This window comes from Chryseobacterium glaciei (assembly GCF_001648155.1).
GTDB classification, from domain to species: Bacteria; Bacteroidota; Bacteroidia; order Flavobacteriales; family Weeksellaceae; genus Chryseobacterium; species Chryseobacterium glaciei.
Map to the genome: position 1 here is coordinate 2465931 of NZ_CP015199.1, position 57671 is coordinate 2523601.

Sequence of the window (57671 nt, forward strand, 5' to 3'; positions counted from 1 at the left end):
TAAAAAATACACACCTGCACAGATCTTAAGATTTACAGGATTGTCAAAAGGAGAGAATGTAGATATCCCCGGGCAAAAAATCAGCAACGCTATAAAAAAGCTTTGGGATACTCAATCTTTTTCGGAAGTAGAGGTCTATGTACAAAGTATTGAGGGCGAAACTGTAGTTTTGAAATTCTATTTACAGGACTTAAAAGAACTTGGAGAAGTGAAGTTTAAGGGTAAAGGAATTGGGAAATCGAAAAACGAAAAACTGGCAAAAGACAACAATCTGAAGCCGGGAACGAAAATTACCCAAAATTTAGTTTCAAGCCTTAAAACGAATATTCCTAAAGATTACATCAAAAAAGGATTTGCAGATGCTAAGATCACCATTGAGGATAAAGTAAATGCGAATGATCCTGCTTTGGTAGACTGGACTATTAACGTAGACAAAGGCAAAAAAGTAAAGATTAATCACATCGAATTCGAAGGAAATGAGACAGTGACAGATTCTAAACTTAGAAACAAAGCTTTCAAAGAAACTAAACAAAGAAGATTTAGTATTGGAGGTATTTTGAAGCCTTCAAAATTCATTGAAGAAAAATATCAGGAAGATAAGCAAAGTCTTGTAAGCTATTATAACTCTTTAGGATATAGAGACGCGGCTATTGTTTCTGATTCTGTTTGGAGAAATAAGAACAATAACTACGAGATCAACGTAAAACTTAAAGAAGGTAAACAATATTACATTGGTGATATTACATTTACCGGAAATACAGTATATCCTACAGATTATTTACAAAGACTTTTAGGATATAAGAAAGGAGATATTTACGATGCAGTAGGATTCAACAAAAAAGTTGGAGAAGACGGAGGTAAAGAAGATGATTCTGATATCAAGTCAGTTTACATGAATAACGGTTACCTTTTCTCTAACGTTACACCTGTTGAAAAATCGGTTGATGGAGACAAGATTAATCTTGAGATCCGTATCAATGAAGGAGAAAAAGCAACTTGGAACAAAGTAACTTGGCAAGGTAACGTAACAACGCATGACCACGTTATTTTACGTGCTTTAAGAACAAAGCCGGGAAGTCTTTTTGCTAAAAGTGATATTAAAAGAACATACTTTGATTTAGCGGGAATGTCATTCTTTGATCCACAGCAGGTAGGTCAGGACATCCAGCCAAATCAACAGGATAATACAGTAGATATCAACTGGAAATTAGTTGAAAAAGGTTCTTCACAGGTTCAGTTACAGGCAGGTTACGGTGGTAACAGCTTTATCGGAACGTTGGGATTAACGTTCAACAACTTCTCTTTGAAGAACTTCCTTAAATTTAAGGATTTCAGACCGGTTCCTCAGGGAGATGGTCAAACATTATCTATTCAGGCACAGGCTGGGCAGTATTTCCAAAACTACGGGGTATCTTTCACAGAACCTTGGTTATTCGGAACAAGACCAACTGCACTTTCTGTAAGTTTGAATACTTCAAGAGTAAAATATTCTGATGCTTATGGTAATGCTCAGAAGTTAAATATATTCTCTGCTTCAGTAGGTCTAAACAGATTATTGAAGTGGCCGGATGATTACTTCTCATTATACACAGGTATTCAGTATCAAAAATATGACTTTAGTAACTATCCATTTGAATTCGGTGACACCACTGAATATTATGGAACAGCAAACAACTTGAGTCTTAATATCGGGTTAAGCAGAAACTCTGCGGGTATTGACCCAATTTTCCCGACAACAGGTTCTAATATTGAACTTTCAGGGAAATTTACTGCTCCATATTCATTGTTTAGCAATAAAGACTATTCAACAATGAGTCCTACGGAAAAGTATAAGTGGATGGAATTCTATAAAATCAAGTTCAAAGCTGACGTTTATAACGAAATTGCAGGAAAACTAGTTTTAAGATCTTCTGCTGAAATGGGATTCATGGACGGATATAACAAAGACTTGGGAGCTCCGCCATTTGAAAGATTCTATGTAGGAGGAACAGGACTTTTCGGAGGTAGATATGATGGTAGAGAATTAATTCCTTTAAGAGGTTACGAAAATGCTTCTACTTACGGTGGAACTGCTGAAGATATTACTCAGAAAGGGGGAGGTACAATCTATAACAGATTTACTTTAGAACTAAGATATCCGATTTCAATGAGCCAGACTGCTAAAATTTATGCATTAACATTTGCTGAAGGTGGTAACGTTTGGAACTCATGGGGTAATTATAATCCATTCCAGTTAAAAAGATCAATTGGTGTTGGGGTGAGAGTTTATATGGGTGCATTTGGATTGATAGGGTTTGATTTTGCTTACGGATTTGATAAAACAATTACAGGAGCTGAGAATTCTAAATGGCATCCACACTTCTTGATGAACCAATCATTATAATTCGAAATATGAAAAATTTTAAATTTGCTTTCACATTTGTATTATTCTTGCTTTTCGGATTGAGCAATGCTCAGAAAGTTGGTGTAGTAGATACAGAATATATTTTGGATAAATTACCTCAATATAAAGAAGCGGAAGCCAGATTAAATTCACAAATTGATACTTGGCAATCAGAACTTCAGACTTTACAGTCTGAGTTTGAAAAGAAAAGATCAGCTTTTGAGAACGAAAAAGTATTATTAGTTGGTGACCAATTAAAGCTTAGAGAAAAAGAGGTGACGGATTTGGATAAAAACATCAAAACTACTACAAGTTTAAGGTTTGGAGCTAATGGTGAGATCACTAAACTAAGAACAAGTTTGGTTGTACCGTTCCAGGATCAGATCTGGACAGCCATCAAAACCATGTCTGAGAAGAATGGCTTGGGCATAGTTCTTGATAAAGCCAATAACGTTAATGTTATTTTCCTTCAAAAAAGATTCGATTATACAGACAAAGTATTAGATGTCTTATTAAAAGGTTCGTCAGGATCTGATAAAAAGGAAAAAACTAATACGAAAGGTAAAAAGTAATTTATATAATTAACTTTTACCTATATTTAAAATCTAAAAACAAATTAAATTATTTATTTACCAATTATGAAAAAATTAAGTGTATTATTTGCAGCAGTAATGATGGTTGTATCTGTAGGTATGGCAAAAGCTCAAAAAATTGCTACTTTAGATGTTATGGGTGTTCTTGAAGCAATGCCTGAAAAGAAAAAAGCAGATGCTGACTTAAAAACTTTCTTAGATGCTAAACAAGCTGAAATCAAAAAGAAAGCTGACGCTGGACAAGCTAAATTAAAGCAATATACTGAAGAGGCTCCAAAGAAAACTGCTGACGAAAACAAAGCAAGAGAAGCTGAATTATCTAAAATGAATGACGAGATCAACCAAATGCAAGATAAAGCTCAAAAAGATTTCGTTGCTAAAAGAGATGCAGCTTATGAGCCGGTTGAAAAGAAATTAAACGATGTTGTAACTAAAGTTTCTAAAGCTAATGGTTATGATTACGTAATGGATGCTAACTCTTCTGCGTTTGTTTACAAAGCAGGTGTTGATGCTACTCCAGCTGTAAAAAAAGAATTAGGTCTTTAATTGTAACAAATTAACAAAGATTTATAAAACTAACCATCTCTTTTAGAGGTGGTTTTTTTATTTTTGCCAAATGGAAAAAGAAGTATCAACTATAGTTAAAGTTAGATTTAGTGATTGTGATCCGATCGGGCATTTAAATAATGTGAAATATCTGGATTATATGTTCAATGCAAGAGAAGATCATGTAGAGACATTCTACGGTTTTACTTATGAAGAATACACTAAAAAAACGGGCTGTACTTGGATAGCGATTCAAAACGAAATAGCATATTTAAAAGAAGTAAGATATAATACGCAGGTTGTAATCAGCAGCAAAACGATAGAAATCCAGGACAGAACTGCAAAAGTAGAGATCTTAATGAAAAGTCTGGACGAGAAAACAGTTCATGCAGTTTTATGGGTTACGATAATTTATTTTAATATTAAAACCAGAAAGTCGGAAGTTCATCCGGAAGACATCAAAGATACATTTCATAAATTCTACGTAGATTTAGACCAGAAAGATTTCCAGTCGAGAGTTAAATTTTTAAGATCACAAAACGCGAAAAATTCATAGTAAATGAAAAAAATAATAGTAATAGGAAGCAACGGTCAATTGGGAAACTGCATAAGAAAAATTGCTCCCGATTTTGAACTTGATTATGAATTTGTTTTCACAGACTCACAAACCCTGGATATTACAGACGAAACTCAGGTAAACACATTTTTTAATAATGAAAAACCTGATTTCTGTATCAATGCATCAGCCTACACGGCGGTAGATCTTGCCGAAAAAGAAAGTGAGAAAGCGTTTGCAGTAAATGCAGACGGTGTAGCACATCTTGCTCAGGCTTGTCTTGATAATAAAACAACATTAATTCATGTTTCCACAGATTATGTTTTTGATGGAGAAACTAATTTAGATTATTCTGAAGATGATTTTACCAATCCGATCGGCGTTTATGGAGAATCAAAATTAAAAGGAGAAGAATTAGCTTTAGAAATTAATCCTAAAACAATTATTCTGAGAACATCTTGGTTATATTCAGAGTTCAATAAAAACTTTGTAAAAACGATGTTGAATCTGTTTTCACAAAAAGACGAGCTTGGAATTGTTGCCGATCAATATGGCCAGCCAACAAACGCAAATGATTTAGCCGAAGCGATCATGAATATCATTGATGCTCCAACGAAAACTTTCGGTGTTTTCCATTTTTCAAATTATCCCGAAACAACTTGGTTTGAATTTGCTAAAAAGATCGCTGAATTTTCAAAATCTTCAGTAAAATTAAATGCACTAACAACCGAACAATATCCAACTCCGGCAAAACGTCCGAAGAGAAGTACAATGTGTTTAGACAAAATTGAACAGACTTATAAGATCGAACCAAAACATTGGGAAAATAGTCTGGAAGAATGTGTCGAAATCCTTTCACAATAATATAATAGATAAATGAAAAATTTAGGAATTATCATTTTTGTTTTTTTTGTTCAGTTTTTCAGTGCTCAAAATGTTTATTTAACCAAGGTTGAAAAAACATATGAGAACACGGATAAATTTTTATACAGAATAGACGAAGAAGCAAAACAGGCCGAATTGTTGGGTGAAGTAGAAGTCCAGGGATTTTCAAAAGACGACGCTGAAGTTTTTTCTTTAATATATAAGAAAGCAAAAGAAATTGGCGCCAACGCTTTTTCGTTAAAACCATTTGAAAATATTGATGGCACTTCACAGACTTTCAATCCTTCCAATTATAAACTTGCTTTATATTATATCTCAAAAGAGAAATTTTTAAACCAAAAAGGGAATATCTATTTATTTGCTTCATCGGATAAAGATCAAAAAATAAGCATAAATAAAAAAGACTATACGCTGTCTCCTAGATCATATACAATAGTGAAGACCGTGCCGGGAGAAGTTTATGCAATTTCTACAAAGAAACTATTAGGTTCCACAATAAAATTGCAGCCTAAAGCTGAAGAAGAAAACCAATATTTTCAGATCTCTGCCACAAAAATAAAATCCGACCAAACAGGAGTCGGAGGACTAAATTTAAAATCCGGCGATATCATAGGCTTAGAAAAATCCTACGCAGAATTTTTAAGTACCATATATAATAAAGAAAAGCAGAGTAATTAAACTCTGCTTTTTTATTTTCCAAATTGTCATTGCGAGGAGCAAAGCGCCGAAGCAATCTCAAATATAAACCCTCCAACTCTCCAAACTCTCTAACCCTTTAACTCTCCAACTCAAAAATTTCAGGAGCTTCATCCGGCTTTTCGCTATATCTTTTTAGTGACGTCCTGCGCTGCGCTTCGGCCGCCCCCAAAAAGGATGCCGCTCCAATCCGGGCTAGGGTATTGTGTGTTCTTATTTCTGTTTCTCGTCATAGAATTTCTCCCCGCATATATTTTTATAAACATCCATCCTCCAAAAATTAGCATAGTAAAAAATTTCCCTGCCGTTGAACGGTATAAAAAATTCAAAGAATTTTTTACGAGATGGTTTAAACAATATCTCTATTATCGATATTCCATTTCCTTTCCCCAATCCCAAAACCGATCTATAAAGCTATAAGCTCATACTCTCCCACTCTCATCCTCTCAAACCCTCCCACGCTAAAATCCTAATTTTTAAGATCTGTGCCAATCTGTGAAAATCTGTGGGAAATAAAAAAAAGCATCCCTCAACATAACTTCTCACGACTTCCAACCTGTTAGGTTTTCAAAACCTAACAGGTTTATTTGTGTATTTTATATAGTATACCTTATATATAGTATACGATAATACTTCATAAAATCTCCTTCACACCGCTTTCAACTTTGATAAACGCCCCTTCCCAGCCCTTTCAAAAAGATAATCGAATACTGTGGATAACTACGGCTTAATCTATAAATGAAACTATATCAATAAATTAGATTGAGAACTTCTCCACAATACGAGTTTTATATGAACATTATGTTAAATGTATTTGGAATGATGGGTAAAAAGGTGCTACTTTTGCGGCACTGAAAAACGCGAGTTAATTGGTAGCGCAGAAGGAGGTAATAGAGTATAAAGACTACGGACAAAACAAAAAATAAACTTTAGATTTTTAGTAAATAAAAGTTGTGAGTTTTAAAAAGATTTGTATCTTTGCAGTCCGGTAAAACGGGAGCAGAGGAGTAGAAGATTGGGATATGAAAGAGGAGATTTAGGGTTAGTTAAAAAACTTTAAATTAAGTCAAAAATATTTTGGTCAATTAGAAATAAATAATTACTTTTGCACACGCAAATCTATACTGAAAACGACAGAAAATTAGGTATAGTAAAAAGCGGAAGATACAAGAAGATCATTGAAAAATAGATATAACAACCAAGTAAGGAAAAGACTAGAACGTTAATAACTTTGAGTGAGTCAGACAAACATACAATGGAGAGTTTGATCCTGGCTCAGGATGAACGCTAGCGGGAGGCCTAACACATGCAAGCCGAGCGGTAGAGATCTTTCGGGATCTTGAGAGCGGCGTACGGGTGCGGAACACGTGTGCAACCTGCCTTTATCTGGGGGATAGCCTTTCGAAAGGAAGATTAATACCCCATAACATATTTGATGGCATCATTAAATATTGAAAACTCCGGTGGATAGAGATGGGCACGCGCAAGATTAGATAGTTGGTGAGGTAACGGCTCACCAAGTCAGTGATCTTTAGGGGGCCTGAGAGGGTGATCCCCCACACTGGTACTGAGACACGGACCAGACTCCTACGGGAGGCAGCAGTGAGGAATATTGGACAATGGGTTAGCGCCTGATCCAGCCATCCCGCGTGAAGGACGACGGCCCTATGGGTTGTAAACTTCTTTTATACTGGGATAAACCTACTTACGTGTAAGTAGCTGAAGGTACAGTATGAATAAGCACCGGCTAACTCCGTGCCAGCAGCCGCGGTAATACGGAGGGTGCAAGCGTTATCCGGATTTATTGGGTTTAAAGGGTCCGTAGGCGGGCTCGTAAGTCAGTGGTGAAATCTCATAGCTTAACTATGAAACTGCCATTGATACTGCGAGCCTTGAGTAAGGTAGAGGTAGCTGGAATAAGTAGTGTAGCGGTGAAATGCATAGATATTACTTAGAACACCAATTGCGAAGGCAGGTTACCATGTCTTAACTGACGCTGATGGACGAAAGCGTGGGGAGCGAACAGGATTAGATACCCTGGTAGTCCACGCCGTAAACGATGCTAACTCGTTTTTGGGCTTTAGGGTTCAGAGACTAAGCGAAAGTGATAAGTTAGCCACCTGGGGAGTACGTTCGCAAGAATGAAACTCAAAGGAATTGACGGGGGCCCGCACAAGCGGTGGATTATGTGGTTTAATTCGATGATACGCGAGGAACCTTACCAAGGCTTAAATGGGAATTGACAGGTTTAGAAATAGACTTTTCTTCGGACAATTTTCAAGGTGCTGCATGGTTGTCGTCAGCTCGTGCCGTGAGGTGTTAGGTTAAGTCCTGCAACGAGCGCAACCCCTGTCACTAGTTGCTAGCATTAAGTTGAGGACTCTAGTGAGACTGCCTACGCAAGTAGAGAGGAAGGTGGGGATGACGTCAAATCATCACGGCCCTTACGCCTTGGGCCACACACGTAATACAATGGCCGGTACAGAGGGCAGCTACACAGCGATGTGATGCAAATCTCGAAAGCCGGTCTCAGTTCGGATTGGAGTCTGCAACTCGACTCTATGAAGCTGGAATCGCTAGTAATCGCGCATCAGCCATGGCGCGGTGAATACGTTCCCGGGCCTTGTACACACCGCCCGTCAAGCCATGGAAGTCTGGGGTACCTGAAGTCGGTGACCGTAACAGGAGCTGCCTAGGGTAAAACAGGTAACTAGGGCTAAGTCGTAACAAGGTAGCCGTACCGGAAGGTGCGGCTGGAACATCTCATTTTAGAGCGTCTTTAGACGTTAAACAAAATACAAAGTACTTAAATGTACAAATTGTACTTACTTAAAGAACGTTTTAGTTTTTTACTCGGTTGATTTATATTAAAAAAATACAAAACCCACTAGAAATTAGTATCAGGGAGGAGAGATTTTAGTAAAAGAAGTTAGAGGTTAGATATTAGAGGTTAGTTTTCAAACTAACAACTAAAAACCGACAACCGACAACTAAAATTAATGAAGTCTCGTAGCTCAGCTGGTTAGAGCGCTACACTGATAATGTAGAGGTCGGCAGTTCGAGCCTGCCCGAGACTACTAATTAAAGCGGTAAGCAATAAGCTTTAAGCAGTAGGCATTTTGCCTAGAGCTTGTAGCCTATAGCCTACAGCACCTAGAGGGGGAATTAGCTCAGCTGGCTAGAGCGCCTGCCTTGCACGCAGGAGGTCAAGGGTTCGACTCCCTTATTCTCCACAGTTTTGTGAGTTTGATTTAAAAGTAAGATGGATAGAGCCAAAACAAATATTCATTTATCAGACGAGCAGAAAGAATTTAAAGATCATTGACATTAACGGTAAAAATATCACAAAGAGAAAACCGAGCACTTGCGAGTGCTTGAGTAATTAATAAAATAGGAAAGAAATCGTTAAGGGCGTATGGCGGATGCCTAGGCTTTCAGAGGCGAAGAAGGACGCGGTAAGCTGCGAAAAGCTGCGGGGATCGGCACACACGAATTGATCCGCAGATGTCCGAATGGGGCAACCCGGCATGTTGAAGACATGTCACTCCAATTTATTGGAGAGCAAACCCGGAGAACTGAAACATCTAAGTACCCGGAGGAAAAGAAATCGAAGAGATTCCGTAAGTAGTGGCGAGCGAACGCGGATTAGCCCAAAAGTCTTTATATATTTAAAAGAATGTTCTGGAAAGAACAGCCATAGAGGGTGATAGCCCCGTATTTGAAAGGTATATTTGGATGATAAATGAGTAGGGCGGGACACGTGAAATCCTGTCTGAATATGGGGGGACCATCCTCCAAGGCTAAATACTCCTGAAAGACCGATAGTGAACAAGTACTGTGAAGGAAAGGTGAAAAGCACTTCGAATAGAAGGGTGAAATAGAACCTGAAACCGTACGCCTACAAGCGGTCGGAGCCCACATGTTGGGTGACGGCGTGCCTTTTGCATAATGAGCCTACGAGTTAATGTTACTAGCGAGGTTAAGGACTTCAGGTCCGGAGCCGGAGCGAAAGCGAGTCTGAATAGGGCGCTTAGTTAGTAGTATTAGACGCGAAACCTTGTGATCTACCCATGGGCAGGTTGAAGCTTTGGTAACACAAAGTGGAGGACCGAACCGGTTGACGTTGAAAAGTCTTCGGATGACCTGTGGGTAGGGGTGAAAGGCCAATCAAACTGGGAGATAGCTCGTACTCCCCGAAATGCATTTAGGTGCAGCGTCGTGTATAAGTTTATTAGAGGTAGAGCTACTGATTGGATGCGGGGGAGTCAAATCCTACCAATTCCTGACAAACTCCGAATGCTAATAAATGTTCCACGGCAGTGAGGGCGCGGGTGCTAAGGTCCGTGTCCGAGAGGGAAAGAACCCAGACCAACAGCTAAGGTCCCCAAATCTCTATTAAGTTGAAGCAACGCGGTTGGACTGCATTGACAGCTAGGATGTTGGCTTGGAAGCAGCCATTCATTTAAAGAGTGCGTAACAGCTCACTAGTCGAGCGGTCCGGCATGGATAATAATCGGGCATAAATAGAGTACCGAAGCTATGGATTTATAACCATTGGGTTATATCTGGTAGGGGAGCATTCTGTTTGCACAGAAGCAGTGGCGTGAGCCATTGTGGAGCGGACAGAAAAGAAAATGTAGGCATAAGTAACGATAAAGCGGGCGAGAAACCCGCTCACCGAAAGACTAAGGTTTCCTCAGCCATGCTAATCAGCTGAGGGTTAGTCGGGACCTAACGCGAACCCGAAAGGGGTAGTGGATGGACAATGGGTTAATATTCCCATACTTGCTCACACTAAAAAGGGGACGGAGTGCCGTACTTACTGGAGACTGACGGAATAGTCAAGACCTAGCCTTCGGGCGAAGTTGTTGTAAGGAAAGTGCTTCCAAGAAAAGCCGAAGTGAAGCAACCCGTACCAAAACCGACACAGGTAGTCGAGGAGAGAATCCTAAGGTGCTAGAGTGAATCATGGTTAAGGAACTAGGCAAAATAGTCTCGTAACTTCGGGAGAAGAGACGCCAGCAGCAATGCTGGCCGCAGTAAAAAGGCCCAGGCGACTGTTTATCAAAAACACAGGACTCTGCTAAATCGAAAGATGCTGTATAGGGTCTGACACCTGCCCGGTGCTGGAAGGTTAAGGAAGGGCGTTAGCAGTAATGCGAAGCGTTTGACTGAAGCCCCAGTAAACGGCGGCCGTAACTATAACGGTCCTAAGGTAGCGAAATTCCTTGTCGGGTAAGTTCCGACCTGCACGAATGGTGTAACGATCTGGGCACTGTCTCAACCATGAGCTCTGTGAAATTGTAGTCTCGGTGAAGATGCCGAGTACCCGCAATGGGACGAAAAGACCCTGTGAACCTTTACTATAACTTCGTATTGACTTTGAGTAAGTAATGTGTAGGATAGGTGGGAGACTTTGAAGCAGGCACGCTAGTGTTTGTGGAGTCAACGTTGAAATACCACCCTTTACTTACTTGGAGCCTAACTTCTTTTAGAAGGACATTGCGTGGTGGGTAGTTTGACTGGGGTGGTCGCCTCCAAAAGAGTAACGGAGGCTTTCAAAGGTACCCTCAGCACGCTTGGTAACCGTGCGTAGAGTGTAATGGCATAAGGGTGCTTGACTGTGAGACCTACAAGTCGATCAGGTGCGAAAGCAGGACATAGTGATCCGGTGGTTCCGTATGGAAGGGCCATCGCTCATAGGATAAAAGGTACTCCGGGGATAACAGGCTAGTCTCCCCCAAGAGCTCATATCGACGGGGAGGTTCGGCACCTCGATGTCGGCTCGTCACATCCTGGGGCTGGAGAAGGTCCCAAGGGTTGGGCTGTTCGCCCATTAAAGTGGCACGCGAGCTGGGTTCAGAACGTCGTGAGACAGTTCGGTCTCTATCTATTGCGGGCGTTAGATGTTTGAGAGGGCTTGATTCTAGTACGAGAGGACCGAATTGAACAAACCTCTGGTGTATCAGTTGTTCCGCCAGGAGCACCGCTGAGTAGCTACGTTTGGAAGAGATAAGCACTGAAAGCATATAAGTGCGAAACTCGCCTCAAGATGAGACATCTTTTAAGGGTCGTTGGAGATGACGACGTTGATAGGCTACAGGTGTAAAGTTGGTAACAGCATAGCCGAGTAGTACTAATTACCCGTAGATTTATTGCCTATTTACAGGAATAAATATAATCATCAAATGAGTAATCATTAATATTACATTATAAACCTATCTCAAGACTCTTGCAAGTGCAAGAAAGGTTTTGTCTTTGTGACTGTTTTTATCGATTAAAAATAGGTATCAGGAACCAGGTATCAGGATTTAGCGTCAAGCTACTCCCTAACTCCTAAACCCTCGAACCTTAATATAACGCCTTTAGGGTGGTTTTAGCGGTGGGGCTCACCTGTTCCCATTCCGAACACAGAAGTTAAGCCCACCAGCGCCGATGGTACTGCGAAAGCGGGAGAGTAGGTCGCCGCCAGTTTTTATTTAAAAGTCTCATACAGCAATGTATAAGACTTTTTTTTGATCCATACAACAAGAAATACTTCAGGAAAATAGCAATGATAAATTATCAATGATCGTTGATCTGCAACGGGGAAAGAAGCTAGAAGTTAGAAATACAGTTCATTGCGAGGAATGAAGCAATCTCCGATAGAATTAAATTAGAATTATATCTAAGTTTTGGCTAAAGTCAATTTACATAGATATAATAATCAAAGCGGGTGAAAACCCAGTCCTATTGATAAAAAATCTTGATGTAAAATTTTATGATAAGATATTCTTGATAAAACTAAAAAACTCCGATCAATATAATAAATTGATTAAAATATTTTAATTGTTGATATGATGAATATCAAATATCTATAATTGGTAAAATTGAAAATTAGATTGTAATCCACTATTCGCATACAGTTTTAGGCAATACTTTTTTATAATTTATCACCTATATTCTTGGATAAAACGTTTAACCTTCTATTTATCCATTTTTTTATTATTCATTATCATTCTTATTCTTTTTAAAAATTTTCCTTTTTTCTTTTTAAAAGTTCATTTTCATTAATGGATTTTTTCTTTTTTATTACTACTGCATTTAAATTTTGATATAGCTTATTTTAATGTGTTAAAAAATATTAAAATATTATTATGTTTGTATCAAAGCACAGTAATATGAAAAAAACAATATTTAAGGTTGGAATACTTCAATCCACACTATTTTGCCTGCATGGATTTTACGCTCAAGAAAAAGACTCTCTTAAAACATCAAAGATTGATGAAGTTGTAGTAACTGCATATGGTGTTAAAAAAGAAAAAAAATCTTTAGGGTATGCTTTTCAAGATGTTAAAGGGCAAGCTTTAGTAGATGCTAAAGAATCTAATGTTACAAATGCATTGGCTGGTAAAGTTGCCGGATTACAAATTGTAAAAGGAGGTGCTGGAGTAGGATCATCTTCAAGAATTAATCTAAGAGGATTTAATTCTATTAAGGGAGATAGCCAGCCTTTAATAGTTGTAGATGGGGTTCCAATGAGTAATTCTGCTGGTGTAAAAGGTAAACTAAATGATGGAACCAAAAATAATGATTTTTGGAATCCTGATACAGATATGGGTAATGGTCTTAGTGACCTTAATCCAGATGATATTGAAAGTATATCTGTTTTAAAAGGAGGTGCAGCCTCTGCCTTATATGGATCCAGAGCAGGAAACGGAGTTATTTTAATTACTACTAAATCAGGTAAAAAGAAAGGAGGAATTGGTATAACATATTCTACTAGTTTAGGATTTGAAAAGATTTTCATGAAGCCTGATTTGCAAAGTAGTTTTGGACGTGGAAGTAATGGCGTTCCTAACCCTTCTGGTGATAATTCTAATACATCAAGCTGGGGACCTTCCCTAGAAGGAACGGATATGAAAGTATTTGATAATTTGAATAATTTCTTTAAAACAGGAACAACTACTCAGCATAATATTAGCTTTCAGGAAAATTTAGGTGAAAGTACAAGTCTTTATACCTCTGCGGGTTATTTATATGATAATAGTTTAGTCCCAAACTCAAAATATGAAAGATGGAATTTTACAGCTAAAATGAATTCAAATTTCGGCGCTAATAAAAGATGGACCTCTGATGTAAAAATACAATATATAAGCACTAATGTTAATAACAGGCCTGGTGGAGGAAATGGAGCAGGAAACTACTATCCCAGTGTATTATTAATACCTAGAGATATTGACGTAAGAAATTACAGAGATGGGATGACTCAAAATAATGTAGTACAGAGATGGATAACAGATAATGGTATTAACCCTTATTGGGCTGCCTACAATAGCTTAAATCAAGATAAAAAAGATAGGTTTCTAGTAAGCGGATATCTAAAATACCAATTTAACGATTGGTTAAATGCGGATGCTCGTGTTGGAACTGATTCTTATTCTTTAAATTCTGATTCTAGAGTTTGGACAGGCTCTAGTAGAGCAAATTCCTATAATACGAGTCAGGAAAAGTTTTACGAGAATAATTATATTGCCAGTATTAATGCTAAAAAAAATAATATTTTCGGCAAATGGGGTGCCTCACTTTCTATATATGGGCAAATGATGGAAACAAAGACAAATGCTCTTTATCTTTCGGCTCCTACATTAGTAGTTCCAAATCTATTTAATATTAATAATTCAGAAGGAAATCCTTCTATCAACGAAGTAATTCTCAATAAAAAAATAAATTCAGCATTTGCTTCTGCAGAGATCAATTATGATGGATTTTGGTTTATCAATGCTACAAGTAGAAATGATTGGTCTTCAACTCTTAATTTGGATAACAGATCTTTTAATTATTCTTCAATTAGTACTTCCTTGGTTCTTACCGATATGTTTAAGGCAAAATCAAATATCATTTCATTTGCCAAATTGAGAGCATCTTATGCTGTTACGGGTAATTCTTTAGAACCATATGAATTATATAATAGTTATGTAGTAAAAAAAGATCCTAATGGAAATATTGTAGCAGAAAGAAAAAAAATTCTTTATGATTCTACTCTTAGGGCAGAAAAACTTAAAACCTTTGAAATAGGTGCGGATATTCGTTTGTTTAATCGTATATCAATAGATTTCAGTTATTATGATTCAAAAGCATTAGATCAACTATTAGACCTTCCAATGAACCCGCTTTCAGGATATGATAGCAGAAAGATAAATGCAGGAATAATACAAAATAAAGGTATTGAGATTGTTATTAATTCTGATGTTATTAAAAATCAAAATCTTACTTGGAATACAAATATAAATTTTTCAAAAAATACAAATACTATTAATGAATTAGATGGGGTAATTAAACAATATTCACTCGGAGGTTTTGATGCATTAGGTATTTTTGCAGAAGTAGGAAAAAGATATGGAGCAATTTATGGGTCGAAATTTTTAAGAGTAAATGACGTTAATAGTCCGTATAATGGCAAGCTTATATTAGATGCAAATGGTCTTCCACAGGTAGATAGAGGTCCATATTACTTGGGAGATCAGTCACCGAGAGCTCTATTTGGTTTCACAAACAGTTTTGTTTATAAAAATATTGGTCTTTCATTTCAGATAGATGGGCGTATCGGAGGAAAGTTCTTTTCAGGAACACAATCTGCTTTGCAATCTGTGGGATTAGCTGCTGAAACGGCTCCAGGCGGAAAACGAAATAATTTTGTTGTAGATGGAGTGGTTAATACAAATGGTGCTTATTCTCAAAATGTGAAAGAAGTTACTCAACAGGATTATTGGGGAGCAGTTACTAATGGGAATTTAGGAATTACAGAGCAAAATATTTATGATGCTACCAATATTCGTCTAAGGAATATTCAGTTATCATATAATTTTCCGAAAACATTATTTCAAAAAACAGCATTGAAAAGTGCTAAAGTATCGGCTACCGCAAATAATGTATGGATGATTTATAGCAAGACAAAAGGAATTGATCCTGAATCTGTTTTTGCCATAGGCTCTAATGCTGTTGGGTTTGAGAACTTCGCTTTCCCAACTATGAGATCATATTTATTTAGTGTAACACTTGGATTTTAATTAAAAAAAAACATAAAAATGAAAAAATATATAATTCCTACGTTAGCCATATGTTCTTTATTCCTCTTAGGGTGTAATGAGTTTGAAGAGATTAATGTAGATCCACTATCTCCCAATATTGATCAGGTAGAACCCGAATATTTTTTAAATAATTCAATTCTTGGAGCACAGCAAGATCCTAATGTTGCTGAAAGAGTTTTTGTATTATATTGGAAAAGCGCAGCAAGACAACAGCTAACGACAAGCATAGCCGGTGGAACAGATGATGATTCTTATACCGTAGAATATTGGAGATACATATCTGAATGGTTAAACAATGCTAATACAGCTATCCAAATTGCCAATGAAAAGAAAGTAAAAGGACAAAATAAACCCTATTATGATAACCTAATACAGGTATCTCGTATTTGGAGAGCCTATTTGATGAGTGAGTTTTCGGATAATTTTGGTTCAGAACCTATAAATGCTTTTCAAGGAACAAATCCTGAGTTCAATTCTCAAAAAGATGTCTATTATCATATTCTGGATGAGCTAAAAGATGCTGTTGAAAAAATGGATTTAAACCAAGCTATACCTGCTGATAATATTTCAAGATATGATATAGCATATAAAATGGACTGGAACAAATGGGTAAAATATGCGAATTCTTTACGAATGAGATTAGCGATGAGAATATCGGAAGTTGATCCTGCAAAAGCTAAAACTGAGTTTGAAGCAGCTGCCAATAGCAATAAATTTATAAGTATAAGCTCTGAAAATTTTTCAATAGCTGAAAAACCGGGCTGGGATGCATTAACAGGAGTAATGTCCAGAGAATGGAATTCGCAATTATTATCTGCAACACTTAATAATATGTATATAGGCTTAGGAGGGGTAAACTCTACGGATCAACTAAGTACAGATAAATATGGTGCAATAAAAGATGCAGATTATATTGGGGTAAAATATAATGATCAATTTACAACAATGACAAATGATCCTTCTGCCGGATACTGGTTTGATGGGCTTCCAAATAAAATAGATCCTAGAGCATACAAGACATTCTATATTCCTGGAGATTTTAGTAATACAATTTATTCTTTATATCCAACATATACCAATGATGCAAAAACGAATTTTGGAGATTTAACTTTTCCGAATAATTCCACAGTAACAGTTAATGCTGTAAACACTTGGAATGCCTTTGCGATGGGTAATTGGGGTGTAAAGGGACAAAGAAATGGATTAAGACGTATAGGTCGGGCACCCGCATTAGGACAGCAATATAGAGGAAGCACAAATTCCAGAATATTCTTTGCAAGCTGGGAGTCTTATTTCTTAATTGCAGAAGCTGCATTAAAGGGATGGGCAACACCAATGAATGATATGGCAGCATATAATAAAGGGATTCAGGATAGTTTTGCTTATAATAATGTCTCACAATTTTATAATCAATATATTACATCTACTGATTATAATCGAGATGGTACGTCTGCTTCATACACTCACACAACAGAACCGGGTTCTAGCCATACAATGAAATATAAAGATCCTACAACAAATACATTGATTTCTGTTCAAATCAAATATCCTGATAATACCGTTTATAAAAATGGATCAGTTAAGAATGATAAATTGACAAAAATTATTACTCAGAAATATCTGGCGAATACACCATGGCTTCCTTTAGAATCTTGGAGTGACCAAAGAAGATTAGGATTACCATTTTTTGAAAATCCTGCCATTGAAACACCATTAGTTAACTTACCAAATATCACTTCTGGTAATTATATGACAAATTCAATTAAAAACTTCCCACAAAGATTAAGATATCCAAGCACTTTCAGAAACTCAGATCCCAACGGTTATACTAAAGCGGTGCAGCTGTTAGGTGGAACAGATGAAGTTCTTACTCCGCTTTGGTGGGCAAAACATTAGAACCTACTAGTTTATTTTATTATATCCTCCTTTCAATTTTTTTTGAAGGGAGGTATTTCTATTTAAAGAGAGCTGATGGTAAAAACGACTCTGCTGTTATAAGTCGTTGCCGGAATAGTTACTGATACACCACTCAATTGCAACTGTATCGGAATATTAGAATAAGAAGCGAGTGACAGAACGGCATTGATTCTGAATAATTCAACATCAGTCAAAGTCAGAACTTGATATGCTGTGCCTCCGGTTAAGCTACATCCTACACAGAGCGTTGTCCCATTTCCTGTTCTTTTAATATTTAACATCAGAGAAGTATGCCATGTAGGATCAGCTTCATAATGCACTGAAACTTTTCCGCTTCCTAACAATAACGGAACACTGGTTGCCAATAAAATTTGATTAGTTGCACTTTCATACGTTCCTGCATAGTTATTTCCCGCTTCAGTAATTGAAGGGATGGTAACTGTCCAATTGCTACCGCCAACAGTTATGGTTCTCTGCGCTTTAAAAAAAGTACTGAATGATATTAAAATTAAAATAAATAAAAATCTCTTAATTGAAAGTCGGTTTTTTAGAAAAATAGATTGGCTTAATTTCATTTCTTTTAATTTTATTCAGTAATTGTGTAAGTAATTACAACAGGTGTATTTGTGTGGGCAGATAAATTAGCATAAGTGTTTTGAGACAACGAAATTGTTAATCTGTGCCCATTGTTAGCTCCGTTTCCAGTAAAAGCACCACCAATTCCACTGATGATGGTGGTCGCAGTTGTTGTAAGAATAACTAAGCCAGATGGAGTTCCAAAAGTTCCGCCACCTGCTCCGGCGGCCGTTGCTGCCTGTATTTTTATATCAACTCCAGGAATCGTTTGATTAACGGAAGCTGTAATTTTTCTCGTAAGACCAGCTGGCGCAATTGCTGATGTATAATTGATCCATTTGGTTGTATTGTCGGTTGGATTTACGATTGATCTTCCCGCTTCTGTGGGGGCTGCAAAACTGAGGTTGATATTTCCTGTAGGTTCTATGTCTAATAATGTTACAATAGGTAAGGTCACAGTGATGGTTCTGTTTCCTGTGGTTTGTGATAATACTTTGTAGGATAAAATAAAGCAGATCAGAATTAATATGTTTTTAATAAGTCTCATTTTTGCTTTTTTATTTCATTATATCCTACTTTTATGGAGTCTTGCTGATATTTAATCTCTATCTGCTGTTTTACAACATTGATGGTTACATTTTTGGTTTCAGAAGGTTTTAATGTAAAATGAAAAGTATCCATTGAGATTTTATAGCGTTTATCTAATCCGTTTCTGAAAATTTTCACAGTCCAGTCTCCGGGACGTAAATAAGTAAAGTCAAATTTTTCGCCCATAACAGCAATTTTTCGATAGGTTTGTTTACCATCGTAAGCTTCAATAATGATATTGTTTTTTCGTTTTTTTTCTTTTTTAAGTTGAAATTGTGCAAAACTCAGCAGATCTTTTTCTTCAACTTCTGTAAGTTGAATGTTTCCTTGAATGTTTGCCGCCGTCGTTAATCCGAAATTAAAAATATTCTCTTTATTAATCAAAGCTAAAGACGCAGGCAAATTAACATCCGGAATATCATTGATTTCAGTTGTTGATCTGTCTATCTCTAGAAAATAATCTCCTGGAATAATATTTTTAAAGGTGAAATTTCCATTTTTATCGGTGATTGATAAATGATTTCCCAGCATTAATCGTATTCCTTCGATTTTTTTTACGCCAAGATTATTTACATTTCCGGATAAAGATGTGTATTCTGCAATTTTTTGCACTGGAATATTCATGCGCAACGTATAGCGCAACGAAAAAATAAAATCTTTATCACCAAGCTGGCCGCGCTGTAAAGTATACCGACCAGACAAATCTAATTCATGATTCGGGGAAATCTGTTGATGAAAAAGGAGTTCAAAAAGATTTCTGTCATTAAAATATTCTTCCGGAAGATAATTATTTTGATAAAATAAACTGAAATAAGCATTATCTGAGTATCGGCTGATAACGCGGGCTCCGTAATAAACCTGTTTTTGGTTTTGCATTTGATAACGCGATGTTACGGCATAACTTCCATATAAATTAAATGATGTTTTAAATTTTTCAAAGCTTAAATTGGCAGTATAAAAACTAGAATTTCCATTAAAATCAGTCAGATAATTATTCGTTTTTCCAAATTGCCCTTCCAGATTAAGCTGAAAAATACCGATTTGTTGATCAATACTTACCTTAAAAAAACGTTCAAAATAATCAAATTCCTTTGGCTCTAATCGGTCTTCATATCTTTGATAACCATTGTAAAGCATAATATTTCCACCTTTCATATATCTGTAGCCCAAACCATATTGAACAAATTTTCTATAAGGCGCTGCCAATAGTAAGGTATCTCTCTGAAAGTTTCGGGCATCCTGTACATAATTTGCAAATACATTAAATTTATCGGAAATTCTATATTGCAGATTTCCGTTAAATGTGCTTGTGTTGGAAAAATATCCAGCAAACTGTGGACTAGCTTTCATGTACATAATATTTCCATTCAGTTTTTGAAAATTGCTCTGAACCTGTATCAGATAGGCATTTCCTTCAGTTTTATCTGTTTTGCTGTAAGCTGCTTCTCCCAGAATATCGATCTTTTTTAAAACTTTAAATTTTCCTGTCAGATACGGAAGATGCACATTAGAATCCAATTTCATATTATTAAAACTATAACGGATTTCATCAGATCTCGGAATTTTATAAAGATATCCTACTGTAATTTCTGTCTCTTTATTAAACCTGAATTTCGAATAGAAATTAAATTCATCTTTAATATCACGGAAAAATCTCGGATGATTATAAAAACCTCCAAAACTAAGTTTCTTAAAATCATAACGAAGTTCTGCGCCACGACCATATCTCGAAAATTCAGTTAAAAATGATGATGAATACATTTTATCACCAAGATGAGCATAAAAATTATCCCGTCTGTAATTCACAAAATATTCTTCATATTGAGTAAAAGAATTAAACTCAACCGGATTTTTGGTAACTGCATGAAATTCTAATAATCCTTTATTTTCTTTATCTAAACTGCCTTTTCCGTATAATTCCCCCTGAAAACCATCATTATAAACTCCTCTGTTTCGCATTCCTACAAAAGATAAAGATGCTGAAACAGGAAAACGATGGTAAATATCATCTTCAGAAGGTTTTATTGAAATAATTTTTACACTTGTATAAGCTATTTGATTTTCATTTAAATTAAAAGCTGATCTGGCGGTAAGGTTTAGGTTTTGATATTCACTTTTACCAAGTTCGGGATCAGTATTTTTTGTGATGGTAATTACTTTTGTTTCGCCTGGAGACAAAACAATTGAGTAACCCTGATCAATACTGGTATTTTTGCTTTCCAATATAAGATTTTCAGTTATATTTCCTCCATTTTTTAGCAGAAATGATGCTTTAATAGTTTCTCCCGCACGTACAAATTCGGGTGAGTTTAATGCTGTGACCGAAAGTTTTCGATTACCAGAAACGTTTATTTCTTCAGATTTGATGAATTTACTTTCTCCATTTTGTTCCGTTCCATAGAGTGTTACTGTATATTTTCCCTGTGGAGTTTCTGTTGCTATTCTTAAAGGAACAATGTAAGAAGTGCTTTCATTTCCCGAAATTTTAAATTCACCTTTCGTTAAAATTGGACTGATATGCGGACTGGAAGTTTTAATTTCAATATCATAAATTTTATTATTAAAAGTATTATTTTCTATGGTAAAGGAAATAGACGTAGCCGTTCCCGGCAGTAGGCTATCTTTTTTGTTGACAAAATCGTTTGGTTGTTTTTGAGCAAAAATTAGTACTGGGAATAGTATTGTAAAGTATAGAGCCCAATTTTTAATCATTTTTTACTTCTAGTTCTACATTTAGAGCAAAAGCGTTTTCGTCCTCGTCAGTTGCTATTATTACAGAATTATACTTATCAGGCGGGATTTTACTGATATCAATTTGAAATGATTTGGATGTTGTAGGTAATAATCCCATGGCCTGGCTGGAAAAATTTCCAATTTTATGCCCGTTTTTACGGTTGTATATTTCAATAACAGCCGTTGGTTTGCAATACAATTCTCCCGTGTTGGCTATTGTGATCTTTAATATCTGTCTTCCTTCTTCTTTATCGATTTTTACTCCTTCAAATTTTAAATTTGGTTTTGCTTTTTCAGAATCATAATCTGTAATAACCTGAACTGCGTATCTTATTACCGATGTGATATTTACTCCATCTTTATTGTCAAATGGTTTGATGTCTTCTACAGGCTCCACAATGATGACGCTCCAATAACTTCCGGGTTGAGAGACTTTATTGGGTACGGTGATTTCGTAATAGATTTCGGTCTTTTCTCTTGCTTTTAATGTGATCATATTGGTGTTAAGTTTTATCCAGTCCGCATTTGTTTTGATATTGGTATTCGGAGCTGAATAATTGATAGAGCCATCTGCCTGATACATAAAATCCTGCAAAAATATTTTTACATTCTGCGGAATATTATCGGTGTTCTCAATGGCGATTTTTCCTTTATAAACTTGTCCGTTTTCTACTTTATAATTATGGGTAAGGCCATTAAGAACCACAATACTTGCCTGTGATAAATCAAATTGTAAGATAAAAAAAAGGAAAAAGAAAATGCGCTTTATCATTGTATATGTAAAGTTTTAGGTTTGAAAAAAGACAATAAAAAACTAAGAAGAAACAGACATGCGATTTCTTCTAGTTATAATTTAAAAGTTGAGATATTAGTTATCCGAAATAGTATAAGTAACTGTTGCAACAGCTGTTGTAGTTGCCTGCAAATCAGCATAAGCAGCTATTCCGCCAGGTCCGCTTCCGGGAGCTAATGCATACGTAAGATTATGACCGTTATTGGCGCCATCTCCTGTATAAGCACTACCGATTCCTGAAACAATGGTCTGATCTGCAGCACTCAAAGTTAACTGTGCAGACGGTGTTCCTAATGTTCCTCCACCTGCGCCAGTAGCCGCTGCCGCCGTAACACGGATGTCTATTCCGGGGATTATTGCATTCACTTTTACAGAAACATTACGGGTAGCATCAGCAACAGATTTAATGGATGAATAGTTCAGCCAAAGTGCATTATTTGTTGCGGTAGCTGTAATCGGTAATCCCGCTTCTGTAGGAGCTGTAAAGCCTAATGTGATGTTTTTTGTAGCTGCAGGTTCAATGTCTACCAATGCTACTTCCGGGATGGTGATTGAAATTGTGTGATTGTCTGTGTTGGTGTCTTGTGCATTAAGATTAGCAGACACAGCAAATGCAATTAGAGACATTGCGATTGCAAATTTGATTTTTTTCATGGTATATTAAGTTTGTAAAGTGAAGTTAAGAAAATTCAACAAAGTATGAAATATTTTTATGCTATTTTTTATATGCTTATTTATTCACTATCAATATTTTGTTATTGACTTTTATTGTTTAAATTTTTGAAAAATTATTGAATAATTTGTATTTAATTTATGATCGTAATCAACCAAAAAAAAGTCTTACACAATTTGTATAAGACTTTATGATATTAAATGTTGGTTTAAATTACGCCCAATGCGGATCTGAAATAGAAGTTTTTCCTGTTTCAATTCTTCCAGCAAAATGCCAGACGTTATTGTCCAGATTCACCTTCAGATCGTACCAGCCTTTGGTTTTATCTAAATTAATACTTATTTTTTCTATCATACCTAATGAGATTTTAGTTTTCTTCTTTTCATAAAGATCTTCTAAATCTATAGTGGTACCTATGCTTTCTTTTTTATTCTTTTCAATAATTAATACAACCTCATTTTTAGTAGGATTATTTAACAACGAAATTTTTAGTTTAGGATCATTTTCTCCTTTGAATTTTCTGTAAAAGCCATTCGGACCAAAAACTTCATGATCATATTTTTCTATATTCAAAGCATGTGACAATTCTTTTTTTGAATATAAAGCATAAGAGAAGTGGAAGTTATCATGATCAAACTGTGTTCTGTCATAGATCAACAAAGGAACTGCGGCTTCTTTTAAATTGGTCATTTTAATTTTCCCTTGTTCTAAATTCACATGATAATCATAAGGAAGTGGATTAGATGGTTTTATTCCTTTCTCCTGAATGTCTAATAAATTATCACTCAGTTCATTTTCAGAATGCCATTTTAAATTCGGAACAGGTTTGTTTTTTGCTGCGTTGATGGTCTTTGCGTAATCTTTTTGATTTAAATAATCCATCTGTGGAGGTTTCACATTAGAAGAATTAAAAGCGGAAGTAAGATCTCCACAAATTGCTCTTCTCCAATCACTAATGTTATCAACTATAACATCTTTCTTATATTTTTTCTGAATAAATTTTTCTAAAAACTGCAACACAGAAGTATGATCTGAAACTTCAGAATTTACAAAACCACCCTTCGTCCAAGGTGATGCAATAATCATTGGGACTCTATATCCTAAGCCAACCGTTCCTTCAATTCTCTCATGATCCTTCAATTTTTGAGTTGACATATATTCCTGATTTTTGCTGACATATTCTGCACCTTCTTTTCCGTTCATATCAACAGGCTGACTCGGATTCATCGGTGGTGCGAAAGGTAAAACATGATCGAAATAACCATCATTTTCATCATAATTAATAATGAAAATTGTTTTTTGCCAGGTTTCAGGATCTTTAGTTAAAATATTTAAAACTTCAGAAATATACCACGCACCATACCAAGGCGAACCGGGATGATCAGAGAAATGTTCGGGAGCTACCAGCCACGAAACCAATGGCAGTTTTTTCTCTTCAACATCTTTTCGGAACTGAAATAATACGTCACTTTTCGGTACTACCAATCGTTCACCGTTTTCATCTTGTCCAATTTCCAAATCCCAATATTCAGGATCGTTTGCATTGGTGGTGAAGGCTTTTTCGTGAAGATTTTTTTCGTACTGAGAAAGTTTAGCAAAATTTTCAGGCTTATATTTTTCGAGATTTTCATTAAGTTCGGCAATCATTCCTTCAAATCTTTCTTTTTGACTTGGATTTTTCTCAATTTCTTTTTTTAAATAAGAAATGATATTTGGAATGTTTTTATAATATCCTTTTGAAAATTTTACATTGAATTTGGAGAACCATTCAATCGGATTATCCGTAAAATTACTCAGCCAAGCTTCCTGTTCACCCGACATTCCTTTTGGAAGACTAATCTCGTTCTGATAGATTTTCCATGAAACATTGTTTTCCTCTAAAATTTCCGGAAAGCTTTTCCATCTTGCCTGTTTTGCTTTTTCGTAATCAATATTTTCATTGAAAACATTAGCTTTTGATTTACCATTTTGTTGTTCTCTCAACGTTCCCGACCAATGGAAAAGTCGGTTTGGAGTAGTTCCTGTCAATGATGAACAAAAATATTGATCAAAAATCGTAAATGCATCAGCTAATTGATAATAAAACGGCAGATCTTCACGATTGTAATATCCCAACGTCAGTGGAATGTCTTTATAATCTTTGTTACCCGACGATTTTGCCTGAAGCCATTGATCGTATTTTCCTTTATTCAAGGCTTTTTGCTGATTATCCCAAGAGTGGGGCAGAGAACTCATCCAGGTAGATTTTGTATTTCTAAGATCTAGACGTGCGGGTGAAGCATATTTTCCTGCATCATTTTTTTGAAAGAAAGCGGAATGTCCATCAGGTTTTATGAAAGTTCTTTTATCTAAAAAACCTCTCACACCTTTCAAAGCACCGAAAGCGTGATCAAAAGATCGGTTTTCCTGCATTAAAATAACAACATGTTCTGCATCATAAAAAGTAGACAGTGCAGCGGGTTCAATCGTTAAAGCTTTTAAAATAGCAGGATGCAAAACGCTAGAAGTTCCCAATCCGGCTAATAAAAGACTCGATTTTTCTAAAAATTCTCTTCTGTTCATATTCAATCGTGATAAGAAAGAAACCACAAGATAATAGATTTTCCTGTGATTTCTTTTTTGATATTAAAAAATAGTTAGATTTTTACTGTAACCACCAAGGTTTAGAGTTGATGTTGTCATTTCCTCCATATTGCGATGTAAGTGCAGCTTTTAAATTTGTGCTGTTATAGTTGTATTCAACCTGTGGATATCTGAATCTTAAAGGGGCTGAAACTCCAGTCTGCAAAGGATAATTTGGAAAACCTGTTCTCAAATAATCGTAATAAGATGTCCATTGTGATTGATGAAACATCGTCATATATTTCTGAGTCATAATTTTCTCTAACTGAGTCTGCAACGGATCCGAATTATTATAAAGAACTAAAGAAGTCGTTACATATTGATTCACATCAAAACCTGCAAAATATTGATTCGGATTTTTTACATAGGTCTGATAAAATGTAAAGCTCGCTTTAATCGCATTGTCATAATGCGTTTTTGCTGATCCTGAAATCCATCCTCTAGCTGTAGCTTCTGCTAAAATAAATTCTAATTCTGAATAACTTAAAACCGATGAAGGTTCATTCGTAGCGTCTTTATAAAAACGATCATTTACTTTAGAAATATTTTTGGCTGTAACCAAAGCCGCATTATCAGAATAAGCTGAAGTTGGGTTTCCACCGTTGTATGCTGTAAAATCGGTGATTGCTTTTCCTGCTTCTTTCGCTCCTGTAGTCTGTGCTGCAAAAGTAAACAAACGCGGATCTTGTCTGGCTTTAAACATGTTGATAAAATAATCTGCCATATACAAACTTGAACCATAACCGCTGTTGTTAAACATCGTGTATCTGCTGTCTGCTGCGTCTGCAAATTTCAGTTCTCCATTGTCAGAAATTGAAGTCATCAAAGTCTGGGTACCTGCGATGGAAGCAAATTCTGTTGCAATGTTATACGTTCCTAATGTCGTTTTTTTAGACATCGTAATTAAGATTTTCAAACGGAAAGAATTGATCAGCTTTTTCCATTTGGTGGCATCTCCGTTGTAAATAATGTCGCCCTCAATTTTATCGCTGGAATTAATAAGGTCGTTGGCTTCTTTTAATTCAGATAAAATCCCTGCCATTACCGTTTCCTGAGTATCATATTTTGGTTGCGTGATGCCTGATTCTCCTTTCAATGCCTCAGAATAAGGAATGCTTCCGAATTTTAAACTTAAATTAAAGAAATAATAAGCCCTGTAAAATTTACCGATCGCCTGATAATTTTTGTTGTTGATTTTTTCGGCTTCCTGCATCATTTTCGCGGTGTTCAAAAGACCGGAAGTGTAGACGTCGAATGAAGCATCATTCCATTTCATGTATTGATAAGTATTTTCTCCGTCTGTCCCGATCATCATTCTTGAAGCGTACATATTGTCACCATTCACCTGAAAAGCAGATTTTGAAACGTATGTTAAAAGGAATTTAGGATCAATACTCGCCTGATCATTTGGGTTTTCGTTGATCGTATCAAGATTGGTTTCGCATGATGTCACTGCAAATAATCCTACGATAAATAATGATTTTATAATATTTTTCATGTTGATTGAAATGCTTTTTAATTAAAATTTAAGATTAAATCCAACTCCGAACCATCTGCTTGACGGATCCTGAATATCATTACCAGTTTTGATTTGGAAATCGGGATCAGAGTATAAATTTTTAGATTTTTTCCACATCTCAAGATTGTAGGCTGAAATATTGGCTGTAAAACCTTTTACCATCCCTTTTGGATTAAGCAAAGAAGAGAAATCATATTCCAGAACGACTGATCTCAATTTCACAAAAGTTCTGTCGAAAACGTTGGCAAATAACTCACTTTCGTCTTCTGTTACTCTGGCTTGATAAGGATAATTCTGTGCCCAATCCTGGAAACTGATCGCTTTTGTGTGTGGAGTATAAGTTCCTGTTGCTGCATTATAATTTACTCCATCCGGAACAAAATAATACGTTCCCGGATTCGCATATTCCTGATCTCTGTAAGCTGTAGAGTTCGGATGTTTTCCGCCCCACCACATTTTTTCGACTACCTGAGATCTCATCACACCGCCGATACTTCCATCGATTCCGATGTTTAAAGTGAATTTTTTATATTTAAATGTATTGTTAAAGCCAAACGTCCAATCCGGATTGAAATGTCCTAAGTTGGTCGGGGTTGTAGCTCTTGTTGGCATGCCCGTTTCTGCATTTAAAATAACTTTCCCGTCTGGAGATTTTTGCCATGTGAGGTCATAGTAACTGTCCATTCTTTCGCCAAGTTTGATGTTGTTGTAATTCGGCATATCTCCATAAATGGAAGTTAGTTTTTGCTCATATTTACTCCAGTTGATCAAAGATTTCCAAGTGAAATTGGCAGTTTTAATAGGAACTAATCCTAATGAAATTTCAACACCTTTGGTTGTATATTCATTTCCGTTGACGTATTGCGAAGTGAAACCTGATGATTGTGCACTCGGGAACTGAAGAATATTATTATAATCTAACGTTCTGAAATACGTTGCGTCTAGCGTAATTCTGTTATTAAATAAACCTGCTGTTAAGCCTAATTCATAAGATTTTGTCTGTTCAGGTTTTAAAGAGTTTTCATAGTTCAGGGTTGTCGGATAATAATAAGTAGGATTTCCGTTGTAAGTAACTCCGCTGTTATTCAAGTAATAATTTCGAATTGAATAAGGCTGAAAATCGTACGCTACTTTTGCCCATGATGCTGATAATTTTAATAAATTAATGGATTCCGGCATTTTAACCAAATTCGAGATCACAGCACTTAATGAAGCTGAAGGATAAAAATAAGATCTGTTAGCTTTCGGTAGAGTAGAAGACCAGTCATTACGTCCTGAAACGTTGATGAAAAAAGCATTATACAAACCGACATCGATCGTAGAATACACACTGTAAATTAATTTTTCCTTTAAATAATCGTAGTATTTTACAGAACCTACGGAGTTGTCTAATGTATATTGTTCAGGAACTTTCAAACCGTCTGTTGAAGCATTGTCAACATCATTTTTATAATAAAAAGTAGAACCTCCGGCATTGATCGTGAAATCAAAATTGTCTGAAATTTTCTTTTTATAAGTCGCTAAAACATCAGAGTTGAGGTTCCAGGTTTTGGTATCATTCAAAATATAACCACCACTTCTTGGTGCGCTGTAATTGAAATAAGAATATGGACTTAAAATTTCCTGCTTGTTGTGATTCTCGACAAGAGATATTTTACCTTTTACTGAGAAATCTTGTGTGGCTTTATATTCTAAACCGGTCTGCGCGTTGATAACATCAGTTCTATTTTTATTTTTGTAATATTCAGCTCCGAACCAAGGGTTGTTGTACCAAGCGTAGTTCCAATTGGCTTGTGCAGTTCCTTCTTTTCCGGGAATCCACATGTGATTTTTAAGATCTCTTCCATCTACATCGGCACCCATCCAAATTAAAATAGTGTACATGTGACCACTTGGATTATAATCGTAATTCGGAATATTTGGAGTGAAGGTTTGATTAAAATTAAACTTTGTGTCTAAAATTAATTTGTCTCCCAAGTGATTTTCTGAAGAGAAATTAATTCCATAACGTTGTAAGTAAGCTTCCGGAACTCGGTCGTCATAATTCATGAAATTCCCGGAAAGTCTGTAGGTGTCTTTATTATTTTTATAGCTTACTGAAAAACTATTATTATTGATAACCGCAGGTTTCAAAAAAGTGGAAAGATTATCGTGATATTCCCAATCAATAGGAACTCTTTCATATCTTGATTTATCGTTGTACTGCGTTCCCGTCACCGCTCCATACCACGGAATTGTTTGCCCGGTTACTTTATCTCGGATCGGGCTGTTCCATTGTGCAATTTTAGTTCCCGGAACAAATTTTGGACCCCAAATCATATCTCCATCATTCACACCACCGTCTGCACCATCCCAGAATTCATATTGTCCGTGAGAACCGTTTCCGTATTCTGTCTGAGTTTTTGGAAGATTCGTAAATCCTCCTGTAACCATTGTGTTTTGAGAAAACTCAACAGTGAAGCCTTTCTTTTTAGCACTTTTTGTGGTGATCAAAACTGCTCCGTATCTTCCTCGCGAGCCGTATAATGCAGAAGCGGGAGCTCCTTTCAAAACATTGATGTTTTCAATATTATTTGGATCTAAATTTTGAAAAACTTCTTTTTCAACAATCACTCCATCAATAACAAAAACCAGATTGGAATTTCCTCTTAACGTAAATTCCGGAGCCTGCTGCATTCCTGTTGGATTGGAAACATTCAGTCCTGCAACTTGCCCTGAAAATAGATTTCCAATGCTTGGCGTTGTAATAGATTCGAATTGTTTTGTTCCGACTTCCTGAGTAGAATAACCAATTTTTTCTTTCTTCTTTGCAATACCCAGAGCGGTAATTACAACGCCTTCGATTTGTTTTTCACTTACCTTTTTTAAGACAACTGAATAATTCCTTTTGGAAGAAACCTCAATGGAATAACTTGAAAATTCCGGGGAATAAAATTCAAGAATGTCCTTAGGATTGGCTGTGATGGTAAAATTACCGTTTTGATCAGTAATTACAGATTTTCCTGAGTTTTTGTCGGTGATATTTACACCTGAGATCGTAGAACCATTTTCAGATTTTACATTTCCTGAAATGTTGATCTCTTGGGCGGTTAAATAGAAGGGGAGTAAAAAAATCGCAAAAGTGGCTAAAGTCTTCTTCATTTTTTTTGAGAGCAAATTTAGCGGTGTACTGTTACTTAAATTTTAATCCTGCATTACGATAAAAATACGATTTCAATAGGAGACAATAGAAAAATTAATGAAAGGATAAAGCGAAAAAAGCTGTTTATATCAGAGTTTTTGCTTTATTTTAAATAATATTATTAATAGGAAAAAGGATATTTTTAATCCTAAAACCTACTCAAGATTCCCCAATGGATTTTTATATCATTGAATTTAAACGGATTTCCAAACTCATTACCATTCGACAGCTGGAAACTCATCAACCCAATCGGAATGAAGAAATTGAAACCAAGCCCGACACTGTAGAGCTTAGGTTTGACGTTCAGGGATTTATTATTGAGCTGTCCGTACTGCCCAAAGACGTCGAAAAATGCTTGATTTCCAATTAAATAACGGTATTCTAAACTTCCATAATAATAGAAATCGGCGGCGAGGGAGTTTTCATTGAATCCCCGCATTGAATTCCAGCCTCCAAAACGATATAATTCGTTGGCGGAGAACTCAACTTTTGAGTCCATCATAGCTCCTTCTGCCTTTATATTCAGGAAATGATTTCCGTTGATATTATAATTATGTTCCCCAAAAAAGTAGAATTGATTTTGTGGAGCTTTAATATTGTCTTTGGTGTAAGTGGTTGTCAGATAATCATATCCGGCACTTATTTTAGTTTTGTAAAGGAAAAGATCAATATCAGTTGGTTCCACCATTTCAAACCAAATCCCGATTCCTTTTTTGTTGTAATCTTTCCCTTGAACATATAAAGTATCGATAATACTCGAGCTTTCAAAAGTTCCTCTAAGACCAATTTTATTTCGGTTATTTATGTGATAATAGAAAGCGGGAAGCGCCTTCACATTGGCAAAAGTAGAATCCTGTCTGAAGATATTCACCTTCATATTTAAACCTACATTAGAATTGAAAAGATAAGGAATGTCGGTTTGCAAATCGAAGTTTTGCCCTTTGTCGGGGTTTCTTTGCCAGTATAAATTAACGGTTTCAAAACCGTTGAACATGTTTTTAAAATTGACATTCAAGGTTCCGTTTAGTGTAAATTTATCAGTTTTATCATTTCCAAAACCAATAACTCCGTCAAAAGTGTTGGTTTTTTTCTTTTCCATGAAGAGATAAATCTGGGTAGAATCTTTCGTAAATAAAGTCTGCGGTTGCCGTTCTAAACTCAAAAAAGGATGTCCCTGAAACGTTTTATTAATCGCCAAAAGATTTTTATCATCGTATGTTTTACCCTTGAATTCTTTTTCAAGATTCTTCATAAATCTTTTCGGAACTCTTACGTAATTTTTTACGACAAAGCCATCGATGGTTCGTTTATCATTTTTATTAATGTCTAATTCTACAATCGGATAGCCGTTTTTCTGACCTTTATATTTAGACTTAATTCTGCTGAAAGAATAGCCGTCATCAATATATCTTTTGTTGAGAACTTTTTTGGTTGAATCTAAATTTTTAGTGAAAAAATCTTTCTGAATTTTTAATTTCTGCGTAATAGAATCTGAAAGATTGACATACGTTTCATTGAAGTTTTTTCCTTTATTGTAAAATATTTCGGTACTGTCGCCTTTTACTTTAACCTCTTTTAATTCAGTGAAAAAATAATTGTTTTGAGCCAGAGAATCCAGAAATTTTACCGCAGACACGGAATCTCTAACCTCTTTCTTGACTTTAGTTTCAGAATCGATTAGAAAATAATGCTTCTTTTGCGCTTGTGTAAAAACGCAAAACAGGATAAAAAATATTTTTAGAAATAACTTCAATTTTAAATCAATTAAACCATTAAGGTAAATTAAGTTGTTAAGAATATTAAGTTTAGCTTCGTTTTAAGTTTGTGCTTAAAAATCAGAATGATTCATCTTAACTCAACTTAAATTCTTAAAATAAATCTTAATGGTTCAAAATATATTTTTTTATTATAATTAAAAATTTGTTTAATAACTGAAACTAGTCCAGTTTATTATATTTCTTCATTAAATTCTCATAAGTTCCCTGAGGAAGTATCCATTTCAACGGAACTCCTATTTTCTGCCCGAATTTACCAAAATAATAATGAGCTTTCCATTTATTTTTTCCTAAAAGATTTTCAACGTATTCTGCAACTTCCAAAGGGTCAGTTCCGTCGCCTACGTGAGAGTTCATTAAAGCATAAACCTTGTCAAAGATAGTTGCGTAAGGCTGAGAAACTTTTGTTTTCACTCTGTTTTCTGCAATATTAGTTTTGATATCACCTAAATGAAGCGAACAAACATTGACGTTCCAAGGATAAACTTCATATCTCATGGCTTCCGTTACTTTGTCTAAAGCAGATTTTGAAGCAGAATAAAATCCACGGAAAGGCAGTCCCATTTCACTTCCGATGCTGGAAACATTGATGATCTGTCCGAATTTGTTTTCACGCATTTTCGGCATAACGGCAGTCATCATTTGAACAGCTCCGACAAGATTTAAGTTAAATAATTTTAAAATATCTTCTTTTGTAGAATCTTCCACAGCGCCAACCATTCCCATTCCGGCATTGTTGATCAGAACGTCAATTCTTGTCTCAATTTTCAACACTTCTGCAATCGCATTTTGAACTGCATCATTATCCGTAACATCGGTCGGAATTGATTTAAAATATTGACTTTCTGTATGTTTTCGGCTTAAACCGTAGACTTTATGACCTTTTTTTCCAAAATATTCGGCTAAAACGAAACCTATTCCTGATGAGGTTCCCGTGATGATTATAGTTTTTGACATTAGTAATTAAAATATTTATCTGAATTAGGAATTTTGAACTGGTTTTTGCTAACCCTAAAATCATTCATTTTTATTAACGTGTTAAATGTATGGATAAATTCTTTGTGCATATCTTTTGGAGTCTTTCTATCCTCATCTCCGTCACATTCAGAATACTTTTCATCAATGATCACTTTTCCTGTTGAAAAATTGACTTCATTTAGAAAATTAAACTCGCAGGTATCATCAAATGTATTGAGTGCACCAACAAGGTAGAAGTCTCCATTTTGAAATCTAAACGTGTGTTTGCTTGTTTCGGTATGTCTGGAGTTGGTAAAGAGTGATTGTGAAATGACAAGACAATTATTCTTTATATTTACTTCAAGACTATTGTTTTCCGGATAAAAACCGGCTTCACTTGAATCGAGCAAGGATGAATTTTCTTTCCATATTTTTAGATTTCCATTGATTTTTTTAAGGATATAAAATTTTCTTTTATATCCTTGATGTTCAATTTTTTCGCCAATATTATATACGATTACGGTTTCGTTGAGTCCGTCTTTATCTAAATCTCCTTCTGTTTGTAAAACTTTTGTGTAATCTCTAGGAACAGAAAAATCTTTCAACTCCTGAGCGTGAAGAATTGCAATCAATGGAATGAATAAAAAAGACATCAGTTTTTTCATGGAAGGGTTAAATTATTGCCCAAAATCTTCTTTCTTTACATCGGTGTCTTGCAGATTACACATGCAGCCTTTGAAAGATTTATAAATTCCCGGAATTTCGGTTTCTTTACCTTTACTGTCGGTCACAGTGATACCGGTAGAAAATGATTCGTCTTCTGCAGAGTAGGTTCTGGAGAGTAAATATTTGTAGTTGTTATTTGTAAATGATAAATAATCAAGGTTCATTCCTGCGTTCTGCTTTCCCCCGCCTCTATGGTAAGATTTGTAGGTAAACTTCTTCCAGCTTTCTTTGGTTCTGTCTTTAGGAAATTCCATTTCGACTTTGGTTTTGCTTCCAAAACGATATTGAATGTATTTGTTCTGTTTGTCTTTTACTAAAGACATTTTTTTGCCGTTTTTAGTTTCAAATGAATAGATAACTTCTTCATTAGGCAACAGATATTGCGCCCAAAACGAAATTGGAATTAAAAAGGCGAAAATGATTAAATATTTTTTCATTTAATTATTTCATTAAAATTTGAGAAAGATCCTCCCAAAACATCGGATAAGATTTTTCGACTACATTTTCTTCTTCAATATGTAATTCTTTGATCAGACAAAACGGAGCAAAACTCATGGCCATTCTGTGATCTTGGTACGTTTTAATAGAAATGTTTTCTTCCGGTTCGTTGAAGCTAATTGATTTGATCGTTAAATCTGTAATTTCAGTTTCTGTTCCAAGTTTTTTCAATTCGATATGTAAAGCTGAAAGTCGGTCGGTTTCTTTTACTTTTAAAGTTCCTAATCCTGAAATTTCAAATGGAATTTTCAATGCAGCAGCCGTTACACAAAGAGTTTGTGCGATGTCCGGGCAATTATTCATATCCAAAATAATCTTCTCTGGGAATGAAAAGTTCGGATCTGGTTGAAGGGTAAGCTTGTGTTCATCTTCTGAGAAAGTCGTTTTAATTCCGAAAAATTCTTCATAAATCTTTGCAATCGCAGAATCTCCTTGAGTTGATTCTTTGTAAAAACTTTTCAGATGAATTGTTTCTCTTCCTAATGCACAGATAGAGTAGAAGTAAGATGCAGAACTCCAGTCACTTTCAACCTCATAATTGATAATTGATGAATGATCATTGATGAATGATTCGACTTTTATTACATTGCCAACAAAGCTGTTTTTAATTCCGAATTTTGTTAAAATATCCAGTGTCATTTCAATGTAAGATCTTGAAGTAACTTCACCTACTAGATTAATTTCTAATCCGTTTTCCAATTTTCCTGCGATAAGCAAAAGAGAAGTAATGAACTGACTTGAAATATTGGCAGGAACGTTAACCTGCGTTTGAGTAATTTTCTTTCCTGTAATTTTTAAAGGTGGAAAACCTTCATTTTCCATGTACTCAATTTCTATATCTAAATCTTGAAGAGCGCTTGCCAAATTCTTGATTGGCCTTTCCTTCATTCTTTTTGAACCCGTAAGAATTGTAGTTTTTCCTTCGGCGATAGAATAATAAGATGTAAGAAAACGCATTGCTGTTCCTGCATGGTGAATGTCTACAGTTTCAGTAGTTTCAGACAACGCTTTTTTCAGCAATTGGGTGTCCTGAGAATTGGATAAATTCCCGATTTTTATATTTTTAAACAGACTTTCTAAAATCAACAAACGATTCGAAATACTTTTCGAACCGCTGATTTGTACTGTTTTATCTCCAATTAATTTTGATTTTTCTAGCTTCTTCATTGTTCTTCTAAGTTGGAAGCAAGAAGCTGGAAGTGGGAGGTGAAATGTTTCATTTAAAAACTTCCGACATCCAACTTCCAACATCCAGCTATTTTAATTTTTCATTATTCTGATGACGGTCTTTATCGCGATCAGTTTTTATCTTCATTTTTTTATCAAAAGCTTCCTGCAGATTGACTCCGGTTTGGTTGGCAAGACATAAAGTTACAAACAATACATCTGCTAATTCTTCACCAAGATCTTTGCTTTTATCGCTTTCTTTTTCACTTTGTTCGCCATATCTTCTGGCGATAATTCTGGCAACTTCACCTACTTCTTCGGTCAGCATTGCCATATTGGTCAGTTCATTGAAATAACGGACGCCAATTGTTTTTATCCATTCGTCAACTTGCTGCTGCAGATTTGTAATTTCCATTATTGATAGGCTCCAAGTGTTGGACTAGTCGTTCTTGATACGTTTACAATGTCTGTAGGAACGGTTCCTGCAATGGTTGTATTTCCTTTTCCTCTCGCGAAAGAAGCTGGTTTTACTCTTAAATTAAGATGAGCCGTAAAATAGTTTACAAACTGGGGATCTTCATTTTTATAACTCTGGATTACATTTGGATTGCTGTCAAAAGGAAACCCTGCTTCTGTTGTTCCTGAATATTTCAATAAACTGCTTTGAATGATAAAATTAAACTGTTGTCCCGGTGTTTGCTCAAAACTTACAGAATTATCTCTGTCAGAATAGACGATGCTATTTCTTATATTAAGTTGCTGTAATGCGCCTTGCTCGGTTTGTCCGGCATCGTTTTTCCATTCGTTGGTTGCGAAAATTCCGTTTCTGTTCATTGAGGAAAGAACTTGAGAATAATTAGCAATCGTAGCATGAGTGTACGTATGATTTCCACCTTTGAAAATTCCAATACAAGATTCTCCGCAGTTGTTCATGACTAAGTTTTTAGCATTTACTGTAGAAGCAACAGCGTATATTCCATATTCCTGGAAAGTATGAATGAAAGAATTGCTTATCGTTGCGTTAGTCTGTCTCATATCTAAACCTCTGTTTCCTCCGAAAAGTCTTGCGTGATTCATATTTAGGGTAGAATTGGCAGCCATTCTGATAGAGTTCCAGTTTTTAGGAATTGTATCATAATAAGGATCATTTCTGTCTCCTCGAAGAATAACTTCCTTGTCTAAGGTTCCATTAATATTTAAAGTAGATCCTGTAGACACTTTCATTCCGCTGTTTTTGTGGAAATACACTTTCGTTCCGGCCTGAATATTCAATACTACACTAGGATTAACGGTAAGGTCTCCGTAAATAATTTTAGCCTTATCATTATTCCATGTTGTATTGCTACTGATAACATTTGGGTTGGAAGGTGTCTGAATAAAAAACTCAGCATCCTGAACCACAGAAAATAAAGTAACGTGTTGCTGACCCGCCGGACTGGTGAAAATTACTTTATCTTCAGCAATCGCTTCCGGACCTGTTGCCTCAGGAGCAATTTCAACGAAAATGTATAAACTGTCATTTTTTCTTAACGGAACATCTTTAAAATCATATCCGGATTTTCCGTCTACATTTATTTTATATAAAGAGGTTGCTCCTTTTTCAAGGTTTATTCTTGGGATAAGAATGTCCTTATCTTCATTATTATATACTTTTACAGCATAGGTTTCAGATCGAACCTGATGATAAACCGTATCACAGAATACAGTATCTCTTGAAAAGCTAAGTTGCTGTGAAGGAGCATCGAAATTGATGTCATCCTTGTTACAAGATACCGCAATGAGAAGCATCCAAAAAGAAAAAGCCAGTAATAATTTGAATTTCATCGAAATTAAAGTTTAAATAGATTTCAAATTTAACGAAAATACTTTAATTTTCTTATCCTGAAAAAAATATTACACGAGTATTTGGAAATTAGAAAAAATATTGTATTTTTGCACCCTAAAATTAGCAGAGAAATACCATTACTATTTCGAAAGCAAAACTTTAATTTTTTAAAAAATTGTATTATGAAAAACGGAATTCACCCAGAAAATTATAGACTTGTTGTTTTCAAAGATATGAGTAACGACGAGGTGTTTCTTTGCAAATCTACTGCAGAGACTAAAGATACTATCGAGTATGAAGGACAAGAGTATCCTTTACTTAAAATGGAAATCTCTTCTACTTCTCACCCTTTCTACACAGGAAAAGTGAAGTTGGTTGATACTGCAGGTAGAGTAGACAAGTTCATGAACAAGTACAAAAAATTCTCTAAGTAATTTTTTGCTACTAAAAAATATTAAAGCCTTCCAAAACCATTGGAAGGCTTTTTTGTTTGTAAATAGAAGTTAGTTTTTAAGTTAAGTTTGATTTAAGTTTAGATTTTGGTCTCTATTTAAAATAATTCAGGAAAATTTTATTTGTATTTTTGCATTAGGTAGAAATTAGCTAAAAAAATGAGATAATAGATTTTATTCCATCTACGAATTTCTAACTACTAACTTTTAACATCTTATATAAAAAATGCAATTAGTATTTTCAGATGCGCAATATTGGGAAGATTTTCTTCCGCTTACTTTTACCCGTCCCGTTGCCGAAATGCGATGCGGAATTCTTACTTTCTCCGAAAGATGGCAGAAAATTCTAGAAAACACGGAAATTTCTTATTTCACGGAAAATTATTTACAGCAAAAATTTAAAAATCCTGAAGAAAAAGAAAGTCTTTTTTTAGTTACTAATTTTTTACCTACTGAAAATGTAATTCAACAAATTAAAGATCTGAAACAAGGTGAAGCTTTGGTTTATGAAGACGAGTTGGTCGCAGCAAAGATCAATATGAAAGATTTTTCGCTTCATCAGATCGAAAAAATGACTGATATTAAAGAAGAACTGATTTTCTTTAAAAAGCCAACAGACCTATTTACTTATAATCATCAGGCAATCGATTTTGATTTTGAATTGCTTACAAAAGATAGAACTTCTCAGGAACTTTCTTCAACCAACGGATTTTTGGGAGATAAAAAAGACCTGTTCATAGAAGAAGGAGCGCAAGTTGAGTTTTCAACGATCAATACAAAAACCGGAAAGATCTACATCGGCAAAAATGCTGAGGTGATGGAAGGATGTAACCTTCGCGGCCCTATTTCATTAGGTGAAGGATCTAAATTTCATTTGGGATCTAAAATTTACGGTGCAACAACTATTGGCCCTCAATGTAAAGTGGGTGGCGAAGTTAATAATATTATTATTTTTGGACACTCCAGCAAAGGACATGACGGTTTCATTGGAAATTCTGTGATTGGTGAATGGTGTAATTTCGGGGCAGATACGAATTCATCCAACCTTAAAAATAATTACGGACATGTAAAACTTTGGAACTACAGAACCAAAGCTTTTGAAGATACAGGATTACAGTTTGCGGGTTTAATTATGGGCGACCATTCTAAAACCGCGATCAATACTCAATTAAATACAGGAACCGTTGTAGGTGTTGCTTCTAATATTTTTAAAGAAGGCTTTCCTCCCAATCTTATCGAGAATTTTTCCTGGGGCGGATTTAAAGGCGATGAAAAATTTAAATTAGATAAAGCCTACGAAGTTGCAGAAAAAGCAATGGCAAGACGAAAAGTGGCTCTAACAGATGATGATAAGGCTATTTTGAAATATGTTTTTGAAATGTATTAAATGATAAAACCCTCCAAATTTGGAGGGTTTATTTTTTTACGAACGTGCGCTATTTATTCCACTATGCTAAGCATGTTCTCTTTGGCTTTTTATTATAGGGAGCATAGCCGATATTATTTGTATTATTGTTTTCTGTATAAAAACTAATTCTTTCTTTTAACGTCGTATTCTTTTTATTTAAAAATAGTTTTTTTATACTTTTCCCATTTCTTCCTTTAAAGCCTTTGTTAGTGGATTTTAAAGCATCGAATTGATATTTCATATAAGTAAATTTTCCATCAGTATCCTTTGACAAGTAAAGCAGGATATATTCATAATTTTTAAAATCAGGAGTTCCGTAATGATCATAGGCTTCAAACTCAATAGTATGTTTATTTATTTTATTAAAAACATTTTGCAGAATCTGATAGTTACATTTAAACTCTTGATCCAAATTGACGATAATAATTGAATCATTAGAGTTTGGATCTTTAATTTTTTGTTTATTATTTAAAATTTCTTCTATTGAAATTTTCTTGCCAACAAAGGCGTAAAGATTTATATTTTCATCTTCTTCGTAAAAATTTGATTCTGCAATTTGTTTTTGAGAATTACAGCTCCAAAAAAACATTAAAACTAAAAATAGAATATGTACTTTCATTTAAAATTATGGCTAAAATGTTTTTACTGCTTAATTAATGTAAACTCTCCCCTTGGCATTTCATTATAAGGGGCACAACCGGTATCATCAACTATCATTTCCTGTTCAGTGTAATAAATATAATGCATTTGGGTTTTCTGAGGATTGTCAAAATTAATAACTATTTGTCCGCCTATACATAGATCAGAAAAATAGAATCTCAATTTAGCTTTTGTACTGTTTACAAATCCTAAACTACTTACTTTTGCTTTTTCTTCAGGCAAATTATAAGTTGAGTATAATTGATTTCCACTTGCGTCTAGCATTTTATACCTACCCTTAATTCTATCTTTATAATATTTCCCAAGAGTGTCATAATCTTTTATTTTAGTAAATGTAATGATAAAAGTTTTTCCTTCAAAAGTTCCTTTCCAAGTTCCAACATAAGGATTAAGATCATTATTTAAATCTTTTCGATAACTTCCTTCTGCTGGCCAACCTTTTGTTTCTAATGGAATAATTTGTTGTTGAGCTTTACAGCCAATGAATATAAAACTAAATATAATTAATAAGTTTTTCATAATAATAAATTTAAAATTAAAAAATTTAAGAACAATTATTTTCTGTAGGACTTCCGTATTCATTGTAATCAACTTTTTTAACTGTATTAGAATTTCCTTCTATTTTAAATAAAACAATATCGTTCAAATTCATTTTTTTTAATGTCTCATTGAAAAGTTTCTGCATATCTGTATGTGATAGTTCTCCTGTTTCAGTCTGAATCTCTTGAGCATTTTTAGCATACCAATTTCTCAATATATCTAATTGATCCTTTGTAAATTCGGGTGGTAAGTTTGTACCATTTCCTGTATATTGAATTTGATATGTGTTAAATATAGTATCTGGATCAGACGCTACCATTCCTCCAAATACTGTGTCGAGAGGAGTGTTATTAGCAATAGCATTATGCAGAATAATTAAGAAAGTATTAATGTCCGCAGGTGAAAATATCTTCACAGATACATTACCATTACTTTTATTAATATGGGTATGGCTGTAACTAAAGGTTGTTGGGTAAATTCCTACCTTCATTTTATCAGGATTTGTTGCATCAGGGTTTAAAAGGCTTGTTTGGGTCGTAATCGTTAAATTAGCTGCTGCAACTGTTTTAAAGCCGTACCCCGTTTCATTCGGATCCGATACTTTTGATTTTAAAACATCATATCTGGATTTTACTGCAGTATTATTAAAAATATTTTTTGCTTGTATACAAGGATCTTCCGGCTCTTGTGGATCTTGTGGTCCATCTCCTCCAGGGTAAGGATAAGGATCGCTATCTCCGCCACCTCCTGTGCATTCACCATCTGGGCCTACAATACCAACACAGCCTTCCTGTTGTACGTTTTTGCAGGTTGTTACATGATAGGTAGACCAAGTTCCCTGTCCTGAACCAGGATTAGAATCGCCACCACCGTTTGGTAACCAAACAGACACCGCTCTTGTAGTACAAACCAATTTACTAGTTTCGTTATTGGCTTCATTAGATAAAGCTTTTTTTGTACGAGCCGAAATGATGTTCTGGAAAAAAGTAATGTCATTCACTTCATTGGTATAAATAAAATATACATTCTTTCCGTGTCTTGGAACCTGCAATACCGAAACTACTTTTTTATTTTCCACCACAGGAACCATTAGAAAACTTTCATCAAAACGATCCATTGTTGTAGCGTAATCCCAAAGCGGGGTTCCGTTAATTTTTTTAATGTTGGTTTCGTTTTCACGATAAACCTGTATTACATTTTTAATATACTTCTCATCTTCTTTCCAAAGGCTTTTAGATTGGTATTCATTATTAGATGGTTCCGATGTAGAATAAACATCATCATGAATACAGGAATGTAGTATAAAACTGAGGGCTACCACAAAGGATAGCCATAAGATAATTTTCTTTCTCATAAGCGTGTTTTTTAATGAGTTAAATATATAATTTTTTTATTACCCCACAAAGGTGTGAAAAACAAATTGAGAAAATACAGTAAAAATTTACTGATTTCCGTACTATTTTTCTAAAAGAAAAAAATATGTAATTTTGATGAAAATACTTTGTGCTATGACTTTAGGTGAAAAGCTGAAAAAAGCGAGAATCAACAAAAACTTTACACAGGAATATCTTGCGGAAGTACTGAGTGTATCTCAGAAAACATATTCTAATTTTGAGAATGATAAAAGTAAGCCGGACTTTTCTCAAGTAGAAGAGATTTCAAAATTATTAGAAGTAAGTGTTTTAGATTTTTTGAGCAGTGACGGAATGTCTTTTAACTATGAAAATACACATGGTGGAAACAATGGCTTTATTTATCAAAATCAGCTGCCAGAAAAGCTAATAGAACAGTATGAACAAAGGCTAAAAGATAAAGATACCGAGATCGCTTATCTCCGAAAATTGATCGATAAAAATTAAAACTTCAACATTTTTGAAGTTTTTTTTATTTATGATGTAATAGAATACAATTTTTAATTGTCTTACTAATAGATACAAAACTCATGACCCAAGAAACTTTTAAGGATACGGTATTCATTCTCAAAAATGAGATGTATCGCTTTGCGAAAAGATTCGTCATGAGCAGTGATGAGGCAGAAGATGTGGTTCAGGATCTGATGATCAAGTTCTGGCAGAAAAAAGAGGAGCTGGCGCAGTTTGGAAATTTAAAATCCTATGCCTTGAAAGCCGTCCGGAACGAGTGTTTGAACAGACTCAAGCACCACGACGTAAGGCAGGGATTTGCAGATCTGCAATTGCATCGGTCGGAGCTTTACAGTATGGAAGTCAATAATTTAAAAGAACATATTATAGGTTTTATAAATCAGCTTCCAGAGAAACAGAAAATGGTGATCCATTTGAAAGATGTAGAAGAGTATGAAGTTTCTGAAATTTCTGAAATGCTGGAAATGGAAGAAAACGCGGTAAGAGTAAATCTTATGAGAGCAAGACAAAAAGTAAAAGAACAAATCTCACAACTGATGAATTATGAACAACGACAAATTTCAAGATAAATACAACGAAGTCTTCCAAAATATAAAGGAAGAGAAAATGGACTGGGATTTTGAAGATTTCCTTCAAAAAGCAGAAGGCGGAGAACCTGAAAATAATGAAGCTCCAATTATTCCGCTTCAAACGAAAGCGAAGCCTTCTTTCCCGAAATGGTTTTGGATGGCAGCAAGTGTGGTTTTACTTTTCGGAATTGGGTTGATTTTTAATTATAATCAAAAATCCGATGTAGAAGATCAAGCGAAACTTGTTGAAAATCAAATCAAGCAACAGAAAAAAGATTTCATTGACGAAAATAGTGATCATCAAACACAGGTTGCTGTGAATCATGTGAACGATACGATTCCCGCAGCGAAAAAAGATTCGATCTTTCAGGAGAATTCGGTTGCCGAAAAGGATGTTTTAGATCAAATTCTTCCAAAAAGAGGAAGATTGAAGAAAGAAAGAAGACCTCAGTTTGTAGATAACTCTTCTTCTAAAAAATATGATTCTTCTAAAAAAGATTCTTCAGGCTACAAAAACTCGTATGTTATTGTAAACGGAAAAAAGATCGAAAATGTAGAAGAAGCTATTAATGTGACTAAGTACTCATTTCAGATATTTGCAAATAACGTTAGTGAAAAATTAGCACAGCCCAAAGTGATGGACGACGATTATTAACCTATAAAACAAAGATTTATGAACCTGATCAGGCATTAATCACCTCAGTAAAAATAAAAATTGACTCATGAAAAAAATATTGATAATATTCGCATTTGCTTTTTCCCATTTCTATAATGTTTATGGGCAAGGAGACAAATTTGATAAACTTTTTGAAAAATATCAGGAGGTAGAAGGTGTAACTTCTATCAAGATAGCAAAACCAATGTTTGGGATGCTCAGCAGTCTTAATATTGATGACGCTCAGCTGGATCAGATCAAGCCGTTATTGGCAAAGATCAACGGATTAAAAGTCCTGATCACAGAGAATCCGGAAAAAGCCAACAGTCCGGAAGGAAGAAAAGTTCAGGCTAACCTATCGCAATTAAGTAAAGACGTTTCTTCTTATCTTAAAAATTTGAATTACAGTGAAATAATGTCTGTAAATAACTCCGGAGCGAAAATAAAGTTCCTCTCTTCGGAAGCCAAAGACGGAATTTTGGATGATCTGTTATTAAGCATCAACAGCGACAGCGGAGAAAATATCCTTGTTATGCTGGACGGGAAACTTTCGATGGATGATGTTAATAAGATCATTAATTCCAGCGAGACAAAATCAAATACGATAAGTCACACGAGAAATACGCAGACTTCGGATAATAATCCATCTTATTTAAATGGTGAAGCGAGAAATGTAGGTGAATTTTCAGGAATTAATGTAAGCACAGGTGTAAATGTGGTTTACAAGCAGGAAAGCCCTACCAATATCAAGGTCATTGCTGATGCCGACAAGCTTCAATACGTAATTACAAAAGTTGAAAACGGTATTCTGAAAGTTTACATTGATAATAAAGGAGTGAAAAACTTAAGATTTAAAAATTTAAGTGTAAACGTTTCTTCTCCAAGAATGAGTGAAATTAAAACTTCTTCTGGTGCCAATTTCTCAACAGTGAATTCTGTGAATGAAAATAATCTTACGATCGATGCTTCTTCAGGTTCTACGATTAAAGGAAAATTCAATGTGTCTAATACAACGAATGTTGAAGCAACTTCAGGATCAAATATAAAAGCTGATGTTAATTCTAAAAATTTTGAATTGAAAGCTTCCAGCGGTTCCGATACCAGTTTTGAAGGAGAAGTTATGGCAGCAGTATTTGATATCAGCAGCGGTGCGCTTTGTAAAGCAGAGAATTTAAGGTCAGACAGTGTAGATGCAGAGTCTACATCAGGAGGAAGTCTTTCTATAAATGTTACAACCACATTGAAGGTAAAAGCATCTTCCGGAGGTCTTGTAAAATATAAAGGAAATCCTAAAATTGATTCAAATATCAGTAAAATGTCTGGCGGAAGCTTAAAACCGATTAACTAAAAATCTAATTGCCATGAAAATTTTTAAAAACATTTTTTTAATCGCCTCTACAATGTTTGTGTTGCAATCTTGTATAGGAGGTTCCCGCAAGCCTGATATGGATTTCTTCAGCAATACTGATTATGATTTTAAAGGAGCGAAGTTTGAGAGTTTTAATGTACCCATGTTTTTAGCTAAACCTTTTATCAAGAAAGCTTTAAGAGAAGATGGCGGAGATGAAGAATTGATCAATCTTGTAAAAAAAGTTTCTAAAATTAAAGTGTTGACCGTAGAAAATGGCGACCAAGCAATGCTGAAAGATTATGCTAAATATTTAAATAACAACAATTACGAAGACTGGGCAACCATAAAACACGACGGTGATAACGTAAACATCAGAGTAAAACAAACAGGAGAAACCATAAAAAACATGTTGATTACAGTAAACTCCGATAAGGAATTGGTTTTTGTAGACGTAAAAGGTAGTTTTACCGCAGATGATATTTCAAAAATGATTAATTCTGCAACAGATAAATAAATTTTTTAAACCCCTTCATATACTCAATTATTTTGTACAGGAAAACCGTTCTTATTAGGACGGTTTTATGTTTAGTATATTGAAAATTTTAATTTATTTAATTGAATTAATTAAAATTTTATATTCAAGATTAAATTAACATTAAAATAATAATGAAAAACTTGTTTCTGTATATTTCTAGTGTATTTTTGCAGCAAAATAAATAAGCTATAGTTTTTTGAAATAGCAAATGAAGTTTTCATCGTATTTAGAATAAGTTAACCCTTATATATTCAAGTTATTTTGTACAAGAAAGACCGATCCTAATAAGATCGGTTTTTTTCATTTAATTTATTGATTATTAATTTTTATTTAAACTATTGAATCGGCCTTTCATATCTCGTTCAAATAGCCTAATTTTGCAAAGAAAGTAAAGATGTCTATTCATAACAAAATTGTAGAGGCAGCCATCACTTTCGATGACGTTCTTCTAGTTCCTTCTTATTCAGAAGTTTTACCTAACCAGGTTTCATTAAAATCAAGACTTACCGATAAAATAACGCTGAATGTTCCGATAGTTTCTGCTGCAATGGACACAGTTACTGAAGGTGACCTCGCTATTGCTTTGGCAAGAGTCGGAGGTTTAGGTTTCATTCACAAAAACATGACGATCGAAGAACAGGCTGCGCAGGTTAACCGTGTAAAGCGTTCTGAAAACGGAATGATCTCGGATCCTGTTACCCTTTCAAAAGATCATACTTTAGCTGAGGCTAAAGAAACGATGAGCAGATATAAAATCTCTGGTTTACCGGTTGTAGATGCGAATAATGTATTGATCGGAATCATTACCAACAGAGATGTAAAATATCAGGAAAACCTTGATATGAAGGTCGAAGAGATCATGACGAAAGAAAATCTGATCACTTCTGATAAAAATACCAACTTAGAAAAAGCTAAAGAAATTCTTCTTAAAAGCCGTGTTGAAAAACTTCCAATCGTAGATTCTGAAAATAAATTGGTTGGTCTGATTACCATTAAAGATATCGACAATCAATTAGAATATCCAAATTCCAATAAAGATCAAAAAGGTCGCCTTATCGTAGGTGCCGGAGTTGGAGTTGGTGAAGATACAATGGATAGAATTGCAGCATTGGTAAAAGCTGGTGTTGATATTATTGGGATTGATTCTGCTCATGGGCATTCTAAAGGTGTTCTGGATAAGATTTCTCAAATCAGAGAAGCGTATCCGGATTTAGATATCGTAGGTGGAAATATCGTAACTGCTGAAGCTGCGGAAGATTTAATTAAAGCTGGTGCAAATGTTCTAAAAGTAGGTGTTGGTCCGGGTTCTATCTGTACAACGAGAGTTGTTGCAGGAGTTGGAGTTCCTCAATTATCTGCTATTTACAACGTTTACGAATATGCTAAATCTAAAAATGTTGCAGTAATTGCTGATGGAGGTATTAAACTTTCAGGAGATATCGTAAAAGCTATCGCAAGTGGAGCAGGAGCAGTGATGCTAGGTTCTCTTTTAGCTGGAACTGATGAAGCTCCGGGAGAAGAAATTATCTTCCAAGGTAGAAAATTCAAGTCTTACCAAGGTATGGGAAGTCTTTCTGCAATGAAGAGAGGTGGAAAAGAAAGATATTTCCAAAGTGAAGCTAAGAAATTCGTTCCGGAAGGAATTGAAGGTAGAGTACCACACAAAGGAAAAATTGAAGATGTAATTTTCCAATTAACAGGAGGCCTAAGAGCAGGTATGGGATATTGTGGAGCTAAAGATATTGAAGCTTTACAAAACGACACCAAAATGGTAATGATTACAGGAAGCGGATTGAAAGAATCTCACCCTCACGATGTTATCATCACTCAGGAAGCTCCAAATTATTCTTTATAAGATTATTTAAGAGATAAATTAAAAGCCACACAATTTGTGTGGCTTTTGTGTTTTTAATGATTGTTTCAGTTGGAGTTGTCAATAGGAGCGGACTAAAGTCCGCTTTCAAAACGCAGATTGGAAAGTTGGCTTTAGCCGAAACTTACATTTAAATTAATTGGTGGCTGAGGTTCTCGAAGCCACCAATTAATCAGTCTTCAACTAAGAAACTAAGCCATCAAATAATTTATAGTGAGCCGAATTTGCAGTAAAATCAAAACCTTGTACTAAATTCTCTTTTTCTATTACCAGATATTAAAATTTTCATGATGTTAATGATTAAATTGATAGAATTTTAGTTAAAATGAGTCATTAGTGTCCAAATACTTACTAACGACTCCTTAAATTAATTTTAACATAAATATAATATTGATGTAACAAACTGAAAATAATGGGGACATATTGTAAATATTTCTACTATTTAAATCAATTAAATGAATTTTTAAAGGGTTGTAGTGGAATTATGTAAATAATATTAAATTTGAATACGTTTAAATTAGAAAACAATGAAGAGAATTTTCCTTTATGGGGCGCTTGTGTTATCCGTTTCATTAACTGCACAACAACAAAGATGGTGTGGTTTTGATCAAACAATACAAGAACAGGACAAAGCTAATCCTGGATTAAGACAGACTTTTGATAAAATTATTCAAAAGATTCACACTGAAAAGAAGAATTCTTCTTCTTCAGCGTTTGGGAAGACGGTAAATGGAGTATATGAAATACCTGTGGTAGTTCATTTGATTTACCCGTCTGGTGCGGCAGTTGGAAGTACTTATAATAAAACTGATGCTCAGATTCAGGCATGGCTTGATCGTGCTAATCAGATGTATGCAGGAACATATGCGTGGCCGGCTGCTGGTGTACCGGCTGATTTTGGGCAAGCTCAAGTATTTCCTATCAAGTTGGTATTGGCAAAAAGAGATCCAAATTGTAATGCAACAACTGGTGTTGTAAGATATGACGGAGGAGGATTAGCTGGATATAATGCATCTGGTATGGCTTATACAACTGCTACTGGTGCAAGTAGAGCAGCAATCAAAGGATTGGCTCCACACTGGCCGGAAGCATCTTATTTTAATATTTATGTAATCAGTATGTTCGATGCTGATCCTACACCTAATGCAGGTTTAATGGGATTCGCAGCATTCCCGAACAACCTTGATACAAACTACGAATCGTTCATGAAATCAGGCGTTGTTACAAATGCTCATGACACTACTTTTGCACACGAATTTGGACATGCGATGGGATTATATCATACTTTTGATGGAGGAGCATTTGATGCTGTTCCGGGAGATGCAGATTTCTGTCCGCCAACTACAGGTGTTTGTGCGGATGATGATGATCAGGTTTGTGATACAGAAAGCGCAGGAAGCGGTTATACATTATGGCCGGTGCCCACAAACTCTCAGCTTAACCCTTGTACAGGTGTAAATTATCAAGGTGTACAATATAATATGATGAATTATTCTAACTCTGTTGCACAGAAATTTACTGCAGGGCAAGGAGATAGAATTAATGATTTATTCATGTTGATCAGAAGTAGTTTAACAACTTCTAAAGGAGCTACAGCTTTGCCTGCAACTCCGGTTGTTACTGGAACTCCGGTTGCAGCATCTTGTACGCCTCCGGGAGTTACTACTCCGGGAAGTTATTTGGTAGGACCAACATCTGTTAAACTTGGTCAGATTGATAATTCTTCAGCTGGTTATTGGGCTGGAGCACCGTCTTATTATATAGATTATACTACACAAACATGTAGAGCAAACAGCTATACAGAATTATTGGTTACTCAACAACAAACTATTCAGGTTGGATTTGTGAATAATGACCAGTCAGTTAGAGCTTGGATCGATTATAATAACAACGGAACATTTGAAGCATCAGAATTGGTTGCTACAGGTGATGATGTTGCTGTAGATGCTAATGGACAGGGATTATTGAGTGCTACATTTACTGCTCCTGCTTCAGCGGTATTAAATACTCCTTTAAGAATGAGAGTTATTGCTGATGCTCCGAACAACCCTGCTACTATGACTGCATGTGGACAATTGGCTTACGGACAGGCAGAAGATTATACTGTGAAATTTGTTACAACTTTAGGAACTGCTGATGTAAAAGCAAGTGACAATGATTTTGTAATTTATCCTAACCCAAGTATTGCTGGAGATAAAATATTTATTAAAGCTAAAAATGCTAAAAATCTTGACGTTACAATCTCCGATATGTCAGGTAGATTAGTAGCAACTCCATCTTTAACACAGGAAAGTAACGGAACTTTCAGAGTAAATCATAACCTTGAAAAAGGAGTCTATATGGTTCAGATCTCTAATGGAAAAGATACTAAAACTGCTAAATTGATTATTAAATAATTATTTTAAAATCAAAATATCAAAGCCTCTATTTTATAGGGGCTTTTTTGTTGTCTTAAATGTCCTTTATTTTTAAAACTAAAAAAAAGCTTCCGGAATTCCGAAAGCTTTAATTATAAAAAATAGTGTTTTTATTTTTTCACGAACTTAAATTCATGAATTTGAGAATCTCTAGTATTTATCCTTAGTAAATAAACTCCCGAAGTTAATTGTGATACATTTATTTTTTTGCTGAATGCTTCTGATACTACCAGTTGCCCAGCCATGTTGTAAATATTAATAGATTCTGCTTTCTCAATACCTGAAACACTGATGATTTCTGATACCGGATTAGGGAAAATCTGGATTTTAGTTTTTGTAACGTCTGATGTACCTAATGTAGAGGTGTGAACATCTCCTGTCATTGTAGAGTTCGCCGATGTAAGGCTTCCTCCACATTGTCCGGCGGTGATTGTTGTGTTTTCAACCCATGTACCAATTGTGTTGGCTGGCGGATTTATAAATGCACTGTTTCCGGTAGAGTTATAATAAATAAGGTTCGGACTTGCGAAAGTACCGTTTCCTTCATCTGCTAAAAACTCCCATCTCGTTAAAGTGTTGTTCCATTGAATTTTAAATTCACAAGTTCCTAAACCTCCGCAAGGTTGTCCATCAATGGGTGTTGTGATGTAGATACCTTTACCGTTTGTATCAACTCCTGTTTTAGTAAATGTGAAAACCTGGTCATCAAATAAATTATAACAGCCCTTAAACGTTATTGTCTGAGCAAAAGCTGAGCTTCCGACTGCAAGACATAATAAATATAAAGCTTTCATAATCTATTAAAATTGTGATGGGAAAACTCCTTGCAAAGAAATAATACATTTCAAAGTAAGGAATGGTGGTCTGTTTTCGTGTGGTTGATTTCCTCCTACAGGATTGATCATAGTAGACTTCATCGTTGTATTTGGAGTAGCGTCAGAATATTCCTTATCCAATATTTTTGTATCTGCAGGAAGTGTATTTGTTGGAGTATTTTGGTTTCCTTCAGCCGTAACGGCATTCACAGTATGTGAGTGAGAAGGCATTTGCGTTACTAATAAAGTAACAGATTCCGCACCGCCCGTTTGTCCCATAGTATAATTGGTAGTGCCACCGGGAGCTTGGCCTTCGTGAACAAGCATTCTTCCTCTCATGTCAGGTAATGCAAAGTTAGTCGTTCCATTTCCTCCGTATTGAGTGCCTAAAAGAGCAAAAAGTGCCTGATTTTGTGAGATAGGTAATAATTGTCCGTTACAGGCTGCCCAGTTTTTAGGAACAAAATTATAAGGTACGAAAGCTATTTGCCCAAGAAAAGGTTCTGATGCTTGAGCTTTTAAGGTAGGTGTAAATGCACAGCTGATAAGCAGCGCACATGCTAATGTAAAGTTTTTCATGATAGTCAAGTTTAGTAGAGTAAAGGTAAATAATATTTTACATATTTAGATTATTAAAATAAAAAACCTTTCAGAGTTAACTGAAAGGTGATATTGTGTTAAAATAATTGTTTTATTTATGTAAATTATCTTTAAAATCTTCTATCCTGAAATCGGTGAGTGCATTCCCTTTTTCAATTTTTTCCTTGGAGTACAATCGGAAATCATTTTCAGTTTTTTCCAGAAGATGATCATAAGGGCCAACGGCTGAAATCAGTTTTACAAGTACAGGAGAAATTTCAAGACAAATGAAAAGTCCCATAATGAAAGTCGCTGCTAATCCAATAATGGCAGAATTTTTCCCTAATTCATCCAAAGCCTGAAGTCTTGCAGCAAATCCGTTGAACTTGTCTTCAAAAGTTTCTGTCGATTTTCGCTCTGTTTCAAGATTGGTATAAACTTTTGAAATCTCTTTATCCAAATATTCCAGTCGCGGAGAAATTTGTTTCTGATAATTTTCCAGATCCTGTCTACGCTGTTCTTTAAGTTCTTGCTTACGTTTTGCATTCGGCCCGAAACCTTCTTTTCCACTCGTTAGGCCTGATTGTTTTCCTAAAATCTCTTTTTCAAGCTCTACAGCAGCAGAATCATATGATTTTTGATATTGAACAACCTTTTCGGAGATTTGTTTCTTTTCCGTTTCAAAAGGTCCGCTTTGTTGAAGGATTCTTCCGTTCATTTCGCCTTGAAGCTGCTTTTTATTTCTCTGAATAATGGTATTCAATTGTTTATTAACTTCTTTTTCGAAAATTTTAAGTTCTAAAGGTTTAGAAATAATAATTCCCAGAAAAGTTGCTAAAATTAGACGTGGAATTGCCATTAAGATCTGATTCCACCATGTTCCTGTTTTTTTTATGGATGAAACAATGTAACGGTCAAGATTAAAAATCATCAGTCCCCACAAAATTCCGAAACCGATGGATGCCCAAATATTATCAAATACCGTAAACATTGCATAACCTGCCGAAAGTGTAGCAAAAACAGCAGTGAAAAGAACGATGCCTCCGATGCCCGCAAACTTGTTCCATTCGCTCGGTGTTTTTCTTAGAATATGGATGTTTCCTCCGGAGCAAACCATCAGAAACTTCTGGAACCAATTTATCTTATGATTCGCCTGATTTATAGTTTGTTGATTATTTTTCATTATTGAAAATTTATACAAAAGTAATACTAAAAATCGTACCAATGTTAAAGATAGTATTATGTTTTACCAAGTATAATGATTTTTAAATATAATTAATTGATAATCATTATTTTATATTTTTTATTCCAAGCTAGGTGAAATTTCTATCGTTTTTATGATTTTAAAATTTGCATTTTGATAAAAAAATAATAAGTTTGCAGCGAATAACATAATAAAAAGTATATAAATGAAGAGAATTATGATTTTTTGTGCATTAATGATTTTTTTTAATGCATTTTCTCAAGACCAACATAAATTTTGCGGTTTTGACGAAGTAATGAGAAAAATGGATAGTAAATATCCAGATTTAAAGAAAAAAAGAGAGGAGACAGAAGCTAGATTAAGTAATCTGGATAAACAGTCTTACTTAAATAAGGTAGGTGCAACAACATCTTGGAACGGCTTATACACAGGACAGGTTTATGAAATACCTGTAGTTGTACATGTGATTGAATCTCAGGCTACAGCAAATGCTAATTTAGCTCTAACAGATCAGGAGATTATAGATTGGATCGACAGAGCAAACAGAATGTATGCAACAACTTTCGGAAATGGCTTTTATGCTGAAGGTACTGGCCCGACAGGTGGTTCGGTAATACCTTTTAAACTTGTACTGGCTAAAAGATCTCCTAGCTGCGAACCTACAACAGGGATTGTAAGATATAATGGTAGTACGCTTCCTTCTTATGATACCTATGGGGTAAAAATGCAGACTAATAATGGAGCAGCTGATTATGATATTAAAAGTCAATTGGCTCCGCATTGGCCGGAAACATCTTATTTTAATATCTATGTAGTTATTGGTTTTGATGGCGCACAACAGCTATCTTATGGATTAATGGGGTATGCCATGTTCCCAGATAGTTATGATTATAGCTATGAAAGCTTTATGAAGGTAGCTACGATTAAAAATACAAATGATACAACATTAACGCATGAGTTGGGACATGCATTCGGTTTATACCATACTTTCCAAGGAGTTAATTATACCAGTCAGACTACTTGCCCGGTAAATAACAACTGTGCAACAGACGGAGATAGAGTTTGTGATACTTCGCCATCAAGAAGTATGTATGGAGTGGCTATTCCTAATAATACAGCAACAGATCCTTGTACAGGACAAAATTATGACGGGACACAATATAATGTAATGAATTATACTAACTCTAACCGTAAATTTACAGACGGACAAAGAGATAGAGCGATAATGCTAATGATGGAATACAGAAAGAGTTTGCTGAACTCTACAGCAGGTAAAGATCCTTCAGTTGTTATTCCTTCTACGGTTTCTGTTGTGGCAGCACAATGTAACCCTGCAGGAACGGCGCATCCAACAAACAATAATTTTGCGATAGGACCTTATAGAGTAAACTTTGCATCTATTAATAGTACTACTAATGGATATGATTCAGATGAGGTGGCACCGATATATTATGCTGATTATTCTACGGCAACTTGTATTAGACCTGCATATTATACAGATATCAACTCAAATTCAAGTACTCCGTTGAAAGTAACGTATATGAATGGATTTAGCCAAGCTGATAAATTCAGAACAAAGGTTTGGATTGATTATGACAATAGCGGAACTTTTGAAACTAGTGAATTGGTGGTGAATAATACTTCTGCAACCGCGATGGCTTCAGGAGCTGTTGTAACGCTTACAAATAGTATTACTCCACCGGCTTCTGCTGTAAAAAACACCTATTTAAGAATGAGAATTGCGGTAGATGCTGCTACATTTGCTTCAGCAGCCCTTCCTGATTTTACGGCTTGCTCACAATTGCAATATGGCCAGATGGAAGATTATGCAGTGAAAATTTTAGATGTGCTGGGTACTTCTGAAGTTAAAGATAATTCAGATGTTAAAATTATATATTCTAAAGGAGAAAATAAGCTTACCCTTGTAGGAAGTAGAAACAGCATATTTGGAGATTATCAGATTTATGACCTTAGTGGAAAACTGATCCAAAAAGGAATTTCGAAAACAAATGAAGTTAAAATCAACCAAGAGTTGGTAAAAGGAGCTTACATTATTAATTATTCGAATAAAGATCAAAAAGGATCTAAGAAATTCTTAAATAACTAAATTACTAGAAGCCCTTTTTAAAGGGCTTCTTTTTTATAATCAAATGACATGGAGAAAATTATAAGTATTTTATTACTGTGCTTTTTGATGACTAATTGCCAGTCTCAACAGAAAAAGAAAGAAGTCAAAAACAAACCTACAATATCCGTAAAAAGTGACACCGAGTATTTTTTAGGAATCTGGAAGTTTGTTGAAAAAAAATATCTTGATGGGACTGAAAAAAAGATCTACCCAATTCATGAGTGTATGAAAAAATATGATCTCGTTTTCGAAAAAGAAAAAGGAAATATATTTTTAACTAAAAATTATGCTACGGGTAAAGACTGTACAATTAAAAGTTCTTCGGGTAAAATTCTGGTTACGATAAATCAAAGCTCTTTTTCTTATTTGGATGCAGATCTAAAAAGAAATGATCAATATAAAATACTTTCAAAAGACAAATTTTCAATCGTTTATAGTGATATTCTTGACGGTAAAATAAGAGATATTGAAGATGTTTACGAAAAGCAGAAATGATTTTTAAATTAATGATATTCAGATGTTTGATTCTTTTAGTTTAAATAATCTTATCTTTAAGTATCAAATCACCAAAATCTTTAATTATGAAAAATTTAATCGTACTTTCATTAAGTTCATTCCTATTATTAATTTCTTGTAATAAAGAGAAAACAATTGATGACGAATTAAAAGAGGCTGCAACCAGTATGAATAAGCTTACTCCACAGATTCTAAATGATGGAATACGACTGGACAGCGTTTCTGCAGAACCTAATAGAGTTTTTAAATATAATTATACATTGATACAGGATGTAAAAGAGAATGTTACGGAAGCAGAAATTAATACTTTTAAGAAAGAAGCAAAAGAAGGAGCTGTTAATGCTATTAAGACATCTGCTGATATGCAGCAGTTTCGGGATAATGATGTTACGTTGAAATATTCTTATTACGACAAAAACGGAAAACCAACAGCCGATTTTTCTGTCACCTCCGCGGAGTATAAAAAGAAATAATTTTTGCTTAAAAATAATTAAAAAATCCGGATGCTTATTTCAAGCGATCCGGATTTTGTTTTAAAAAGCTGTCCCAACCCGTGTAAGATTTGTCACTGCTTATAGTTCCTGAATTAAAGTGATGACAAACTGCAACTGCCAATCCATCAGATGCATCCAGATATTTTGTTGGAAATTCTTTTAACTTTAATAAATTTTGAAGCATTCCTGCAACCTGTTCTTTACTTGCATTTCCGTTTCCGGTGATGGCCATTTTTATCTTTTTCGGTGAATATTCTGTAATTGGAATATTTCTGTACAAACTCGCGGCCATCGCTACACCTTGCGCACGACCCAATTTAAGCATACTCTGAACATTTTTTCCAAAAAAAGGAGCTTCAAGAGCTACTTCATCAGGGTGATATTCGTCGATTAATGCCAATGTTTTATCAAAGATATATTTAAGCTTAGTTTCGTGATTCGGATATTTTTTTAATATCAATTCATGAATCGAAACCATCTCCATATTGCCTTTTTTAACGGAAATAATACCGAAACCCATAATGGCTGTTCCGGGATCTATTCCTAAAATTATTTTTTCTGAAATCATCACGTCAAAGATATGACTTTCATTAATTTTTAATGATGAAAAAAATCAAGTGAAATATTATAATTTTAGTAAAAACTTCTTAACTTAAACAAAAAATAACTATGAAAAACGTAATGATCTTTTTTATGTTTCCGGTTTTTTTGTTTTGCAATTTTTTGCAGATGAAAGACTTAAAGGAAAAAGGAGTCGTTAAAAATGATAATTCATTAACAGAAAAAGACAGAATTGTTTATCTATTTTTTAAAGTTGAAAAAAATAATTCAGGGGCAGAAAAAATAGTTTTGGAAGATCAAAAGATCATGGAAGGAAGATTAAAATCTAAACCATCTTTTGATATAAATTCAGCTAAAACAGGAGATTTTATTATTTCTTTAAATGATGCCAACGGGAAAGAAATAGTAAAACAAATCGTAGGAGATCCACTAAATCCTGAATTAGAAAGATTTGGTGAAGAAGGATTAAGCAGAAATAAGGTTTCTCTTCAAAATGCAGAATTCAGCGTAAGATATTCTCATTCCGAAGAAATAAAAGTAGTGAGAGTTGAGAAGGTCACAACCGACGGAAAACAATTATTATTCACCCAAAAACTATAATCATGAAAAAAACTTTACTTTTCCTGTTTACCAGCACATTTTGCTTTTCTCAGGTCTTCGATGTAGTTCCACTTTTACAGAGCGGATCAAATGATAAACGAATCAATATCGCGGTTTTAGGGGATGGTTTTACTGCTGCTCAACAAGCCAATTTTGTTTCTTCGGCACAGTCTACAATTAATTATCTTTTTACAAAAAGTCCTTACACGGAGTATAAAAATTATTTTAATGCTTACGGTATAAAAGTAATTTCTGCAGAAACGGGGGTAAAACATCCCGGGACAGCAACAGATGTTACAGAGCCAGTAATTCCAGTTTCAAATCCTAATAATTATCTCGGTTCTTCGTTTGATTTTGGGGTTCACCGATGTATTTACAGTAATTCTACCAATAAAGTAGCGCAGGTTTTAGCGGCTAATCTTCCGGATTATGATATCACCTATGTTCTTGGTAATTCTACGGAATATGGTGGATGTGGTGGAACGTATGCCTTTGCTTCATTAAATGCTTCTGCGAATGAAATCGTTGTTCACGAATTAGGACATTCATTCGGAAAGCTTGCCGATGAGTATTGGTTTGCAGGCTCTGGAGAATCTCCAAATAAAACTCAGACCTCAAATCCGGCAACGATTAAATGGAAAAATTGGGTAGGTGTAAATAATGTTGGAGTTTATCCTTACACAGAAAGTCCGTCTTGGTTCCGCCCGCATCAAAACTGCGAGATGAGGTATCTGGATAGACAGTTTTGTTCTGTTTGTAAAGAACAAATTATTGAAAGAATCCATTCTTTGGTTTCTCCGGTTGATTCTTATACTCCGGCAAACAGCAGTTCTGTGAGTGCTAATACAAATGTTACATTTACGGTGAATGAAATTCTGCCAATTCCAAATACATTGGTGAATACATGGACATTGAACGGAACGCCACTTGCCTCTACAAGCAATTCTTTAATTGTAACTCCGAGCCAATTGAATAACGGAAATAATACACTACTTTTTTCGGTGACAGATAATACAACTTTGGTAAATGTTACAGGACACAGCACCGTTCATTTTACCAATGTAAGCTGGACGTTGAATAAGTCTACTCTTGGAACCTCAGAAGTAAAAGTCCAGGAAAGAAGATTCAGCATTTATCCAAATCCTGCAAGCA

At 35.0% G+C, this 57671-nt stretch carries 44 protein-coding genes, 2 tRNA genes and 3 rRNA genes (2 of these 49 cut by a window edge); 27 read left to right on the forward strand and 22 right to left on the reverse strand.

Annotated elements, in window-relative coordinates; genetic code table 11:
- The 13 genes from bamA to A0O34_RS11105 all read left to right on the forward strand — a co-directional run.
- A protein-coding gene (gene bamA, locus A0O34_RS11045) for an outer membrane protein assembly factor BamA (RefSeq protein WP_066754606.1) crosses the window boundary here: on the forward strand, positions 1–2383 show its 3' portion. It extends 155 nt beyond the left edge of the window; only the last 2383 of its 2538 coding nucleotides appear in the window; its start codon lies off the left edge, out of view; the stop codon is at positions 2381–2383.
- An 8-nt stretch (positions 2384–2391) separates the two neighbouring features.
- Entirely contained in the window at positions 2392–2955 is a 564-nt protein-coding gene (locus A0O34_RS11050; protein WP_066759651.1) for an OmpH/Skp family outer membrane protein, read from the forward strand.
- Between the two features lie 66 nt (positions 2956–3021).
- Complete coding sequence (locus A0O34_RS11055; protein ID WP_066754608.1) at positions 3022–3522, forward strand: OmpH/Skp family outer membrane protein; 501 nt, start codon at positions 3022–3024, stop codon at positions 3520–3522.
- Positions 3523–3592: 70 nt separating this feature from the next.
- Entirely contained in the window at positions 3593–4078 is a 486-nt protein-coding gene (locus A0O34_RS11060) for an acyl-CoA thioesterase (RefSeq protein ID WP_066754610.1), read from the forward strand.
- 3 nt (positions 4079–4081) lie between these two features.
- Complete coding sequence (gene rfbD, locus A0O34_RS11065) at positions 4082–4942, forward strand: dTDP-4-dehydrorhamnose reductase (RefSeq protein ID WP_066754612.1); 861 nt, start codon at positions 4082–4084, stop codon at positions 4940–4942.
- 12 nt (positions 4943–4954) lie between these two features.
- A complete protein-coding gene (locus tag A0O34_RS11070) occupies positions 4955–5641 on the forward strand; it encodes a hypothetical protein (protein ID WP_066754614.1) in 687 nt (228 codons plus the stop codon).
- 1270 nt (positions 5642–6911) lie between these two features.
- Positions 6912–8428 (forward strand): 16S ribosomal RNA (locus tag A0O34_RS11075).
- 234 nt (positions 8429–8662) lie between these two features.
- Positions 8663–8736 (forward strand) — tRNA-Ile (locus A0O34_RS11080).
- 82 nt (positions 8737–8818) lie between these two features.
- A tRNA-Ala gene (locus A0O34_RS11085) sits at positions 8819–8892 on the forward strand.
- 162 nt (positions 8893–9054) lie between these two features.
- Positions 9055–11819, forward strand: a 23S ribosomal RNA gene (locus A0O34_RS11090).
- A 206-nt stretch (positions 11820–12025) separates the two neighbouring features.
- Positions 12026–12133 (forward strand): 5S ribosomal RNA (rrf, locus tag A0O34_RS11095).
- Together the 16S, 23S and 5S rRNA genes with 2 tRNA genes alongside form the textbook arrangement of a ribosomal RNA operon.
- A 686-nt stretch (positions 12134–12819) precedes the next feature.
- Positions 12820–15708: a SusC/RagA family TonB-linked outer membrane protein gene (locus A0O34_RS11100; protein WP_066754616.1), complete on the forward strand. Its 2889-nt coding sequence runs from the start codon at positions 12820–12822 to the stop codon at positions 15706–15708.
- An 18-nt stretch (positions 15709–15726) separates the two neighbouring features.
- Positions 15727–17625 (forward strand): SusD/RagB family nutrient-binding outer membrane lipoprotein, encoded by a 1899-nt coding sequence (locus A0O34_RS11105; protein ID WP_066754618.1) that lies wholly within the window; start codon positions 15727–15729, stop codon positions 17623–17625.
- A 62-nt stretch (positions 17626–17687) separates the two neighbouring features.
- On the opposite strand, the gene A0O34_RS11110 is transcribed toward A0O34_RS11105, so the two are convergent.
- From A0O34_RS11110 to A0O34_RS11180, 15 genes are all read right to left on the reverse strand, one after another.
- Positions 17688–18221: a hypothetical protein gene (locus A0O34_RS11110; RefSeq protein WP_185097259.1), complete on the reverse strand. Its 534-nt coding sequence runs from the start codon at positions 18219–18221 to the stop codon at positions 17688–17690.
- Positions 18222–18232: 11 nt separating this feature from the next.
- Complete coding sequence (locus A0O34_RS11115) at positions 18233–18769, reverse strand: hypothetical protein (protein WP_066754620.1); 537 nt, start codon at positions 18767–18769, stop codon at positions 18233–18235.
- Positions 18766–21522, reverse strand: coding sequence for a hypothetical protein (locus A0O34_RS11120; RefSeq protein WP_066754622.1), 2757 nt, complete (start codon positions 21520–21522; stop codon positions 18766–18768). Before A0O34_RS11120 ends, A0O34_RS11115 begins: the two co-directional genes overlap by 4 nt.
- Entirely contained in the window at positions 21515–22315 is an 801-nt protein-coding gene (locus tag A0O34_RS11125; RefSeq protein WP_066754624.1) for a WxL protein host-binding domain-containing protein, read from the reverse strand. Before A0O34_RS11125 ends, A0O34_RS11120 begins: the two co-directional genes overlap by 8 nt.
- 96 nt (positions 22316–22411) lie before the next feature.
- Positions 22412–22990, reverse strand: coding sequence for a hypothetical protein (locus tag A0O34_RS11130; RefSeq protein WP_066754625.1), 579 nt, complete (start codon positions 22988–22990; stop codon positions 22412–22414).
- A 232-nt stretch (positions 22991–23222) separates the two neighbouring features.
- Complete coding sequence (locus A0O34_RS11135; protein ID WP_066754627.1) at positions 23223–25571, reverse strand: phosphocholine-specific phospholipase C; 2349 nt, start codon at positions 25569–25571, stop codon at positions 23223–23225.
- An 82-nt stretch (positions 25572–25653) separates the two neighbouring features.
- Complete coding sequence (locus tag A0O34_RS11140) at positions 25654–27129, reverse strand: SusD/RagB family nutrient-binding outer membrane lipoprotein (protein WP_066754629.1); 1476 nt, start codon at positions 27127–27129, stop codon at positions 25654–25656.
- 21 nt (positions 27130–27150) lie between these two features.
- Entirely contained in the window at positions 27151–30291 is a 3141-nt protein-coding gene (locus A0O34_RS11145) for a SusC/RagA family TonB-linked outer membrane protein (RefSeq protein ID WP_066754631.1), read from the reverse strand.
- 188 nt (positions 30292–30479) lie between these two features.
- Entirely contained in the window at positions 30480–32084 is a 1605-nt protein-coding gene (locus tag A0O34_RS11150; protein ID WP_066754633.1) for a BamA/TamA family outer membrane protein, read from the reverse strand.
- A gap of 184 nt (positions 32085–32268) precedes the next feature.
- Positions 32269–33063 carry an SDR family oxidoreductase gene (locus A0O34_RS11155; protein ID WP_066754635.1) on the reverse strand — a complete coding sequence of 265 codons (795 nt, stop codon included), beginning with the start codon at positions 33061–33063 and terminating at the stop codon, positions 32269–32271.
- Positions 33063–33716 (reverse strand): hypothetical protein, encoded by a 654-nt coding sequence (locus A0O34_RS11160; protein ID WP_228394281.1) that lies wholly within the window; start codon positions 33714–33716, stop codon positions 33063–33065. The genes A0O34_RS11155 and A0O34_RS11160 overlap by 1 nt, the downstream gene beginning before the upstream one ends.
- A 24-nt stretch (positions 33717–33740) precedes the next feature.
- Entirely contained in the window at positions 33741–34226 is a 486-nt protein-coding gene (locus A0O34_RS11165) for a hypothetical protein (protein WP_066754640.1), read from the reverse strand.
- Between the two features lie 4 nt (positions 34227–34230).
- Positions 34231–35454, reverse strand: coding sequence for a 3-phosphoshikimate 1-carboxyvinyltransferase (locus tag A0O34_RS11170; RefSeq protein ID WP_066754642.1), 1224 nt, complete (start codon positions 35452–35454; stop codon positions 34231–34233).
- Positions 35455–35542: 88 nt separating this feature from the next.
- Positions 35543–35869, reverse strand: coding sequence for a nucleotide pyrophosphohydrolase (locus A0O34_RS11175; protein ID WP_034678907.1), 327 nt, complete (start codon positions 35867–35869; stop codon positions 35543–35545).
- Positions 35869–37278, reverse strand: coding sequence for a hypothetical protein (locus A0O34_RS11180; protein WP_066754644.1), 1410 nt, complete (start codon positions 37276–37278; stop codon positions 35869–35871). The genes A0O34_RS11175 and A0O34_RS11180 overlap by 1 nt, the downstream gene beginning before the upstream one ends.
- A gap of 183 nt (positions 37279–37461) precedes the next feature.
- Between A0O34_RS11180 and A0O34_RS11185 the strand changes: the two genes are divergently transcribed.
- Both A0O34_RS11185 and A0O34_RS11190 read left to right on the forward strand, forming a co-directional pair.
- On the forward strand, positions 37462–37713 hold the full coding sequence (locus A0O34_RS11185; protein WP_054511422.1) for a type B 50S ribosomal protein L31: 252 nt from the start codon (positions 37462–37464) through the stop codon (positions 37711–37713).
- 244 nt (positions 37714–37957) lie between these two features.
- Positions 37958–39118, forward strand: a complete 1161-nt coding sequence (locus A0O34_RS11190) for a GlmU family protein (protein WP_066754647.1) — start codon at positions 37958–37960, stop codon at positions 39116–39118.
- A 61-nt stretch (positions 39119–39179) separates the two neighbouring features.
- Here the strand turns inward: A0O34_RS11190 and A0O34_RS11195 are convergent, their stop codons facing one another.
- From A0O34_RS11195 to A0O34_RS11205, 3 genes are read right to left on the reverse strand one after another with little or no spacing between them, the layout of a single operon-like run.
- Complete coding sequence (locus tag A0O34_RS11195; protein WP_157886001.1) at positions 39180–39758, reverse strand: hypothetical protein; 579 nt, start codon at positions 39756–39758, stop codon at positions 39180–39182.
- Between the two features lie 23 nt (positions 39759–39781).
- The gene (locus A0O34_RS11200; RefSeq protein WP_157886002.1) at positions 39782–40318 is read right to left on the reverse strand and encodes a DUF6705 family protein; all 537 of its coding nucleotides are present in this window, start codon (positions 40316–40318) and stop codon (positions 39782–39784) included.
- Positions 40319–40343: 25 nt separating this feature from the next.
- Positions 40344–41693 (reverse strand): hypothetical protein, encoded by a 1350-nt coding sequence (locus A0O34_RS11205; protein WP_066754650.1) that lies wholly within the window; start codon positions 41691–41693, stop codon positions 40344–40346.
- 136 nt (positions 41694–41829) lie between these two features.
- Here A0O34_RS11205 and A0O34_RS11210 point away from each other — a divergent pair, with 136 nt between their 5' ends.
- From A0O34_RS11210 to A0O34_RS11240, 7 genes are all read left to right on the forward strand, one after another.
- Positions 41830–42198, forward strand: a complete 369-nt coding sequence (locus A0O34_RS11210; RefSeq protein ID WP_228394282.1) for a helix-turn-helix domain-containing protein — start codon at positions 41830–41832, stop codon at positions 42196–42198.
- A gap of 83 nt (positions 42199–42281) precedes the next feature.
- Positions 42282–42791, forward strand: a complete 510-nt coding sequence (locus A0O34_RS11215; RefSeq protein ID WP_066754654.1) for an RNA polymerase sigma factor — start codon at positions 42282–42284, stop codon at positions 42789–42791.
- The gene (locus A0O34_RS11220; RefSeq protein ID WP_185097260.1) at positions 42766–43446 is read left to right on the forward strand and encodes a hypothetical protein; all 681 of its coding nucleotides are present in this window, start codon (positions 42766–42768) and stop codon (positions 43444–43446) included. The genes A0O34_RS11215 and A0O34_RS11220 overlap by 26 nt, the downstream gene beginning before the upstream one ends.
- 67 nt (positions 43447–43513) lie before the next feature.
- Entirely contained in the window at positions 43514–44794 is a 1281-nt protein-coding gene (locus A0O34_RS11225; RefSeq protein ID WP_066754656.1) for a DUF4252 domain-containing protein, read from the forward strand.
- Positions 44795–44807: 13 nt separating this feature from the next.
- Positions 44808–45311, forward strand: a complete 504-nt coding sequence (locus A0O34_RS11230; RefSeq protein WP_066754658.1) for a DUF4252 domain-containing protein — start codon at positions 44808–44810, stop codon at positions 45309–45311.
- Positions 45312–45726: 415 nt separating this feature from the next.
- Positions 45727–47187 (forward strand): IMP dehydrogenase, encoded by a 1461-nt coding sequence (gene guaB / locus A0O34_RS11235; protein WP_066754660.1) that lies wholly within the window; start codon positions 45727–45729, stop codon positions 47185–47187.
- A gap of 545 nt (positions 47188–47732) precedes the next feature.
- On the forward strand, positions 47733–49601 hold the full coding sequence (locus A0O34_RS11240) for a zinc-dependent metalloprotease (RefSeq protein WP_066754662.1): 1869 nt from the start codon (positions 47733–47735) through the stop codon (positions 49599–49601).
- 131 nt (positions 49602–49732) lie between these two features.
- Here A0O34_RS11240 and A0O34_RS11245 read toward each other — a convergent pair whose 3' ends face one another.
- The 3 genes from A0O34_RS11245 to A0O34_RS11255 all read right to left on the reverse strand — a co-directional run bounded on the left by A0O34_RS11245 (position 49733) and on the right by A0O34_RS11255 (position 52199).
- Entirely contained in the window at positions 49733–50416 is a 684-nt protein-coding gene (locus A0O34_RS11245) for a T9SS type A sorting domain-containing protein (protein ID WP_066754664.1), read from the reverse strand.
- Between the two features lie 6 nt (positions 50417–50422).
- The gene (locus tag A0O34_RS11250) at positions 50423–51016 is read right to left on the reverse strand and encodes a phage tail protein (protein WP_082891146.1); all 594 of its coding nucleotides are present in this window, start codon (positions 51014–51016) and stop codon (positions 50423–50425) included.
- Between the two features lie 112 nt (positions 51017–51128).
- The gene (locus tag A0O34_RS11255) at positions 51129–52199 is read right to left on the reverse strand and encodes a DUF4407 domain-containing protein (protein ID WP_066754666.1); all 1071 of its coding nucleotides are present in this window, start codon (positions 52197–52199) and stop codon (positions 51129–51131) included.
- Between the two features lie 226 nt (positions 52200–52425).
- Between A0O34_RS11255 and A0O34_RS11260 the strand changes: the two genes are divergently transcribed.
- From A0O34_RS11260 to A0O34_RS11270, 3 genes are all read left to right on the forward strand, one after another.
- Positions 52426–54327 (forward strand): zinc-dependent metalloprotease, encoded by a 1902-nt coding sequence (locus A0O34_RS11260; RefSeq protein ID WP_066754668.1) that lies wholly within the window; start codon positions 52426–52428, stop codon positions 54325–54327.
- Between the two features lie 48 nt (positions 54328–54375).
- Positions 54376–54843: a hypothetical protein gene (locus A0O34_RS11265; protein WP_157886003.1), complete on the forward strand. Its 468-nt coding sequence runs from the start codon at positions 54376–54378 to the stop codon at positions 54841–54843.
- Between the two features lie 86 nt (positions 54844–54929).
- Positions 54930–55337 carry a hypothetical protein gene (locus tag A0O34_RS11270; RefSeq protein WP_066754671.1) on the forward strand — a complete coding sequence of 136 codons (408 nt, stop codon included), beginning with the start codon at positions 54930–54932 and terminating at the stop codon, positions 55335–55337.
- Positions 55338–55371: 34 nt separating this feature from the next.
- Here A0O34_RS11270 and ruvC read toward each other — a convergent pair whose 3' ends face one another.
- Positions 55372–55926, reverse strand: coding sequence for a crossover junction endodeoxyribonuclease RuvC (gene ruvC, locus A0O34_RS11275; protein ID WP_066754672.1), 555 nt, complete (start codon positions 55924–55926; stop codon positions 55372–55374).
- A 161-nt stretch (positions 55927–56087) separates the two neighbouring features.
- Here ruvC and A0O34_RS11280 point away from each other — a divergent pair, with 161 nt between their 5' ends.
- On the forward strand, positions 56088–56519 hold the full coding sequence (locus tag A0O34_RS11280; protein WP_157886004.1) for a hypothetical protein: 432 nt from the start codon (positions 56088–56090) through the stop codon (positions 56517–56519).
- A 2-nt stretch (positions 56520–56521) separates the two neighbouring features.
- Positions 56522–57671, forward strand: partial view of a M64 family metallopeptidase gene (locus A0O34_RS11285; protein ID WP_066754676.1) — the 5' portion only. 212 nt of this gene lie beyond the right edge of the window; 1150 of the gene's 1362 nt are visible here — the first part of the coding sequence; it begins with the start codon at positions 56522–56524; its stop codon lies off the right edge, out of view.

Bases quoted from the DNA above. Each gene is read 5' to 3' on its own strand.
- A0O34_RS11165 (WP_066754640.1), bottom strand. From the start codon at position 34,226: ATGAAAAAATATTTAATCATTTTCGCCTTTTTAATTCCAATTTCGTTT.
- ruvC (WP_066754672.1), bottom strand. From the start codon at position 55,926: ATGATTTCAGAAAAAATAATTTTAGGAATAGATCCCGGAACAGCCATT.
- A0O34_RS11055 (WP_066754608.1), top strand. From the start codon at position 3,022: ATGAAAAAATTAAGTGTATTATTTGCAGCAGTAATGATGGTTGTATCT.
- A0O34_RS11060 (WP_066754610.1), top strand. From the start codon at position 3,593: ATGGAAAAAGAAGTATCAACTATAGTTAAAGTTAGATTTAGTGATTGT.
- A0O34_RS11210 (WP_228394282.1), top strand. From the start codon at position 41,830: ATGAAAATACTTTGTGCTATGACTTTAGGTGAAAAGCTGAAAAAAGCG.
- A0O34_RS11130 (WP_066754625.1), bottom strand. From the start codon at position 22,990: ATGAAAAAAATCAAATTTGCAATCGCAATGTCTCTAATTGCATTTGCT.
- A0O34_RS11200 (WP_157886002.1), bottom strand. From the start codon at position 40,318: ATGAAAAACTTATTAATTATATTTAGTTTTATATTCATTGGCTGTAAA.
- A0O34_RS11120 (WP_066754622.1), bottom strand. From the start codon at position 21,522: ATGATTAAAAATTGGGCTCTATACTTTACAATACTATTCCCAGTACTA.
- A0O34_RS11225 (WP_066754656.1), top strand. From the start codon at position 43,514: ATGAAAAAAATATTGATAATATTCGCATTTGCTTTTTCCCATTTCTAT.
- A0O34_RS11100 (WP_066754616.1), top strand. From the start codon at position 12,820: ATGAAAAAAACAATATTTAAGGTTGGAATACTTCAATCCACACTATTT.
- A0O34_RS11135 (WP_066754627.1), bottom strand. From the start codon at position 25,571: ATGAACAGAAGAGAATTTTTAGAAAAATCGAGTCTTTTATTAGCCGGA.
- A0O34_RS11170 (WP_066754642.1), bottom strand. From the start codon at position 35,454: ATGAAGAAGCTAGAAAAATCAAAATTAATTGGAGATAAAACAGTACAA.
- A0O34_RS11280 (WP_157886004.1), top strand. From the start codon at position 56,088: ATGAAAGACTTAAAGGAAAAAGGAGTCGTTAAAAATGATAATTCATTA.
- A0O34_RS11125 (WP_066754624.1), bottom strand. From the start codon at position 22,315: ATGATAAAGCGCATTTTCTTTTTCCTTTTTTTTATCTTACAATTTGAT.
- A0O34_RS11160 (WP_228394281.1), bottom strand. From the start codon at position 33,716: ATGTCTTTTTTATTCATTCCATTGATTGCAATTCTTCACGCTCAGGAG.
- A0O34_RS11220 (WP_185097260.1), top strand. From the start codon at position 42,766: ATGAACAACGACAAATTTCAAGATAAATACAACGAAGTCTTCCAAAAT.
- A0O34_RS11105 (WP_066754618.1), top strand. From the start codon at position 15,727: ATGAAAAAATATATAATTCCTACGTTAGCCATATGTTCTTTATTCCTC.
- A0O34_RS11110 (WP_185097259.1), bottom strand. From the start codon at position 18,221: ATGAAATTAAGCCAATCTATTTTTCTAAAAAACCGACTTTCAATTAAG.
- A0O34_RS11115 (WP_066754620.1), bottom strand. From the start codon at position 18,769: ATGAGACTTATTAAAAACATATTAATTCTGATCTGCTTTATTTTATCC.
- A0O34_RS11185 (WP_054511422.1), top strand. From the start codon at position 37,462: ATGAAAAACGGAATTCACCCAGAAAATTATAGACTTGTTGTTTTCAAA.
- A0O34_RS11270 (WP_066754671.1), top strand. From the start codon at position 54,930: ATGAAAAATTTAATCGTACTTTCATTAAGTTCATTCCTATTATTAATT.
- A0O34_RS11260 (WP_066754668.1), top strand. From the start codon at position 52,426: ATGAAGAGAATTATGATTTTTTGTGCATTAATGATTTTTTTTAATGCA.
- A0O34_RS11190 (WP_066754647.1), top strand. From the start codon at position 37,958: ATGCAATTAGTATTTTCAGATGCGCAATATTGGGAAGATTTTCTTCCG.
- rfbD (WP_066754612.1), top strand. From the start codon at position 4,082: ATGAAAAAAATAATAGTAATAGGAAGCAACGGTCAATTGGGAAACTGC.
- A0O34_RS11175 (WP_034678907.1), bottom strand. From the start codon at position 35,869: ATGGAAATTACAAATCTGCAGCAGCAAGTTGACGAATGGATAAAAACA.
- A0O34_RS11230 (WP_066754658.1), top strand. From the start codon at position 44,808: ATGAAAATTTTTAAAAACATTTTTTTAATCGCCTCTACAATGTTTGTG.
- A0O34_RS11205 (WP_066754650.1), bottom strand. From the start codon at position 41,693: ATGAGAAAGAAAATTATCTTATGGCTATCCTTTGTGGTAGCCCTCAGT.
- A0O34_RS11145 (WP_066754631.1), bottom strand. From the start codon at position 30,291: ATGAAGAAGACTTTAGCCACTTTTGCGATTTTTTTACTCCCCTTCTAT.
- A0O34_RS11050 (WP_066759651.1), top strand. From the start codon at position 2,392: ATGAAAAATTTTAAATTTGCTTTCACATTTGTATTATTCTTGCTTTTC.
- A0O34_RS11155 (WP_066754635.1), bottom strand. From the start codon at position 33,063: ATGTCAAAAACTATAATCATCACGGGAACCTCATCAGGAATAGGTTTC.
- A0O34_RS11250 (WP_082891146.1), bottom strand. From the start codon at position 51,016: ATGAAAAACTTTACATTAGCATGTGCGCTGCTTATCAGCTGTGCATTT.
- A0O34_RS11255 (WP_066754666.1), bottom strand. From the start codon at position 52,199: ATGAAAAATAATCAACAAACTATAAATCAGGCGAATCATAAGATAAAT.
- A0O34_RS11180 (WP_066754644.1), bottom strand. From the start codon at position 37,278: ATGAAATTCAAATTATTACTGGCTTTTTCTTTTTGGATGCTTCTCATT.
- A0O34_RS11265 (WP_157886003.1), top strand. From the start codon at position 54,376: ATGGAGAAAATTATAAGTATTTTATTACTGTGCTTTTTGATGACTAAT.
- A0O34_RS11215 (WP_066754654.1), top strand. From the start codon at position 42,282: ATGACCCAAGAAACTTTTAAGGATACGGTATTCATTCTCAAAAATGAG.
- A0O34_RS11240 (WP_066754662.1), top strand. From the start codon at position 47,733: ATGAAGAGAATTTTCCTTTATGGGGCGCTTGTGTTATCCGTTTCATTA.
- A0O34_RS11245 (WP_066754664.1), bottom strand. From the start codon at position 50,416: ATGAAAGCTTTATATTTATTATGTCTTGCAGTCGGAAGCTCAGCTTTT.
- A0O34_RS11195 (WP_157886001.1), bottom strand. From the start codon at position 39,758: ATGAAAGTACATATTCTATTTTTAGTTTTAATGTTTTTTTGGAGCTGT.
- A0O34_RS11140 (WP_066754629.1), bottom strand. From the start codon at position 27,129: ATGAAAAATATTATAAAATCATTATTTATCGTAGGATTATTTGCAGTG.
- A0O34_RS11070 (WP_066754614.1), top strand. From the start codon at position 4,955: ATGAAAAATTTAGGAATTATCATTTTTGTTTTTTTTGTTCAGTTTTTC.
- guaB (WP_066754660.1), top strand. From the start codon at position 45,727: ATGTCTATTCATAACAAAATTGTAGAGGCAGCCATCACTTTCGATGAC.